Origin of the sequence: Aeromonas sp. 600774, assembly GCF_049175075.1 — a bacterium.
Lineage (GTDB): Bacteria > Pseudomonadota > Gammaproteobacteria > Enterobacterales > Aeromonadaceae > Aeromonas > Aeromonas veronii_A.
The window spans coordinates 115344-173014 of the sequence record NZ_JAAKUJ010000002.1 but is presented as its reverse complement, the minus strand read 5'-3'; the positions used below and the strand labels follow the sequence as shown (position 1 = coordinate 173014).

47 protein-coding genes (1 of these 47 only partly in view) are annotated in these 57671 nt (G+C 58.3%); 14 read left to right on the top strand and 33 right to left on the bottom strand.

The window, feature by feature from the left end; all coding sequences use genetic code 11:
* Nucleotides 1–41: 41 nt before the first annotated feature.
* From G5171_RS03835 to G5171_RS03755, 17 genes are all read right to left on the bottom strand, one after another.
* A complete protein-coding gene (locus tag G5171_RS03835; protein WP_005347295.1) occupies nucleotides 42–329 on the bottom strand; it encodes a type VI secretion system PAAR protein in 288 nt (95 codons plus the stop codon).
* Nucleotides 330–637: 308 nt separating this feature from the next.
* Nucleotides 638–2068 carry a VasL domain-containing protein gene (locus G5171_RS03830; RefSeq protein WP_216978378.1) on the bottom strand — a complete coding sequence of 477 codons (1431 nt, stop codon included), beginning with the start codon at nucleotides 2066–2068 and terminating at the stop codon, nucleotides 638–640.
* Between the two features lie 44 nt (nucleotides 2069–2112).
* Nucleotides 2113–5604 (bottom strand): type VI secretion system membrane subunit TssM, encoded by a 3492-nt coding sequence (tssM, locus tag G5171_RS03825; RefSeq protein WP_421259854.1) that lies wholly within the window; start codon nucleotides 5602–5604, stop codon nucleotides 2113–2115.
* A 41-nt stretch (nucleotides 5605–5645) separates the two neighbouring features.
* Nucleotides 5646–7073, bottom strand: a complete 1428-nt coding sequence (gene tssA, locus G5171_RS03820; protein WP_421259853.1) for a type VI secretion system protein TssA — start codon at nucleotides 7071–7073, stop codon at nucleotides 5646–5648.
* Between the two features lie 9 nt (nucleotides 7074–7082).
* Nucleotides 7083–7688, bottom strand: coding sequence for a type VI secretion system-associated protein VasI (gene vasI / locus G5171_RS03815; protein WP_216978375.1), 606 nt, complete (start codon nucleotides 7686–7688; stop codon nucleotides 7083–7085).
* Complete coding sequence (locus G5171_RS03810) at nucleotides 7688–9226, bottom strand: sigma-54 interaction domain-containing protein (protein ID WP_005347300.1); 1539 nt, start codon at nucleotides 9224–9226, stop codon at nucleotides 7688–7690. The genes vasI and G5171_RS03810 overlap by 1 nt, the downstream gene beginning before the upstream one ends.
* A 2-nt stretch (nucleotides 9227–9228) precedes the next feature.
* Nucleotides 9229–11871, bottom strand: a complete 2643-nt coding sequence (gene tssH, locus G5171_RS03805; RefSeq protein WP_421259852.1) for a type VI secretion system ATPase TssH — start codon at nucleotides 11869–11871, stop codon at nucleotides 9229–9231.
* A 20-nt stretch (nucleotides 11872–11891) separates the two neighbouring features.
* Nucleotides 11892–12671, bottom strand: coding sequence for a type IVB secretion system protein IcmH/DotU (gene icmH, locus G5171_RS03800; protein ID WP_005347302.1), 780 nt, complete (start codon nucleotides 12669–12671; stop codon nucleotides 11892–11894).
* Between the two features lie 23 nt (nucleotides 12672–12694).
* A complete protein-coding gene (gene tssK / locus G5171_RS03795; protein ID WP_421259851.1) occupies nucleotides 12695–14029 on the bottom strand; it encodes a type VI secretion system baseplate subunit TssK in 1335 nt (444 codons plus the stop codon).
* Between the two features lie 2 nt (nucleotides 14030–14031).
* Nucleotides 14032–14547, bottom strand: a complete 516-nt coding sequence (tssJ, locus tag G5171_RS03790; RefSeq protein WP_421259850.1) for a type VI secretion system lipoprotein TssJ — start codon at nucleotides 14545–14547, stop codon at nucleotides 14032–14034.
* Entirely contained in the window at nucleotides 14547–15782 is a 1236-nt protein-coding gene (gene tagH / locus G5171_RS03785) for a type VI secretion system-associated FHA domain protein TagH (protein ID WP_421259849.1), read from the bottom strand. Before tagH ends, tssJ begins: the two co-directional genes overlap by 1 nt.
* 39 nt (nucleotides 15783–15821) lie before the next feature.
* Nucleotides 15822–16820: a type VI secretion system baseplate subunit TssG gene (tssG, locus tag G5171_RS03780; protein WP_005347306.1), complete on the bottom strand. Its 999-nt coding sequence runs from the start codon at nucleotides 16818–16820 to the stop codon at nucleotides 15822–15824.
* On the bottom strand, nucleotides 16784–18550 hold the full coding sequence (gene tssF / locus G5171_RS03775) for a type VI secretion system baseplate subunit TssF (protein WP_216978371.1): 1767 nt from the start codon (nucleotides 18548–18550) through the stop codon (nucleotides 16784–16786). The genes tssG and tssF overlap by 37 nt, the downstream gene beginning before the upstream one ends.
* 3 nt (nucleotides 18551–18553) lie before the next feature.
* Nucleotides 18554–18985, bottom strand: coding sequence for a type VI secretion system baseplate subunit TssE (tssE, locus tag G5171_RS03770; RefSeq protein ID WP_005347308.1), 432 nt, complete (start codon nucleotides 18983–18985; stop codon nucleotides 18554–18556).
* Between the two features lie 6 nt (nucleotides 18986–18991).
* Nucleotides 18992–20473 carry a type VI secretion system contractile sheath large subunit gene (gene tssC, locus G5171_RS03765; RefSeq protein ID WP_216978370.1) on the bottom strand — a complete coding sequence of 494 codons (1482 nt, stop codon included), beginning with the start codon at nucleotides 20471–20473 and terminating at the stop codon, nucleotides 18992–18994.
* A 37-nt stretch (nucleotides 20474–20510) separates the two neighbouring features.
* Entirely contained in the window at nucleotides 20511–21014 is a 504-nt protein-coding gene (gene tssB / locus G5171_RS03760) for a type VI secretion system contractile sheath small subunit (RefSeq protein WP_005347310.1), read from the bottom strand.
* Nucleotides 21015–21983: 969 nt separating this feature from the next.
* Complete coding sequence (locus G5171_RS03755; protein WP_421259848.1) at nucleotides 21984–22361, bottom strand: hypothetical protein; 378 nt, start codon at nucleotides 22359–22361, stop codon at nucleotides 21984–21986.
* Between the two features lie 703 nt (nucleotides 22362–23064).
* On the opposite strand from G5171_RS03755, the gene G5171_RS03750 reads away from it, so the two are divergent.
* Nucleotides 23065–23895: a hypothetical protein gene (locus G5171_RS03750; protein ID WP_421259847.1), complete on the top strand. Its 831-nt coding sequence runs from the start codon at nucleotides 23065–23067 to the stop codon at nucleotides 23893–23895.
* Between the two features lie 220 nt (nucleotides 23896–24115).
* Here the strand turns inward: G5171_RS03750 and thrC are convergent, their stop codons facing one another.
* The 4 genes from thrC to G5171_RS03730 all read right to left on the bottom strand — a co-directional run bounded on the left by thrC (nucleotide 24116) and on the right by G5171_RS03730 (nucleotide 29830).
* Entirely contained in the window at nucleotides 24116–25390 is a 1275-nt protein-coding gene (gene thrC, locus G5171_RS03745; RefSeq protein ID WP_421259846.1) for a threonine synthase, read from the bottom strand.
* Nucleotides 25387–26382, bottom strand: coding sequence for a homoserine kinase (thrB, locus tag G5171_RS03740; RefSeq protein ID WP_201930137.1), 996 nt, complete (start codon nucleotides 26380–26382; stop codon nucleotides 25387–25389). Before thrB ends, thrC begins: the two co-directional genes overlap by 4 nt.
* 2 nt (nucleotides 26383–26384) lie before the next feature.
* Nucleotides 26385–28862: a bifunctional aspartate kinase/homoserine dehydrogenase I gene (gene thrA, locus G5171_RS03735; RefSeq protein WP_421259845.1), complete on the bottom strand. Its 2478-nt coding sequence runs from the start codon at nucleotides 28860–28862 to the stop codon at nucleotides 26385–26387.
* A gap of 260 nt (nucleotides 28863–29122) precedes the next feature.
* On the bottom strand, nucleotides 29123–29830 hold the full coding sequence (locus G5171_RS03730; RefSeq protein ID WP_421259844.1) for a tRNA/rRNA methyltransferase: 708 nt from the start codon (nucleotides 29828–29830) through the stop codon (nucleotides 29123–29125).
* Nucleotides 29831–30036: 206 nt separating this feature from the next.
* Here G5171_RS03730 and aceK point away from each other — a divergent pair, with 206 nt between their 5' ends.
* Nucleotides 30037–31764 carry a bifunctional isocitrate dehydrogenase kinase/phosphatase gene (gene aceK / locus G5171_RS03725; protein WP_421250434.1) on the top strand — a complete coding sequence of 576 codons (1728 nt, stop codon included), beginning with the start codon at nucleotides 30037–30039 and terminating at the stop codon, nucleotides 31762–31764.
* A 78-nt stretch (nucleotides 31765–31842) separates the two neighbouring features.
* On the opposite strand, the gene tesB is transcribed toward aceK, so the two are convergent.
* The 4 genes from tesB to G5171_RS03705 form a co-directional block, all read right to left on the bottom strand.
* Nucleotides 31843–32709 (bottom strand): acyl-CoA thioesterase II, encoded by an 867-nt coding sequence (gene tesB, locus G5171_RS03720; RefSeq protein WP_421250435.1) that lies wholly within the window; start codon nucleotides 32707–32709, stop codon nucleotides 31843–31845.
* Between the two features lie 142 nt (nucleotides 32710–32851).
* On the bottom strand, nucleotides 32852–34039 hold the full coding sequence (gene uxuA, locus G5171_RS03715) for a mannonate dehydratase (protein ID WP_421259843.1): 1188 nt from the start codon (nucleotides 34037–34039) through the stop codon (nucleotides 32852–32854).
* A gap of 27 nt (nucleotides 34040–34066) precedes the next feature.
* Nucleotides 34067–34810 carry an FCD domain-containing protein gene (locus G5171_RS03710; protein ID WP_005347333.1) on the bottom strand — a complete coding sequence of 248 codons (744 nt, stop codon included), beginning with the start codon at nucleotides 34808–34810 and terminating at the stop codon, nucleotides 34067–34069.
* A gap of 116 nt (nucleotides 34811–34926) precedes the next feature.
* Nucleotides 34927–36243 carry an MFS transporter gene (locus tag G5171_RS03705; RefSeq protein WP_005347334.1) on the bottom strand — a complete coding sequence of 439 codons (1317 nt, stop codon included), beginning with the start codon at nucleotides 36241–36243 and terminating at the stop codon, nucleotides 34927–34929.
* A 316-nt stretch (nucleotides 36244–36559) separates the two neighbouring features.
* Between G5171_RS03705 and G5171_RS03700 the strand changes: the two genes are divergently transcribed.
* From G5171_RS03700 to G5171_RS03685, 4 genes are read left to right on the top strand one after another with little or no spacing between them, the layout of a single operon-like run.
* Complete coding sequence (locus tag G5171_RS03700) at nucleotides 36560–38008, top strand: fructuronate reductase (protein WP_216978362.1); 1449 nt, start codon at nucleotides 36560–36562, stop codon at nucleotides 38006–38008.
* Nucleotides 38009–38043: 35 nt separating this feature from the next.
* Nucleotides 38044–39474: a glucuronate isomerase gene (gene uxaC, locus G5171_RS03695; protein WP_421259842.1), complete on the top strand. Its 1431-nt coding sequence runs from the start codon at nucleotides 38044–38046 to the stop codon at nucleotides 39472–39474.
* The gene (locus tag G5171_RS03690; RefSeq protein ID WP_216978360.1) at nucleotides 39471–40433 is read left to right on the top strand and encodes a sugar kinase; all 963 of its coding nucleotides are present in this window, start codon (nucleotides 39471–39473) and stop codon (nucleotides 40431–40433) included. The genes uxaC and G5171_RS03690 overlap by 4 nt, the downstream gene beginning before the upstream one ends.
* A gap of 14 nt (nucleotides 40434–40447) precedes the next feature.
* The gene (locus G5171_RS03685; RefSeq protein WP_216978359.1) at nucleotides 40448–41074 is read left to right on the top strand and encodes a bifunctional 4-hydroxy-2-oxoglutarate aldolase/2-dehydro-3-deoxy-phosphogluconate aldolase; all 627 of its coding nucleotides are present in this window, start codon (nucleotides 40448–40450) and stop codon (nucleotides 41072–41074) included.
* A gap of 111 nt (nucleotides 41075–41185) precedes the next feature.
* On the opposite strand, the gene rluB is transcribed toward G5171_RS03685, so the two are convergent.
* The 5 genes from rluB to rnm all read right to left on the bottom strand — a co-directional run bounded on the left by rluB (nucleotide 41186) and on the right by rnm (nucleotide 45264).
* Nucleotides 41186–42109, bottom strand: coding sequence for a 23S rRNA pseudouridine(2605) synthase RluB (gene rluB / locus G5171_RS03680; RefSeq protein WP_005347347.1), 924 nt, complete (start codon nucleotides 42107–42109; stop codon nucleotides 41186–41188).
* 134 nt (nucleotides 42110–42243) lie between these two features.
* A complete protein-coding gene (scpB, locus tag G5171_RS03675) occupies nucleotides 42244–42816 on the bottom strand; it encodes an SMC-Scp complex subunit ScpB (protein WP_005350230.1) in 573 nt (190 codons plus the stop codon).
* The gene (locus tag G5171_RS03670) at nucleotides 42800–43663 is read right to left on the bottom strand and encodes a segregation and condensation protein A (RefSeq protein ID WP_421259841.1); all 864 of its coding nucleotides are present in this window, start codon (nucleotides 43661–43663) and stop codon (nucleotides 42800–42802) included. The genes scpB and G5171_RS03670 overlap by 17 nt, the downstream gene beginning before the upstream one ends.
* The gene (locus G5171_RS03665; RefSeq protein WP_005338129.1) at nucleotides 43656–44276 is read right to left on the bottom strand and encodes an L-threonylcarbamoyladenylate synthase; all 621 of its coding nucleotides are present in this window, start codon (nucleotides 44274–44276) and stop codon (nucleotides 43656–43658) included. Before G5171_RS03665 ends, G5171_RS03670 begins: the two co-directional genes overlap by 8 nt.
* A 106-nt stretch (nucleotides 44277–44382) precedes the next feature.
* Nucleotides 44383–45264, bottom strand: a complete 882-nt coding sequence (rnm, locus tag G5171_RS03660) for an RNase RNM (RefSeq protein WP_421259840.1) — start codon at nucleotides 45262–45264, stop codon at nucleotides 44383–44385.
* A 436-nt stretch (nucleotides 45265–45700) separates the two neighbouring features.
* Between rnm and G5171_RS03655 the strand changes: the two genes are divergently transcribed.
* The 8 genes from G5171_RS03655 (at nucleotide 45701) to G5171_RS03620 (ending at nucleotide 55296) form a co-directional block, all read left to right on the top strand.
* The gene (locus tag G5171_RS03655; RefSeq protein ID WP_421259839.1) at nucleotides 45701–47332 is read left to right on the top strand and encodes an anthranilate synthase component 1; all 1632 of its coding nucleotides are present in this window, start codon (nucleotides 45701–45703) and stop codon (nucleotides 47330–47332) included.
* Complete coding sequence (locus G5171_RS03650) at nucleotides 47329–47946, top strand: aminodeoxychorismate/anthranilate synthase component II (protein ID WP_421259838.1); 618 nt, start codon at nucleotides 47329–47331, stop codon at nucleotides 47944–47946. The genes G5171_RS03655 and G5171_RS03650 overlap by 4 nt, the downstream gene beginning before the upstream one ends.
* A gap of 10 nt (nucleotides 47947–47956) precedes the next feature.
* Complete coding sequence (gene trpD / locus G5171_RS03645) at nucleotides 47957–48985, top strand: anthranilate phosphoribosyltransferase (RefSeq protein ID WP_421259837.1); 1029 nt, start codon at nucleotides 47957–47959, stop codon at nucleotides 48983–48985.
* On the top strand, nucleotides 48985–50493 hold the full coding sequence (gene trpCF / locus G5171_RS03640) for a bifunctional indole-3-glycerol-phosphate synthase TrpC/phosphoribosylanthranilate isomerase TrpF (protein WP_421259836.1): 1509 nt from the start codon (nucleotides 48985–48987) through the stop codon (nucleotides 50491–50493). Before trpD ends, trpCF begins: the two co-directional genes overlap by 1 nt.
* A gap of 47 nt (nucleotides 50494–50540) precedes the next feature.
* Nucleotides 50541–51734 (top strand): tryptophan synthase subunit beta, encoded by a 1194-nt coding sequence (trpB, locus tag G5171_RS03635; RefSeq protein WP_005302900.1) that lies wholly within the window; start codon nucleotides 50541–50543, stop codon nucleotides 51732–51734.
* The gene (trpA, locus tag G5171_RS03630; protein WP_236320338.1) at nucleotides 51731–52537 is read left to right on the top strand and encodes a tryptophan synthase subunit alpha; all 807 of its coding nucleotides are present in this window, start codon (nucleotides 51731–51733) and stop codon (nucleotides 52535–52537) included. The genes trpB and trpA overlap by 4 nt, the downstream gene beginning before the upstream one ends.
* A gap of 1144 nt (nucleotides 52538–53681) precedes the next feature.
* Nucleotides 53682–54614, top strand: coding sequence for a hypothetical protein (locus tag G5171_RS03625; RefSeq protein WP_421259835.1), 933 nt, complete (start codon nucleotides 53682–53684; stop codon nucleotides 54612–54614).
* Nucleotides 54615–54999: 385 nt separating this feature from the next.
* Nucleotides 55000–55296 (top strand): hypothetical protein, encoded by a 297-nt coding sequence (locus tag G5171_RS03620; protein ID WP_421259834.1) that lies wholly within the window; start codon nucleotides 55000–55002, stop codon nucleotides 55294–55296.
* A 9-nt stretch (nucleotides 55297–55305) separates the two neighbouring features.
* On the opposite strand, the gene G5171_RS03615 is transcribed toward G5171_RS03620, so the two are convergent.
* From G5171_RS03615 to G5171_RS03605, 3 genes are all read right to left on the bottom strand, one after another.
* A complete protein-coding gene (locus G5171_RS03615) occupies nucleotides 55306–55848 on the bottom strand; it encodes a metal-dependent hydrolase (protein ID WP_421259833.1) in 543 nt (180 codons plus the stop codon).
* Between the two features lie 350 nt (nucleotides 55849–56198).
* A complete protein-coding gene (locus tag G5171_RS03610) occupies nucleotides 56199–56348 on the bottom strand; it encodes a hypothetical protein (RefSeq protein ID WP_005347375.1) in 150 nt (49 codons plus the stop codon).
* A 457-nt stretch (nucleotides 56349–56805) separates the two neighbouring features.
* A protein-coding gene (locus G5171_RS03605) for a NupC/NupG family nucleoside CNT transporter (RefSeq protein WP_421259832.1) crosses the window boundary here: on the bottom strand, nucleotides 56806–57671 show its 3' portion. Its footprint extends 346 nt past the window's final position; the window shows 866 of its 1212 coding nt (coding positions 347–1212); the start codon falls outside the window, past its right edge; the stop codon is at nucleotides 56806–56808.

Here is a 57671-nt window from a genome sequence, read left to right as displayed (position 1 = left end):
CGGCCTTACCTCATAACCGATCAAAACAGTGACAGCACTCTCTAACCGGCCTGTCCGCTACCGGAACCAATCACTACGCCACCACAATCCACCGCGGTGCCGGTTATAGCGATAGGTTTGCCATTGACCAGCACAGACCCTACGCCTCCGGCGATGCTGCGCGGGTGAGGTGGATTGTTGGGCTTGTCGTGGGGTGCCAGTGGATCACCCTGACGGGCCACAGGCTTGCCATCGAGGAACACGTCAGGACTGGCAGCTATCACCGGGGTCGGTGGAAAGCCATCGTGGTCGGTGCCAATGTCACCGAGCAGTGCGATAGCGGGACACATAGTCATTCTCCATATGAGCGGGGAGACGCAACGGCATCCTCCCTCTGCCCCTGTGACAGCCGGTGAAACGCTCCGGGCACAGGGACTTTTGATAAACAACGAATAAACAGAACAGGCCACAGCACAGGCTATGCCATTCAGCATCGGTAAAATTAACCAAATAAAATCAGCCAGTTACCATTTTTCGATAAACAACAGGGTGGGCTGTTAGCAAGGAATTGCGCAAACTGAGCAATTTCCCTGCCAAATGTTGCACCTATAGTTAAACACTCCATATCGTGCGCAAAATATTGCGTAACACAGAGTAATCAACTATCAGGTAACCCATGCTGTAGTTGGTAAAGCCGAATATTGAGGGCTTGCAAGTCACTCTCTATTCCTTTCAGCTCGGCGGCTGTAATAGGCTCCTGCGACGCTTTTCGAGCCTCCAGTTCGCTCAGTCGCACACTGAACGGGATCCCCTGCATCAGGTTCTTTTGCACCTCGTAGAGCTGGGATTTGAGGTAGGAAATCGTGACTGTCTTGCGCTGACGCTCCAGCTCCAGCAGTTGAGCGATCAGGGCATCGACCCCGGCGCGCGCCTCCAGATAGGTTGGCACCCGGTTGAGGTCACCCTGCTGGCCAGCCAGCGCGGTCTGCCACTGTTTGTCGAGGGCCTTGACCGCCAGCGAGTCGGGATAGAGCATCTGCAGCGAATTGCGCAGCCCATCGCCATAACGGTACCAGTAGAGGGGAGAGGCCCGCTCCAGTCGGTCCAACTGGGCCTGATAACGTGACACCAGCTCGTTCTCCATCCCCTGCAGGGTCTGCTCCCCCAGTACGATACGTGCCTGGCGAATATCGTCATAACTGAGGGCCTGTGGCAGCGCTGCGGCGGGTTGTTGCAGCCGTTGCGCCGCGATAGCCTTCTCCTGCTGCTGATGTTGCCACCCAAACCACCCCATCATGGGCAAAGCGCAGCTGAGCAGGCCACAACCAAACCAGAACCAGGCGGGCCGCTGTTTTCGATGCGGCTCGATCTTGAGCACAGTCGGCTTGACCTGTCCCTTCTCGCGCCCCACCAGAATGCTGCCCTGAGGCAGGTGCGGGGTCGATGCCGAAGCCACGCTGCCGTGGCTCTGCTCAATATCCGGCTTGAAAAAGACCATCGGCGGGATCTGCAGCTCCTCCTTGAGTCCCGGCTCATCGGAGACGATGACGATCTCTGTCTCGTCAAACAGATGGGTGTACCCCTCGATGAAGTGCACCAGATTCTCGACCCGGGGAATGCGACTGAGGCCGACGTTGTGCAACTTCTCGCTGATGAGTTGCAGTGCACGCTCGCAGCGGTAGATCAGCCGCTTGTCCTCGTGGCTGATCTGGTACTGGCGGATCACGTCGCTGATGCGGGCGATAAACCAGTCGAGCATCTCGATACGGGCCCGCTCCTGGTGTAACGGCGGCCAGACACTCTCCCACTGGGTGACGATCAGATTGGCGAGAAACTCGCACCCTTCGGTAAAGCCACTCAATCCCTGCAGCCGGGATCGTGCCAGGGTGAAGTAGATGGCGGTCTGCAGATCCACCCCGTGCTTTTCAAAGATTTGACTGGCGAGCTGATGGATCCGGACCCAATCCACCTCGGGGCGGGAGGCGTGACTGAGCTTGTTGATCTCGGCGCGCAGCGCCTCGTATTCCGGCAACATTCTGGGGTCTCGCCCCACCTTCAATGCCTGCTGGCCTTGTTGATTCTGTGACATATCGGCTTCCAAGATGAGAGGGGCTCGTATGCCCCCCTGCATGATCAATAGAGGGATTCAGGCAATCTGAACTGGCTGAACAGGCCGCCGGTAAAGGGGTTCTGGGCACTGTCGGTATAGACCCGATAGGTCATGGCGCCGTGATCCACTGGAAAACGGACATCAAAGGTGGCGTCGTTGACCCGGGTCAGCTCCCCCTTGTCCATCAGGCGGAACATGGCCCAGGGTCCGACAAAGCCTTCGCTGCGCGGCGACCGTTCACGAGCAGCCGGTACCAGGGTGATCTTGCTCTCGGCCCCGTCGCGCATGGTGTTTGGCCACACCAGCGGGATCTTGTTGCGACGACCGTGGGCATACTCCAGCAACTGGCCATCCAGATTGAGCACGCTACGCCGCTTGTTGGCGGTGAGCTCGATGGGCTCGAGGGCAAATTGCACCTCCAGATTGCCCTGCTGACTGAAGAAGGTCTGGCGGATGCGCGCCGCGCGATCCAGCTGCTTGACCAGCTCGGCCTGAATGGGTGAGCTCAGTTCACCCTCCATCAGCCCGCCTTCAACCATCGGCTTGAGGTTGACCTGATAGAAGCTGTCCAGCGTGCCGCCGGGGGCAAAGAAACGTTCCATCTCTGAGAGCGGCACATCCTTGGCTGAGCCCGGGTTAAACGGATAACGATCTGCCAGTTGGCTGTTGAACGGTGCCAACACCTTCTCCTGCCACTCCTGATTGAGGGATGACATCGCCAGATCGACCACCAGTTGCGAGCTTTGATCCGCCAGCTGCCCCACCCAGCGATTGAGTGGGTCTGGCAGGCCACGGGCATACTGCTGCAGAGCAAAGACCGGGTCTGCATACTTGTTGGCCAGACGCAACTGCACCGCCTTGAGGGCAGACTGTCCCGGCTCGGTGGCATTGACGATGAGCTCCATATAATGCTGCAGCTCAATCAGCTTCTGGTTCACTTCCGAAATCAGCGGCCCCTGCTCGCCACGACTGGTCAAGACACCGTTGGTGGCCATAAAGGGTCGACCGATACGCGCCGTGAGTGCCTGTGCCGGATCCCCTTCCACATCGGACAGTTTGCGAATACGGGTGTTATCATCCAGTGCGGCCAGCACCCGCAGGAACGGCTGGTCATTACCGGTAATGGTGGAGAGCACATCCAGCGCCTGCTCGGGGCTGGAGAGAGGCTGGATGTCAAGGTTAGTCAGCAACGTCTGCCATTGGTTGACGTAATCGGTGACGTAACGATCGTTGACCTGACGGGTGATATCCTTGCGATCGGCCTCGCTCAACTGGCTCAGCTTGCGCTGGCCCAGTACCCAGGCATCCATGGCGGTCAGGTCGAGCAGCGCCTTGTCCTGCTTGAGGAAGAAATCGCTGAAACCGGGCCAGGTCAGCAGACGCGGCACCTGACCGGCACTCTCGTTGCGCAGGGCAAAGACGGTATCAAAGGCGGGGCCCACCTCGTCACGCACGTTGAGAGCAGGCGGCAGCACATCGCCCGCCTTCACCACCAGATTCTGATAGACCCGCTGATACATGGGCAGCTTGCCGAGCTCCCGCTGGGCGCCATACACCGGCTCCTTGAACGGCAAAAATGCCGTGATGGCGGCCTGATCACGAGCGGCACGAGCGCCATGCCAGTCGGTATGATCGAGGGCATAGTCAAGATGCCCCATCAGCTGCTCCTGCACTGCCCCCTGCCCCGGGAACGCTTTTTGCCAGCGGTTGGCCATGTACTGCTCCACCAGCTCCTTGTTGCGACCAGAGGCATCATCCAGCATCCGCATCACCCGCAGAATGGCAAGCTTCTCCTCGCTACCAGCCGGCGCCTGGTCGAGATCGTCCAGCAGCCCCTGCATCTGGGCCGGCAGAAAGCTCAGACTCAGCAGTTGCAGATAGGATCCCTCCACATAGGGGCCAATTTCGTCCCCCTGATAGAGGCCGAGATCCGCCACCAGCGGCATGCGTTCCCGGTAGTTGCCAAAAGAGAGGGTCGCCTCGCGAATAAGGTTGAGACGCGGCAACTGGCTCACCCCGAAGGCGTGGGCATCGGCCACCTCATTCGTCTCCATAAAGGCCTGCGCCTTGGTCAGTACATTGCGACCCGCCTCCTCGTTGACCCGGTAAAAGTAGTGCCAGCCACCGATCAGGGCGGCAGAGAAGAGCGACAAACAGCCGAGGCCTATGGTCATCCGGCGGCGGCGATAGAGGGTATGCAGCCGGTTTTCTCCGGCCAGATGGGCCTCCGGGAAGATGATCGAGGAGAAGAGCTTGCGCACGAAATAGGTGTTGGACTCCCCGCGCAGGGCGGAGTGGATCGGCTCGGGCAAGCTGTAACGCCGGGAAGCGGCCTGGGCAAAGGCATCGAACGGGACACCTTGCTGATAAACGGAGCTGATATAGACGCCGCGCACCAGCAGTGGCTTGCTCTCTTCAATGGTCAGGGTTTCATCGAGCAGGCTGGTCACATAATCCTTGAGACCCGCCAATTGACGGACAAACGAGAAGAGGGCGTTGCGCTGGGCGGCATCGAGCCGGGCCAGCATCATCTCGGGCAGATTGCGGTTGAGGTTGTCGACCCACTGATCCCAGAACAGCGCCAGATCCTGCTGCCAGGATTTGCCCTGACTGCTGCCGGGGTTGAAGGTCACCCCCAGCACGGCGTCACGGGCCTCTTTATCCAGCTGTTCATAGACCACATCAAAGCCGCGCAGCATATCGAGCTTGGTGAAGGTGACATAGAGCGGCAGCCGGGTATTCATGGTGGCCGACACCTCTTGCAACCGGGCACGCATCAGCTGGGCATAGGCCTTGCGCTCGGCCACGCTGGCCGCAGACAACCACGCCAAATCAACAGTCAATACCAGACCATTGAGGGGCTGGCGACGACGATGCTCGTTGAGCCAGTTCAGCAGATGCAGCCAGAGCCGCTCATATTTGCGAGACTCCGGCTCCTGCTCGGTCTGGGACAACAGCACACCGGCCGGATCCAGCATCACCGCTTGCTCCCCCAGCCAGCAATCGACCAGCTGGCCTTGCGCCACGTCCCGCAGTTCGGTATCGAGCCTGGGATTGAGTTTGTTGGCCGGGTTGGCACGGTGGATCAGGCTGCTCTTGCCGCTGCCGGGCAGCCCCAACACCAGATACCATGGCATGGCGTAGAGCGCCCCCTTGCCAAGGTGTTCATTCAGAGCTTGCAACCAGCGATCGAGGAACAGCGCCTGTTTGTCGATGAGCCCTTTGACCGGATCCTGCTCCAGCAGCACCTCATGCCGGCGCTCGGCCTTGAGCTGTTTCATCTTGCGCCATACCCGCCAGGAGAGTACCCCCAGCAGCAACCAGAGCCAGAGCAGGGTGAATACCACCCGCCCCCACAAGGCCTCGAATGGCCTGGCATCACGGATCTCGATGCGAGGCCCCAGCCACCACACCAGGATCAGGGCGACAACCCACAGCACAGCACCGAGCAGGGGCCAGGAGGGTTTCAGTTTCGGCAGCTGTTGCCTCGACAAGGTAAAAATGGTTTTGAACATAAAATGTGATCCAACTCCGACTCAATGACTCATTTCGGCACTTATTTCGGCAAATGGGTGGCATAGGGGGCCAGGCGGCTGACCAACCCGGGCTCCCACTGCGACAACCCGAGGCGATCTGCCTCTTGCCACAAGTGTTGATATTGCTGGCGCGCAAGCGCCTCCATGCCTTCCTGCTCCAACAACTCCGCCTGCACCAGCAAGGCATGGAAGCGGGCTCTTGGCTCTTTCATCTGTGCCATCCGCTCATCAAGCAGGGAGAGCGCGGCGGCAATCCCCTGCTCCCCATGACGCAAGGCGACCTCCTCGGCCAGCTCGGCCTGTCCGCTGCTGCCCCCACTGCTCTTGGCAGGCTGCAACCAGCGACTGCACTCGGAGGAGAGAAACGGAGAACCATCGCTGAAGGTAAGATCCCGCAGCGCGGGAAGACGCAGCAAAAACGCATCCAGCTCCGCCATGATCGCCTGCGCCACCGCGCCATATCCCAGCTTCTGGGCCACCTCGGCCGAGAGCCTGTGCCCCTCGAACCAGTAAGGGGCCAGCGTCAGGCTCTGCTCGATGCGCTGCCAGAGCGCCAGATCTGGCGTGCCCATGGCGGCGCGATACTCATCCACCATGTCCACCGACATGGAGGCCAGCTGGGTTTTGTTCCCCTGCGCCGTCATCGGCGGGGTGGTGATGCCGGCCCAGATGGCGTGACGACGCAGCCGATAACCGATCGCAGCCTCCGGCTGGCGCTCAATCAGCAGCTCCGCCACCTTGAGCTGGGTCTGTCGCCATGCCCGATCGTTGGAGTTGTCAATCTCGATGCCGGAGCCCTTGCTGCTGCCACTGAGCACCATAGCGCTCGCCATGCTGCTCGCGCTGGCGGTGGCTGCAACAGCGCTGCTTGCAGGTTGAGTTCCGGCATCAGCCTGAGCCTGGACAACCTGTTGTCGCTGCGCTCGCTTCAACCCCATCATCAGGGGATCCAGCAGCTCGCTCTTGTCGGGGCACTGGGCCAGCCAGACGGCCTCCAGCTGTTCAGCCTGCGCCAGCAACTGAGCCAGCTCGGCCGCCGAAGCGCTCTCGCTCACCCTCGGCAGGGCCCCCTCGAAGCGCTTGATGATCTGCACCATCAATCGCTGCTTCTGAGCCGCATTCCCGGGCCAGGCCAACAGCCAGTAAGCCTTGATCCAGGCTTCCAGCAAACTCAATGCCGCTCCCATCGGGGTCGCTTTGGCCGGATGTTGCAGGCAGCGCAACAGCTGGGCCAACACCCGCATATCCTTGGTGCGACTCTCCAGCAACCCCAGACAGGCTTCGGCCACCGCATTGAGATCGACCTGGCTGTGGGCAAGGGAGCCCAACTTGACCAGCTCGGTCTCCACATAGTCCCAGCGCGGTTCATCGGCCAGCACAGCCCCTTTGATCTGTGCATCCGGCAAGCTGGTGAGCAGACGGCTACACCAGGGGTGTTGATAGCTCATTTGCCCCCCCTACCAGCGACACTGTTGGCGCACCGGTATCAGCGCCTCTTTCAGGCCGCCGAGATCGACCCGCAGCAAGGCACCGTTGGCCGCCTGAACCTGCAATTCACGATGACCAATCCAGCGTTTGAGCTCCTCTATAGCGGGCAGACCGCGGCCATATTCGAGCAGCCATCCCTGATCCCGGATAAACCAGCTCTGACTGCTGCGAGTGGCTTGTCCATCCAGCGCGACCTCGACACTCTCCCCGCGCCACGGCGCATCCAGTCGCAAGCGGATATGGGTGATGTTGTTGACGCAGCCGATCGCCAGGGTGGCACCGCGCAGGGCCGGACGGGTCAGTACCGCCGTGCCGCTCTCCTCATCCTGTCGCAACAGGAAGGGGGAGCTATCGGGCACTCGTGCCAACTCCTGCTCCGCTATCGCCAGCCAGGACGGAGACTTGGTGCTCTCCTTGCTGCCTGATGGCATCGCCTCATTGCCAAGGGCGTCATAACAGGCGAGCCGGATCAGCGGAGATGGCTCGCGGCGACACGCTTGCCAACCCGCCATATCGAGGGGGGGGACTGCGTTGCCGGTCGCCAGCAGCAGGGGCAACAAACCCATGATGATCATCAGTTCACCTCCAGTTTCTGGCACTTGTGATCCAGGGTGCGCTTGGGAATATTGAGGCTCTCGGCCACCAGCATGCGATTGCCCTGAAAGTAGCGCAGGCGCGCTTCAATCACCGATGCCTCGTACTGCTGCATGGCCCGGCGCAGATCGCGGATATGGTTGTAATCATCCAGCGCATCGGGCAGCTCGGCACAGACCCGATCCCGCAGTTCCGGCGGCAAGGCGCCAAGCCCTACCTCTTCACCGTGACGGGTGTGGGCACAGGCCACCTCCAGCAGGTTGCGCAACTCGCGCACGTTGCCGGGGAAGTCGTAACTTTGCAGTTGCTTGAGGAACTTGCGCTGCAAGCCAGCCAGTCCCTTGTCATCCTGCGCGGCAAACTGGGCCATGAAGTGCTGGCACAGCAGCGGCACATCTTCGATATGTTCTCGCAACGGGGCGATCAGCAGCAGGCACTGGCAGAGACGATGGTAGAGGTCGGCACGGAACCGCCCCTCCTCCACATGGCGGGTCAGCGGCTGATGAGTGGCCGCGATGAGGCGAAAATCGGAGTGATACTCCTGCTCTGCCCCAAGGGGCCGGTAGCTGCGGGTTTCCAGCACCCGCAGCAGCTTGGCCTGCATGGCGGCGGGCATGTCGCCCACTTCATCGAGAAACAGGGTGCCACCATTGGCCTGCGCCACCAGCCCGGTCTTGTTGGAGAGGGCACCGGAGAAGGCTCCCTTCTGATAACCGAACAGCTCGCTCTCGATGAGATTCTCCGGAATGGCGGCGCAGTTAATGGCGACGAAGGGCTTGTTGGCGCGATCGGAGCACTTATGCACCAGCCGGGCGACCACCTCCTTGCCACTGCCGGTCTCCCCCTGAATGAGCACGGTCAGCTTGTGCTGGCCCGCCTGGGCGATCTGCTCGCGCAGGCCGCGGATCACCGCCGACTGGCCAACCAACTGCTCGCCCAGCAACTTCTCATGCTGGCGCTGGCGCTCCCCCTCCCCCTTTATCTGACGCAGGGAGTCGCGCAGCACGCTCTGATCCCGGCGGCTACGTCCCAGATCGCGGATCAGGGTGAGCTGGTTGCAAAAGACCTGGGCCAGACTGGCCAGCTCGGGGCGGGCCGCCCACTCCTGCAGCACATCGCCGCTGTCCATCATCGCCAGCACGGCAAACGGCTTGCCGTTGCCATCATTGAGTGGAAAAGCGTGCAGGCCGCACGGCTGGCCAAGGTTGGCCAGCAGTTCACGAAAACCGGCATGCTCGATGCGAGCGCCACCATGGAGGGAGTCCCAGGTGCGGGATTGCGCCTTGTGCAGCACATAGGCAAGGGGATGAGAGAAATCATCCACCGCCAGCGCCAGCGCCACCTCCTGCCCCTTGACCCACCCTTTGCACTCCAGCTGACGGCCGCTCACATCCAGCATGCCAAGCAGCAAGCCTTTGGGCTGGAAGCTGGCATTGAGGGTCGAGCTCCACCAGTGGCAGAGATGTTGTTCATCCCGTTGCGAGGTGAGCGCGAGGGCGAATGCGAGGGCTTGCTCCATGGTCAGCCCTCCACCTCGGCCACAAACTGGTGATCGGCCACCGAGAAGCGCACCCGGTTGATGGGCTCACCGGCCGAGAAGCGCTGCAACAGTTGCAGGGAGACCGGCGGCAACAGGGCGCCATCGATGACGGATTCGAGCATCCGCGCGCCGTTCTCGCTACGGTTGGCCCGCAGCAGGATCTCCTCGGCCACCTCGCTCTCCAGCACCACCTCCGCACCGAAACGCTCCTTGAGCAGCTTGACCAGCCGGTTGAGTTTGCCACCGACGATCTGCACCAGCGTGTCGTGACCGAGCGGCAGGTAGGGGATCACCTCCATCCGCGCCAGCAGGGCCGGTTTGAAGAAGGCGGCGAGCTCCGGATAGAGGGCATCCAGCAGCACATCGGGCTGCTCGGCATACTCAACGATGGTCTGGAAACCGAGGTTGGAGGTGAGGAAGAAGACCACGTTCTTGCAGTCGATGATCCGCCCTTCCCCATCCGCCAGCTCGCCCTTGTCGAACGCCTGATAGAAGAGGTTGAGCACGTCCGGATGGGCCTTCTCCACCTCGTCCAGCAGCACCACGGAATAAGGCTTCTGACGGATTGCCTCAGTCAGCACGCCCCCCTCGCCAAAACCGACATAGCCGGGCGGCGAGCCGATCAGGCGCGAGACAGTGTGCTTCTCCTGATATTCGGACATGTTGATGGTGGTGAGATACTGGCGACCGCCAAACATCAGCTCGGCAATCTGCAGCACGGTTTCGGTCTTGCCGACCCCGCTTGGCCCCACCAGCAGGAAGGCCCCCAGCGGACGGCCCGGACGACGCAAGTCGGCGCGGGCGGTCAGCAGGTGCTTGTGCAGGTGAGCCACCGCCACATCCTGCCCCTTGATAAGCTCGCCAAGGTACTCCGGCAGACGGGTCACCACATCCAGCTCCCCCTGGGAGATGCGATTAAGCGGCACCCCGGTCCACTCGGCTATCACCGCGGCGACCTGAGTCTTGTCGACGTGGGCAGAGACCAGCACCTCACCCTGTTGCAGCTCGGACAATTCTCGCTCGAGCCCGGCAAGCTGCCCGGCGGCCGCTTGCGGATCGAGCGGCGCATCGGCGAGATCCAGCGCCTCTCTGGCCAGCATCTCATCCTGCTGATCCGCCAGCAGGGCGGCACGCAGTTCGACAATCCGATGCACCAGCCCCTGCTGTTGCTGCCATCGGGCTTCCTGCTCACGCAGGTTGTCACGACAGGTCTGCTGGGCCGCTTGCAGTTCGGCGAGGCGCTCATCGTTGTCACCCAGACCAATCAGGCTCTGGCGCTCCAGCTGACGGATCTCCAGCTCGCGCTGGCGCAGTTCGTTTTGCAGGTGACTGACGGCGCGTGGCGGCGTGGTGAGGTTGATGGCCACCCGGGCACAGGCGGTATCGAGTACGTCGATCGCCTTGTCCGGCAGCTGACGGCCGGAGATGTAACGGGCGGAGAGCTGGGCCGCAGCTTGCAGCGCCTCCTCGTCAATCAGCACCCCATGGGCCTTCTCGTAGATGCTGCGCAGGCCGCGCAGGATCACGGTGGCTTCATCTGCATTGGGTTCACCCACTTTCACCAGCTGGAAGCGGCGCGACAGGGCGGCATCTTTTTCAACGTACTTCTTGTACTCGCCCCAGGTGGTGGCAGCGATGGTGCGCAGCTCGCCCCGTGCCAGCGCGGGCTTGATGAGGTTGGAGACATCCATGCCGCCCGCCTGGTTGCCGGCACCAATCAGGGTGTGAGCCTCATCGATAAAGAGGATGACAGGTCGCACGGCATCCTTGACCTCCTGCATCACCCCCTTGAAACGCTTCTCGAACTCCCCCTTGACCGAGGCTCCGGCCTGCATGGCGCCAAGATCCAGGGTCATCAGCTCCACATCGCGCAATTTTTCCGGCACCTGGCCTGCGACGATGCGCAGTGCCAACCCTTCGATCAGGGCACTTTTACCGACACCCGCCTCCCCCACCACGATGGGGTTGTTTTTGCGGCGACGGGAGAGAATGTCGATCATCAGATCAATCTCGTGATCCCGGCAGAGTACGGGGTCAAGCGCCCCCTGACGGGCCTGTTCTGTCACATTGACGGTAAAGCGGGCCAGCAAGCTGGCGTCCGCGGGCAATGCAGCCTGAGTGGCAGTACCATTCGCCGCAACGGTAATCTGGGTTTCTGCGGAATCTTTGACCCAGTCGTCGAACTGCTGGCGCAGCAGTTCGCGATTGACGTTGGCAAGCAGACGGGTCACCGAGCCCGGCAGGTAACGGTGGGGGGTCATCAGCAGCACCAGCAGCATGACGCCACTGCGCAGCTGGCCGTGTTGCAGCTCGGCGGAGGCGAGCAACCAACTGTCTTGCAGCCACTCCACCAATAGCGGCGAGAAGGAGGGATAACCCTGACCATAACCGTTATCGGCCGCCGAGGGTTGCAGCAGGCTCTTTAACTCTTCAACCTCGACCTCGGCCCGTTTGAGGATCTGGCGCACATCGCAGAGGGGGGTCTCCAGCATTTTCAGCAGCAGGTGCTCGATGCGGATCTCGGCCCCTTGATGATTGACGCAGAGGGCTGCGGCCTCCTCCAGCATGTGACGGCAGATGGGGTTGAGTCTCTCCACCAGTACCGGTAGCTCTATACGAATCACGGCGTGCTCTCCTTAGTATTTTATTTTAATAATTCGCCCAGTTGACGCAGTACGTCCTGGGTCTGGTTATCGAGTTGGTGGTGATAGAGGCCAAAGATGATGGCCAGGATCAGCGCGCCGCCCATAAACAGGGTGCGCAGGGAGACTTGCTTGCGCAGCTGGTAGCGAGATGCCTGCTGACCGAGATCAAGATGAAACACGCTGGGGGCCTCGCCGCCACTTTCAGGTGACAGCTGCTTGTGCAGTTGCTTGACGATCCGTTCAAACTCGTCACGGCCCTGGCTCATCACCTTGTAGCGCCCCTCGAAACCGAGGCACAGACAGAGATAGATGAACTCCAGAATGTCGCGATAGCGCACCGGGTCCTCCTGCAGGCGCGCCAGCAGTACGAACACCTTCTCGCCCCCCCAGGTCTCGTTGTGAAAGCGGGCCAGCAGGGAGTGTTGGGACCATTCACTCTGGCTACCCCAGTCACGTCCCATCACCGCCTCATCGATAAAAGTGCAGAGGATGTAGCGAAACGAGAGGACAACGCCGTTCTCGTAGCCCTGCGCCATCAGCTCCTGTTCGATGGACTGGATCTCGGTCACCACCCGCTGGTAGAGCTCGGGCACCCGGTCGTAGCGCGACAGCAGGCGTACCCGCTGCACCAGCCCCAGCAAGGGGGTCACCGCATCGATCATCGGGTTGATGCTCTGGCCGCGCAGGCGAAACCAGTAGTCCGAGTCCATGTCCAGCTGCTCGGCATGATCGAACAGCAGGTCGCTCAGTTGCTCGTTCTTGATAATGTCCGTGGTCATCTCTGCTTGTTTCCTTGATGCGATCACTGGCTACGGATGGCCCAGAGCTGCATGTCGAGCTCGGGGAAATCGCCGGCAATGTGGAAGGCGAGGGTGTTGCTGACCGCCAGCATCTGCCAGGCCGGGCTCTGACGGTCGAGCTGGAAGTAGCTGTAACCGGCGTGGTAGGGCAGCTGGCGCGGCGCCACCGGCAGCGGCAGCAGCGGAATCCCCGGCAGTTGCAGGCTGATGAGCTCGCGGATCTTGTCGCTGGAGGCCACCTTGGTCTGCTGCAGCAGCTGTTTGCGCAGCTGCTCCTGAGGCATGCGGGCACGCACTGCCAGCACGAAGTCGGCGCTCTGCATCAGCTCGCTCTCGCTTACCATGGCCACCATGATGCCGTACTGGTGTTTGCGCAGCTGGATGGAGACGGCACGCGGCGACAACACGGTACTGAGTGCCTGACGCAGGGCCAGCATCACCGGCTCGAAGCTCACCTGCTGGTCGTCGTGACGATAGGCGGGGAACTCGGGCGGCAGGCGGGACTCGTCGGTAAAGGTCATCAGCTCGCCGCACAGCTGCACCAGCGCCTCGTGCAACCGCTCGGGGTGCAGGGTACCAAGGCGCGCCAGATGGGAGAGCTGGGGCTGAGCGCGGTTGAGCAGCTGCAGCATCATGAACTCGGCCACATCGGCAACCCCCTGCTGACCCGGCGCCGCGATGCGTTGGGAGAGGCTGCGAGCCCGCTCGGCAACCAACCCAGCCGACTCGCCGAGGAAGCGCTTGAGGGTCGGGATGGCGGATACGCTGATGCTGCAGGGCATGAAGTTGGGATCCAGCACCAGACCGCCGTCCGGACGTTTGTCCAGGATGCGGGCGATGGCGAGCGAGGCGTAGGCGCTGCGATCTTCCCGCTCCAGCATCAGGCGCAGGCTGACCCGCCCCACTTCGAGGGAGACCACATCCCCCCCTTCGCTGTGCAGGTCGCGCACATCGTGGCGATGGGCCTGCAGTCGGGTAGCGACCTGACCGCCCTGCCCCACCTCGTTGACCCCGCTCACCGAGAGCGGCAGCGCCAGATAGACCTTCTGGTTGGCGACCGAAGCGTCGGTGATCTCCAGCGGAGTCGGCAGCATATCGTCGTTCGGGATGTTGAACACGGTGCCGTCCGGCAGGATACCTGTGGCCCCCACCAGCGCAATGCGGCCAAAGCCGAGATAATCCTCATTGATGGCGAGCGACTGCAAGCCATAGAAGTAGTCGCTGAGCGCGCTCAGGCGAGCGTGCAGCGCGTAATCCGAATGTCTCTGTTGTTGCTGGAAGTGCTGGGGCTTGATAAAGAGCCCTTCACGCCAGATAACCCGATTTCGACTCGACATGGTTATTCTTCTTCTTTTTGTAGTTCCACTTCATCCAGGCGCAGGTGCACCAGGATTTGATAGGCCATTCCCTTGCTCTTGATCTTGATGACCTTGCGCCACTCGGCGCTGTCCGGGTCGGCGTAACGTGCAATCACGCCGATGTAACGGGTCTTCTCGTCGAGCTTGACGGGGGGCAGGTATTTGAACTGGCCGGGCAGCAGGGTGTACTCCTGATGGTCGAGGTAGTTCTTGCCAAGGGCCTTCTCCACATCTGCCGTCACCTGGTCGTAGTCGGTGGCGAGCAGCCTGGAATCTTCCGCCAGCAGCACCACCTGAAACTCGATCGGCGCCGCCTCCCCACTCTCGTTGGGGTTGACGTCAGGCTCCGCCAGCAGGCTCAGCCCCAGGGTGGAGGGCTGGTCATCGTTGCTCCCCACCTGGACATCCGGGTTCATGACCACATCGGCCATCTTGCCCATGGTGGTACAACCGGCCAGGGCCAGCAGACAGGCCCCAAACCACAGTGCACGTATCATCAAATCAGTCCCTGTTGCTGACGCACGGCCTGGTCATAGGCCTGGGCGTAGACCTGATGGAACAGCTTGTCGAACCCCTGCTGACGGGCAGAGGTGAGCTCGCGGTAGTAGTGCTGGTACATGTTCCAGGCCCACCCCTCATCAGCCATCCCCGGCGCGCCGCTGCGGCGGTATTGCTCGAAACGGCCGAGCAAGGCTTCCGGCGAGAAGGCCTGCAGGATGCTGTCGAGCGCCGCACTGATGGCCTGCTGGTTCGCCACGTGGTGAATGCGCACGTTGTGCAGGCTCTCGGCCACCGCGGCCGGCGCGCTCAGGTGCACCGGGCTCTTCTGCTCGGCAAACAGCACCGCCAGGGTCTCGTCATAATCAAGGCCAAGGCGCAGCGGGTTGTCCTCGATGGGGCGCAGGTGCTTGTCTGCCAGCGCAGCCTGATCGCTTTGCAGTTGCAGCAACCCCTCCACCATGGCCCGCACTGTCTTGCCCATCTCTTCGAGCATGTCGTGAGCCTGTCGGGTGTCCTGCAACTGCAACGGCTGACCCAGCCCGCGCATCAGCGGCGTCAGGGCAACATGATCGACTCCCTCCTGCGGCATGAAATCGGGATGGTTCTCGATGTTGGGCATATCCAGAAATTCTTGGTTCATGGTGTTCTCGACAGCAGAAAAAGGGGCAAGGGAGAGGGTGTCCATCTCCGGTTGAAAATGCGGTTGAGCCTGCGGCTGGGTATCCATCAGCGGGCCAGGAGCCGCACGCTCCTGCTGCAATGCCAGCAGGGGGTCGACCGCCAGGGTCCGAGGATCATCCAGGGTCTGGGTGTGGTGGTGATCGCTGGCCAGCCACTCATCAAGCTGTTCGGTTGGACGGTTGCCCAGCACCTGCTGCAGGCTCTGCTCGGGGGAAATGGCACCGAGATAGGCGCGCAGCCGGAACGGGCCGACCACCAGCTCGTCCCCCTGCTCCAGATGCACCTTGCGAGCCCGCCCGATGGGCGAGGTGGCACCATTGATGTAGGTCTGGCCGCTCAGATCGCACAGGCAGAAACGACCATCATTGAGCTCGACCCGGGCATGGGCCGGCATCACCGCCCCCAACCTGTCTCGCAGTTGCCAGTCATCCTGTTCGGAGGAGCCCAGGGTGCCTCCCATCTCGTCGAAGCGATATTGCACCTGCTGGCTGCCGTCGAGCTGCTCGCTGTTAAGCACCACCAGAGATAGTTGCTGGTTAAAGTCGTCCACATTCACTCCTGCACGTATTCCTACACTGAATTTCTGTGCTTATTCCTGTACACAGATCGTCACGAACGGATCACTCGGCGGTTGGCCGAGAAAGGTACTCCACCCCAGACGGGCACTCTGCTCTTCACCAAGTCGCAGCCCCTTGGCCTGCTCCTGGCCGAAGCCAAGCCGCAGATCCCAGGCCAGCTGATCGCGCAAGATGAAGGAGACAAAGGTCACCAGGGCGTGGAAATGCTCCCCGTTCGGGAGAAATCCGAGAAACTGGCCAAAACTCAGATCATTGATTTTCAATAAAAACTTGCCGGCACAATCATTGACCTTGTCACCGATGACGAAGTCCTGCCCCAAGGTAACGCCAGCGCCGCCCAGACGGTTTTGCTGCTCCTCATGGATAGGCACCTTGCGCCACTGCCAGGCGCTCACCTCTACATCCGCCAGATCGAAGCAGTGGGCCACCAGACCGGCGACCACCTCGGGCGAGCGGCTGGGGCTGGCCAGCATGCCCGCATAGGAGAGCATCTTGGCGCGGTTGACCGGCAGGCTCTGGCAGACGGCGTCGTTGCCAAGCCCCACCAGCGCAAACATCAGGCGGGAGAACCCATCCTCACCGTCGTCCTGAAAACGGACGTGGTAGCGATACTTGCGCCAGATCCGGTGCAGCAGGGTCAGCAGACGGTGGTGGAAGAAATCCAGAAACAGGCCGAGCTTCTGCTCACCCTGGGCGTACTCCCACGCCAATGAGTCGAGGTAGTACCCCGGCATCGGCGACTGGCTGCCGTGCAGACCCAGAAAGGCCACTTCCAGCTCGTGGCGCCCCTTCTCGTCGCGGCCAATCTGCAGCACGTCACTGGTGGGAAAGCCCAGCGATGCGGTCGCCTTGAAACGAATATTCTCGTCACTTGGCAGGTGGTCGAGACCACGCTCCTGATCGGCGCCATCGAGCCGGTTGAGCAGCTCAACCAGCTGGAAGAAATTAAAACGGGGCGCCTCGTTGGCGGCGCTCACATCAGGGAGTGCTGACCGATCTGGACTGGCCACTGATAGCGCTCCTTGTTATCGAGATTGACCACCTCAAGCAGGTGGAAGGCGTTGACGCTGGCATAGAGCGAGAAGAAATGGGCCAGCACGGTACTGAACAGATAGAGCTCCCCTTCGCTGCCAAAGGCGGACTGACGGATGGAGAGCACCGACTTGAGCCCCCGCACCGGCATGCCGCGCACCAGCCTGTCCACCGGCTTGGTCTCGATCTCCTCGATGCCCGCCAGCCGCTTGCGCGACGCCTGCTCCGCCTGCTTGTCGTGCAAAGCGGGAAAGTCGTAGGTACGCAGCACCTGCACCAGGGCATCGCGGCGCAGCAGAGAGACATAGTTGAGCGACAGGTTGGAAATCAGGGTCCAGTGCAGGCTGCCATCCAGTGCCGGGCGCAGCGGCCGGGTCGGCCGGATCAGGTTGCGGAAGGTGGCAAACGAGGGCGAGCTGCCGGTCGGCACGCAGATGCTGCCGACCTTGAGGCGGGCGGCGCGGGAGCGGTTGGTACAGGTAAGCGTCACCGAGATGGATTCATCGAGATCGACCGTGGTGGTTTCATCGCCCCGCACAAACGAGAGGCTGTGCTCGAAACCATCACCACTTACCGACTCCCTGACGCGCACCCGGTAATAGAGCGCCAGCCGCTGCTTGGCCCGCTCTATCTGGTGCTGAAAACTTTCGAACGGCTGATAGATGCGCGGCGTGCCGCGAGAGCGCCCCAGATTGCCCTCGACCCAGCCTTCAACCTGATCCACCGAGAAAATTTCGAAACTGTCCGCATAGCGATAGCTCGCCTTGAGCGGATATTCCGCCTGACGGCCGTTGAGATTGACCGGCTCGCTGTCGTGCTGGAACAGGTTGATGGCCGGCACACAGTTGAGCATGAAAGAGTCGGGACGGATCTTGAGTTCCGCCGGCAAGGGCCGGTCGAAACAGAAATGAATTTTGAATTCACTCACCGGCAGCGGCTGTTTGGGCCACTCGCCACCGGAGAGTTCGAAGAAGAGGAAGCTCTCCGGAAAGCAGAAATACTCCTGCAGGATCCGGTAGCCGGAATAGACGTTGTTCGGATAGGGCAACAGCGCATCGTCGCGCTCGAAGCCGACCGATTTAAGGGCCCTGGCCTCCTGACGAAAGCGCTTGCCGTCGATCTCCAGCTCGATATGGGAGAGCTGGTTGGCGAGCCAGAAGTAGAGCTCATACGCGGTGTAGCTGTCGCCACCCAGGAAGAAGCGCAGCTTGTCCAGCTGCAACTCGCTGAGCAGCAAGGGGGCATGCAGGGCAATATCGAGCGAGATGGTCGAAAGATCGTTGCCACTTTGCGCCGTCACCTCGCGCATCTCGGCCGGATAGACCCAGGCATCGTGACAGGTTTGAAAATGACAGGTCACATCGTCAATAGGCAGACTGTCGAGTTGGCAGCCCTGCTTCACCAGCGCGGGCTGGGCGATGGCCCCCGGAATAACCGAAAACTGCATGATGGTCATGCTGGGGACGGGACGCAGGTAGTTTGGCCAGAGCATATTGAGCAGACCGTGGGTCAGCTCGGGAAACTCGTCTTCAATTTTTGCGCGCAAGTTGCCCGTGAGAAACGCAAAGCCTTCCAGCAGGCGTTCCACATCCGGGTCGGTATTCTGCTCCGACAAAAAACGGGTGAGTTCGGGATAGCTATCGGCAAATTCGCGCCCTTGCAGGCGCAAAAAAGCCAACTCATCCCTGAAGTAATGTTCCAGCGACATTGATCAGACCATGCGGTAGTGACGGTGACTGTCCATATGGACGTTGAACGAGGTAACTTGCTCGATATGCTCCAGCCGCACGTGGGCCGTCACCTGAAACGACATCTCGAGCGGACTCGCCTGATAGTCGGGTGAACGGACATCCACATGCACAATCCGCGGTTCATAACGACGGATGCATTGCCGGATCGCTTCGCGGATCCGCCCCTTGATATCCGCACTGCCCTGAGTGGCGTCATTGAGATCGATGACGCCAAGCTCGGGAGCACTGCGGCAATTGCCGGGACGGGTGTTGAGGATCTGTTCGAGCTGCCGCTTGACAGAATCAACCAACTCCTCAACCTCCGAACGGGGAGAAGGGCTCAGCCCCTCCCCCCGTATGCGATCGAACAGGCTGGCCGCATTTCCTCTATCCCAGGAAGAGAGATACGGCATCGGGCCTTATTCCTTGTCCAGTCGACCTACCAGAGAGAGCTCGAAGCTCGCCCCCATGTACTTAAAGTGCGGGCGCACTGACATGGCAACCTGATACCAGCCCGGCTCCCCTTCCACATCCAGCACCTTGATCTGGGCGGCGCGCAGCGGACGACGGCTGCGGACCTCTGCCGGCGGATTTTCCTGATCGGCCACAAACTGCCGGATCCAGCTGTTCAACTCCCGTTCCAGATCCTGACGCTCCTTCCAGGAGCCGATCTGCTCGCGCTGCAGCACTTTGATGTAGTGCGCCAGGCGGTTGATGATGAACATATAGGGCAGTTGGGTGCCCAGCTTGTAGTTGGTTTCGGCCTCGCGTCCTTCCTTGGTGTTCGGGAACACCTTGGGCTTTTGCACCGAGTTGGCAGAGAAGAAGGCGGCGTTGTCGCTGTCCTTGCGCATGGTCAGGGTGATGAAACCCTCTTCCGACAGCTCGTATTCACGACGGTCAGTGATCAGCACTTCGGTCGGGATCTTCGCCTGCAGCTGACCCATGGCTTCATAGACATGCACCGGCAGATCGTGGATGGCACCACCGCTCTGCGGACCTATGATGTTCGGGCACCAGCGGTACTTGGCGAAACTGTCAGTCAGGGAGGTTCCCATCAGATAGGCGGTGTTGCCCCACAGATAGTGATTGTGATCCGAGCTGATATCTTCCTGATAGTTGAAGCCCTTGATGGGATTTTCAGTCGGATCATACGGCAGACGGGCCAGGAAGCGCGGTGCGGTCAGTCCCAGATAACGGGCATCTTCCGACTCGCGCAAGGCGCGCCACTTGGTGTAGGCCGGCCCTTCGAATACCGATTTCAGATCCTTGATGGAGGGCAGATCGGTAAAGCTGTCTACACCAAAAAAGGTCGGTGCAACGGAAGAGATGAAGGGGGCATGAGCCATGGCGCCGACCGCGCTGACATACTGCATCAGCTTGATATCGGGTCCGCTGTGGGTAAAGGCGTAATCACCGATCACGGCACCCACCGGCTGACCACCAAACTGTCCATAACCGCTGGAGTAGACATGCTTGTAGAGACCGGACTGGGTGATTTCGGGGGAAAACTCGAAATCTTCCAGCAGCTCTTCCTTGGTGGCGTGCAGCACCTGGACCTTGATGTTCTCGCGAAAATCGGTGCGATCCACCAGCAACTTCAGGGAGCGCCAGGAGGACTCCATCTCCTGCAGCGGCTTGGCATGGAGGATGACGTCCATCTGCTTGCCGAGCTTCTTGTCGAGCTCGACAATCATGCTGTCCACCAGTGCCTTGTTCACCGGACTGCTGGCAGTACCGCTATCCAGAATGTTGGCGATCAGGGCTGCGACCCCCTGCTTGGCGACGCTGTAACCCTCATCAACCGGGGTGATGCGCGCTTGTGCCATGATTTCGTCCAGCAAAGAGGACGAGGAGGCGGCATTCGCCCCCGCTTGAACCTGTTCTTCGACCAAAGACATGTTTGTTCCTTCTCGTTCAGTCAATACAACCCGCCGATCACTCGGCTGGCTTGATCAAATCCAGCTCTTTGAGCAACTGCTCACGAGCCTCATCACTGGACAGCAGATCCTGCAAACGATTGCGGAAGGCAGGGATATTGCCGAGCGGCCCCTTCAGGGCAACCAGCGCCTCACGCAGTTCCAGCAGTTTGCGCAGTTCGGGCACTTGCTGGGCCACATTGTCAGGAGTGAAGTCTTCCAGGGACTGGATTTTGATCGAAACCGGCAGCTCGTCCTGGCTGTTCTCTTCCAGACGATTTGGAACGGTGAAGTTCAGTTCCAATGCCGATTCTTTCATGACAGATGAGAAATTATTCTTGTCGATGGAGACAGTCTGACGCTCCTCGATGGGGGTATCTTCGGTGCGTCCTTTCATGTTGCCGACCACCATCATGGTCAGGGGAAGTTCTACTTCTCCCTGTTGACCACCAGTCGACGGTACATACTTGATATTTATACGTTCTTTGGGCGCGACTGTGGCGCCATCAATTCCTTTTCCCATGCTCTAGTACCCGATTTTGAGGTTTTATCAAGAGGGGCTGAGCTTATATTCAATATAGCCAGCCTCAACTGTAATAAATTACAGTTGAAGCAATGACCATATTAAACAGGGAAAATTCCGAGTAATAACTTTAATATTTTGTGACATATCAATAAGCCGTCACGGAGCGACCCGCACGGCACCCACCCTCTTGTCCTCATATTTATTTCTTTTGATACCGTCAACGCTACCTCGTTGCTTTGCATCATAAAAATAAAAACAAAACACAATAAAATCATAAACATGCGTTCATTTCACAAAGGTTTTCAGCGCCAGAAGCTTTAGTGACATCTTGTTCGGCACATTATTGTTCTCGGCACATCCATATACGACAAATTCTGACATATATGAATCAAGGGAATGTGATACGTGCTGGATGGCATGATCTTGAACAAAATTGTAACCGGAAATGACAACCTGACAATCGGAATAATCTGACATAAAACAAGAGGTCAAAAATGGCAGAAACAGATAAGTAAAAATTACGCCATTAAAAAACAGTGATGCGTTTATATCCCTGATTAAATTTATTTGAGAGCAAGCCATAACACCGTCAATGGGAGCACTCCCTGCTAACACTGGAGTCAATCTGGAACGGAATGGGCAGTGGAAATCAGCCCCCAAGCACCTGCGTCTGTTTTGACGCTGCGCCCAGTCAGCAGAGGCAGAGGGATGTCACCATCATTCACCAAGCGCATGGTATGGCTCCGGGAATAAATATGAGCCTTGATCAGAGAGCCGAACCGTTCGCTCGAGCCACCGGAGCAGGGATCCCTCGCTGGGGAGATGGGACGTAATAAGAGGCACAACCAGATACCGCTCTTTTGCTACATAGAGAAGTGCATCTTACTCCACAAGAGGCGTCGTTCAGTGCGCCAAAAAGCACGGGGGCCTGATAGCCCCCGCAAACACACCGGATGAGAAAATGCCTTACTTGGCGGCGCTATCCTTCACGCACTTCTGGACAAAGCTGTTCTTGGCCGCGCCAGCCAGCTTCTTGTCGGCCGCCGCCTTCTCGCACTTGGCCGCCGGATCCACTGCCGCGCCCGTCTTCACGCACTTCTGGATAAAGCTGTTCTTGGCCGCACCGGCCAGCTTCTTGTCTGCCGCAGCCTTCTCGCACTCGCCGGTCGCAGCGCCAGCGGCATCTTTCACACACTTGCCGACAAAGCTGGTTTTGGCGGCGCCGTTAAGCTTTTTGGCCGCGGCTTGCGCCTCGCACTGCAACTGGGCTGCGTCGTTGGCAAAGACCGGGTTGGCCAGCAGCACGCTGCCGCAGAGCAGGCCGAACAGAATGGTACGCGTCATGGGAGATATCCTCTCTATCTGGTGATGTGTTTGCATGGTCATATTTGCATGACAATGTGTTGCAAATGGCTGTGATGGCAACAGCTGATTGTTGCCGCAGATCCCCCACCTCGCCAGCTTGGGAGCGGAGCAGAGGGCAACCATCGCCCGCACTATAGCGTCGATTGGCAGAGCGGGATTGTCCCCGCCAGCCATCCCTCAGCGGCAAGCCTGCCCCCCAATTCCAACCCATACCCGCCAACCCCAATAAAATCAAGGGCCATGGGAATCCGGCGTCCGACCTTTGCTGTTTTTTGAACCAGCGCAAAAAACCAATTATTACTGACAGTTACGCCACTTTTTGGCTGGTGCGGCCAGATTCGATTGGCTTAACATAGCCATCCGGTGCCTATTCATCTGTGGTGGGCTACTGCCCTCGCTGGTTAATGGAGCATATTGGAGGCTGTAATCCACGGGCGGTAGCGTGGGGTTTTGCTCCGTGATTTATACATTTCGTAGGTTAGTCCAGCAAATGGACATATAATTTCCAAAACAAGCTAGGTTTTGACCATATAAAATAAACAACCAAATAAAAATTCACTTTCACGACAAACATTGGGCTTACTTTGTTAAGCACTACCGACCTAGAGCTCTAAAAAAACATACGCTACTCTACAGCAATAATTTACAAAAATTAGACAAACATAATAAATGGATATTTTAGATGAACAGTATTGATAGAAAAGTTATTGTTGTAGCTTCTAAAGCTGGTCTTATAAAAATGATCTCAAAGGTATATGCAAAATCAACTATCGACAACCTTTTACCTATACCTTTTTTTAAAACAGATGCCATACTTAAACATTTCTTGGAAATTTACTATAAAAATAAAAGCCTTGATGAGGTTGTCAGCGATTTTTATAGAATCATAGATTTAGATACAGAAATAAAATTATTTAGCCCACGCGATGCTGTGAATCAGTTTAAATTTAATGTAGGTCTAACTCCACCAGATGGCTCTATATATATACAGCATCCTATACAACATGAGAGATATATAGTACCAGAGGAATTTAGTATTGTACTGTCAAGAGAAAAAGAAGCTGCTTTTAGACTACTTGCCTCCTCTTTAGGTGCAAAGAAACTCTCGTTAATTCATGCCGAAGTTAGAACCAAAAGAGGGATTATAGGTGGAACAATATCAATTTCAGAAGCTGCGAGTGAGATTGGAATTAAAGCGTCATTTGACAACTCAAATAGAATGACAAGGAGTGTATATTCAGAGTTTGGATTACCTAGGCACCCTCCTCACGTACCAGAAGATCTGAAACCATGGGTTGATATGGACCCAGATCTAAGAACTATGGCACATGATAGAGTTAATGGCAGCCTTCTAAAAAACTTTATTAAATTAGAGTTTAAAGAGGACCTAGGAATAGGAGGGAGCATAGCGTCAAAAATTTCAAGCTATGACATTAATTCGTCATTAAAATACAAATCTCTTAGTCACAGCATATGGTCATTCGAAGTGGAGTATTACCCTATAAATTCCTAACCAAATTTTACACCTTACGCTTTCTTGTTATGGAAAAAATATGGGCCCACCTTTTTGAGCCAGTCATTGCTTGGTTGGTTCATCATTTAACTCCGACACCTCCAACCAATACTCTGGCTCAATTGAGTAGACCATCAAACTTTAGCCCACTGCCCCTATGCAAAAAAATCCCCCATCACTGGGGGATTTTTATTTCTATCGGTTATCTCAGCTCGGCGGCTTAACCCACCAAAAACGCCCTTAACCGGGCAAACTCCGCAGGCAAATTAACGGAGAGCAGCGGCAGTTCGGCGTGCTTGGCCAGCGGGCCGGGCAGCGGTACATCCAGATGCAGGATCTCGTCCACCGACTCCTTGAACTTGGCAGGATGGGCGGTGCAGAGGAACACCCCCACTTCGTCCTCGGCCAGCTGTTCCCCCAGCAGATCCCAGGCAATGGCGCCGTGGGGTTCGCACAGGTAATCCAGCTGATGCAGGCGTTTCAGCGCATCGCGGGTCTGGGCATCGTCACGCATGCCTGACCCTAAGGTCTCCAGCGCCCAACCCTTGCGGCGGCAGAGCTCTTCTACTCGCGGCCAGTTGTTAGGGCGGCTCACATCCATGGCGTTCGACAGGGTTGCCACTGTCTGGTACGGCTCCCACTGACCGGTTTTCAGATAGCGCGGCACGGTATCGTTGGCGTTGGTGGCGGCGATAAAGCGCTTCACCGGCAGCCCCAGCGCCTTGGCAATCAAGCCTGCGGTGAGGTTGCCAAAGTTGCCGGACGGCACGCTGATCACCGCCTTGGCGCGATCGGCTTTCGGCAACTGCGCCACCGCCTCGAAGTAGTAGCAAACCTGCGCCAGCAGACGGCTGATATTGATGGAGTTGGCGGAGTTGAGGCCAATGGCCTGTTTCAGCGCCTCATCGTCAAAGGCCTGTTTCACCAGTGCCTGACAGGCATCGAAGTCGCCATCGATGGCGATGGTGCGGATATTGCCGCCGAGGGTGCAGAAGAGCTTCTCCTGCAAGGGGCTGATCTTGCCCTTGGGATAGAGGATCACTACCTCGATCCCCTCCAGCCCGTAGAAGGCGTGGGCCACGGCGGCGCCGGTGTCGCCGGAGGTGGCGGTGAGGATAGTAATCTTGTCGTTGGTTCTAAATGCCGCGAGGCACTGGGCCATAAAGCGGCCGCCGAAATCCTTGAACGCCAGGGTCGGGCCGTGGAACAGCTCAAGGGCATAGGTGCCATCCTTGAGCTTCACCAGCGGCGCCGGGAAGGTGAAGGCGGCGTTGATCAGCTCGCTGACCTTGGCGGCGGGCACTTCGTCCCCCAGCAGGTGGCTCAGGATGCGGGCAGAGCGTTCGGCCAGCGGCAGATCCAGCAGGGCATCCACATCGGCGAGCGGTTCGAGTTGTTCGGGGAAGAAGAGCCCCTGTTCGCGACCCAAGCCCTGACGCACCGCCTGCGCGAAGTTCACCTGTTCGCTGTTGTCCTTGATGTTGTAGAGATTCATAGCTCGCTTCCTGTTACCCGTGCCCCGGCCATGTCCAGTTTGCAGACCCGGGCAAATCCATCTTCGTTCTGCACGAAATGTGCTTCCATCCAATCCTTCATCCGCTCGGCCTGCGCCAGCTCCTTCATCACCACAAACACGGTGGGGCCGGAGCCGGAGATGCCGGTGGCCAGCGCTCCGTTCTGGGCCGCCTGCGCCCGCACCTCGGCAAAGCCTTCGATCAGCGCCGCGCGGTAGGGTTCGGCAATCACGTCTTTCAGCACGCTCGCCGCCAGCGGCTCCTGCCCGGTGTAGCTGGCGTGAACAAAGGCAGCCAGACGGCGGCCATAGGTGAGGCAATCCTGACGGCGATATTGGGCTGGCAGGATGGCGCGGGCCGCGGCGGTGGAGACCACAGTGCCCGGGTAGCAGACCACCCAGTACCACTCGTCAAACACCGGAATGCCCTGGCTGATAACGCCCGCCTCCTCCACCACCAGCTGCATGCCACCGAGATAGCAGGGGGCCACGTTGTCGTAGTGAACGGAGCCGGAGATGCGCCCCTCCATCTCACCCATCAGCAGCAGCAGGGCGTGCTCATCGAGGGGCTCGCCGTGAAAGGCGTTGAGCCCCTCCAGCGCCGCCACCACGCTGCAGGCGCTGGAACCCAGACCCGAGCCGACCGGCAGGTTCTTCTCCAGCACCATTTCAAGCGGCTTGAGACCGAGGCCGCGCTTCTCCAGCGCCTCGCCATAGGCGACCCAGCAGTCGAACAGGATATTCTTTTTCGGATCGTCCGGCAGCTTGTGGGCGTAGCGGCCCACGGCGGAGAGGGCGAACGGCACGTCAGCCGCTTTTACCTGCACCCGATCGCCCAAGAGGGAGCCATCCACGGGGGCGAGCGCCGCCCCCAGTACATCGAATCCCACGCTCAGGTTGGCGCTGGAGGCGGGTGCGTAGGCAACGACACTGCCGCCTTCCGTCATATAAGAGGGGTACATGTCTGAACTCATGCTTATAGCTCCTGCTTCCAGTTCTGGGTGCGCAGCACGTCGGCAAAGACGCCCGCCGCGGTCACTTCGGTACCGGCGCCATAGCCGCGCAGCACCAGCGGGATCGGCTGGTAGTAGGTGGAGAAGAAGGCAAGCGCGTTCTCCCCGTCTTTGACCTTGAACAGCGGCTCGTCGGCCCCGACCGCCTTGATGGCGACCTTGCACTTGCCACCTTCGATGGAACCCACATAGCGCAGCACCTTGCCTTCACGCTGGGCGGCGGCGAACTGGTCGCGGAACCAGCCATCGGCCTCCGGCAGGCGGGCCATAAAAGCTTCCACATCGCCGCTGGCGTCAAATCCGGGCGGCAGCGCCTGCTCCACTTCGACATCGGAGAGCTCCAGTGCCATGCCCGCCTCGCGAGCCAGAATGAGCAGCTTGCGCGCCACATCCATGCCGTTGAGATCGTCGCGGGGATCCGGCTCGGTAAAGCCGTTGCCACGGGCAATTTTGGTCGCCTCGGAGAAGGCCATCCCCTCGTCCAGCTTGCCGAAAATAAAGGAGAGCGAACCGGAGAGGATGCCGTCGAAGGCACGCAGCTTGTCACCGGCCATGATGAGGTTCTGCAGGTTCTCGATAACCGGCAGACCGGCGCCCACGTTGGTCTCGTACAGAAACTTGCGACGGGTCTGACGGGCGGTGCGGCGCAGCGCCTTGTAATAATCGAGCGAGCCGGTGTTGGCCTTCTTGTTGGGAGTGACCACATGGAAACCGGCGGCGAGGAAGTCGGCGTACTGGACGGCCACCGCCTCGGAGGAGGTGCAGTCGACGATCACCGGGTTGATGATGTGGCTCTCTTCCACCAGCTTTTTCACCCCGTCCAGCGAGAAGCTGTCGCGGGCTTCCACCAGCTGTTCGCGCCAGTTGGCGAGGTTCAGGCCATCCTTGCTGACCGCCATCTGGCGGCTGTTGGCGATACCGACCACCCGCAGACCAGTGCCCTGCTCGGCCAGTACTGGCTGCTGGCGGGCAATCTGATCCACCAGTGCCGCGCCGACGCCACCCACCCCGACCACGAACAGGTCGATAAAGTGCTGGCTGCCGAAGAAGTTCTGGTGACACGCCTTGATCGCTTCCGCCACCTTGCCGGAACGCACCACCGCCGAGATGGAGCGCTCGCTGGAGCCCTGCGCGATGGCAACGATATTGATGGATGCCTGTGCCAGCGAGGTGAAGAAGCGGGCCGCCATCCCCTTGGCAGTGCGCATGCCGTCACCGATGAGGGAGATGATGGCCAGATCGTTCATGATTTCGAGCGGGTCGAGCAGCTGGTTCTTGAACTCCAGCTCGAACTCGCGCTCCAGCACCTTGCGGGTCTTGTCGCTGTCGTAGCTGTGGATACAGAAGCTGACGCTGTATTCGGAAGATGACTGGGTGATCAGCACGATGCTGACCCCGGCGCGGGAGACGGCGGAGAAGATGCGACCGGCCATGCCGACCATCCCCTTCATGCCGGGGCCGGAGACGTTGAACATGCACATGCCGGCCAGATCGGAGATAGCCTTCACTTTCAGATCATCGTCGCCGCTCTCGGGGCCGATCAGGGTGCCCGGCCCCTGCGGGTTGAAGCTGTTTTTGATAAGGCAGGGAATGTGGAACTGGGCCACCGGCGCGATGGTTTTCGGGTGCAGCACCTTGGCGCCGAAGTAGGAGAGCTCCATCGCCTCCTTGTAGGAGAGAGTTTTCAGTAAGTAAGCATCCGGCACCAGACGCGGGTCACAGCTGTAGCAGCCCTCGACGTCAGTCCAGATCTCGCAGCACTCGGCATCGACACAGGCGGCCAAGACGGCTGCGGAGTAGTCGGAGCCGTTACGGCCCAGCAGCACGGTTTCGCCCTTGTTGCTACCGCCGGTAAAGCCCGGCATCAGATAGAGGCATTGCTGTTTTTCTGCCACAACAGGACGCAAGCCATTGGCGGCAAAGCGCACCCGGGAGGCTTCGATATCGACATGGGCTTCCAGATAACCGCCATCGGTCACCAGCAGCTCTTCCGGCACGATAAGACCCAGCTCGAGGCCACGCACCCGCAGCAGTTCGTGCATAAAGGCGATGGAGAGGTTCTCGCCACGGCTCAGGATGCGCGCCTGCACGTTGTCCGGGCAGAGGCCCAGCAAGCGGATGCCCTGCATCAGCCGCTCCACCTGATCCAGTTCGCTGGTGAGGCGAGCCTGCAGCGCTTTGTCATCCAGCGCCGGATAAGCCGCCTTCAACCCGGCCAGCAGGCGGGAGAAGATACCGTTCACTTCAAACAGGGTACTGCTGGCATCCATGCCACGGCTGGTCTGCTCCACCAGCGCCACCAGATGGTTGGTTACCTTGGCAGGAGCAGACAGCACCAGGGCTACCTGAGACTGGCCATGGGTATTCACCGCAATGTCGGCAACCCGTAAAAAACGCTCTGCGTCGGCCAGAGATGACCCGCCAAACTTCAACACTCTCATCGCTTTCTCTCCCTGTAATCCCTGCTGTATAACCGAAAAACCGGTCTGAAAATCATCCAACAAAAAGGCCCGTACTGGGTGGGTACGGGCCTTTTCTGATTTCTGTGCTTGTTCGTCAGCGCATCAACCGGCCCCAGTGCCACCTGTGGTGGTACCGGTAATAATGGTGGTGGTGATGATGTTGGTGAATAGCTGCATGACGAACACTCGTGAACGAAACTGGCTTTTAGCAATACCGCGCCGGGCGCAGGGCTGTCAACTTAAACCTCTTTGCCAAGTTTGCGGGCAAGGTCCTTGCAGAGCAGGTGGAGCATGTTCAAATCCCGCTGCGGCAGCATGGGTACCCGGTCCATCACCCACTGATGCAGTTTTTCATCCTGCGAAACTCCGAGTTCACCCAGCAATTCTGCTGTTTTGCTTTTCAGCACCCGAACCTGCCCGGCGTTATCAAAATTTTCTGCTACCGCAGCGCCGCAGTCGGCGTTCAGCTCATCCATCAGCTGACTCATCTCGTAGGCGTAGAGCATGATCGCCTGCCCCAGATTAAGGGAGGGGTAGCTCACCTTGAGGGGCAGATAGCTGATGAGATCGACCTCGGCCAGTTGTTCGTTGGAGAGCCCCGACTCCTCGCAGCCAAAAACGATGGCCACCTTGTTGAGGGAAGGCTTGCTGCGGATCTGCTCGCGGATCTCCCCCGGCGTGAGGTAGTGCTGGTAGCGACCGCGCTCACGGGCGGTGGTGGCGATCACCAGATCCATGTCGGCCAGCGCCTCGGGCAGGGTATCGAACGCCTCGGCCTGAGTCAGGATCTCCTGGGCACCGTGAGCTACCCAACTCGCTTCATCCTCTTCGTGTACCCGGCTCGCCACCAGTCGCATGGCATCGAATCCCATGGTTTTCATGGCGCGGGCAGCCGCCCCCACATTTGCAGGTCGGGCAGGTGCCACCAGGACAAAATAGAGCTTCATCGGGTTTCCTCACAGGCCGGATGGCCTCTCAAACAGACAGCAAACAGTCGCTAAACCATCACCAAAACAGGGGCGCAATCTACCGTTTATCCCCGAAAATTGCCACTTGAACAGACGTTTGAATGTTGCGATAGTGGCCTGACGTGTGAACAAATTACACCCAATCCTTCGCGCTATCGGCCCGACAGATCACAAGGAAGAGAGAGATGCAGCAGCCATTGGAACAGGCCGTCGCCGAGACTATCTTGCAACGCTTCGAGTCGTTTTACAGCCGGTTTCTCGAGATAACCCAGGGCAGCAAGAGCCGCTTCGAGAACAGTGACTGGCTGGGGGTACAGCTCGCCGGGCGCGAGCGAATTCGCCTCTATGACCACCATGTGGGGGCTACCGCCAGCTCCATCCGCCAGATGATGGGGGAGCACCACGCCACCCAGGAGCTGCTCAAGCGGGTCAAAAGCGCCTTCAGCGATCTGCTGCCCAAGTGCGAGAACTTCGAGGTGGCGGAGTCCTTCTTCAACTCCGTCTATCGCCGGATCTTTCGCCATCGCAATATCCGCGACGAAAACCTCTATATCCACCCCTTCGTCAGCCGCGGTGACAAACCCGATCTCAGCGCATTGCTGCGCATCTATCGCACCGATCTGGCCCACCTGCCGCAGACCCTGAGTCAGCTGCTGGGGGATTACAGCTTCACCCTCCCCTATGAGGACAAGCAGCGGGATATTGTCGACATCCACCGCCATCTTGCCGAGAACGGCCCGCACATCCTTCATGATGAGCCGTTTGCCATCGAGCTGCTCAAAGAGGTGTTCTACCGCAACAAGGGGGCCTATCTGGTGGGGCTTATTCGGGTCAAGGATCAGGTGTTCCCCTTTATCCTGCCCCTGCTCAGCACCGGCCACAGCATCTATGTGGATACCGTCATCTTCGAGCCGGATCTCGCCTCCATCGTGTTTGGCTTCGCCCGCGCCTACTTTATGGTCTATGCCCGCGAACCAGCGCTGTTTGTCGCCTTCCTGCGTCAAATCATGCCCCACAAGCCCGATTACGAGATCTACAACGCCATCGGCTGCCAGAAGCACGGCAAGACCGAGCTCTATCGCCACTACCGCCACCATCTGGCACAGAGTCGGGATCAGTTCATCATCGCCCCCGGCATCAAGGGGATGGTGATGAGCGTGTTTACCCTCCCCTCCTACGATGTGGTGTTCAAGGTGATAAAAGACGAGTTCACTCCCCCGAAGGATGTGAGCCACGAGCAGGTGAAAGCGAAATACCGGCTGGTAAAACAGCACGATAGGGTTGGCCGGATGGCCGATACCCAGGAGTTCACCAACTTCGAGTTTCCGCTGGATCGCATCTCGCCGGAACTGCTTGCCGAACTCAAGACAGTGGCGCCGTCGGCGCTCACCATCAGCGACGACAAACTGGTGATCAAGCACCTCTACACCGAGCGCAAGATGATCCCCCTCAACCTCTATCTGGACAAGGCGGACGAGCAGCAGACGCGGCTCGCGCTGGAGGAGTACGGCAACGCCATCAAGCAGCTGGCGGCGGCCAACATCTTCCCGGGGGACATGCTGTTCAAGAACTTTGGCGTCACCCGTCATGGCCGGGTGGTCTTCTACGACTACGACGAGATCTGCTACATGACGGAGTGCAACTTCCGCCAGATCCCGCCGCCCCGCTACCCCGAGGATGAGTGGAGCGCCGAGCCCTGGTACTCGGTGGCCCCCAACGACATCTTCCCCGAGGAGTTCGCCACCTTCCTGCTGCAAAAGCCACAGGTGCGCGAGATCATGTTGCAGCTGCACAAGGAGATGTTCGACGCCAACTACTGGAAGATGCTGCAGAGCAACATCAAGGTGGGGGTGTTCGAGGATGTCTATCCCTACCGGCGCAAGAAGCGCTTCAAATACCAGCGCGGCGGCTGAGTCCACAGAATCCGCGCACATCGCAGCAACGAAAACGGGGTGGCCCAAGCCACCCCGTTTTGCTGACCGCTTTGCGCCTTAACTGCCGCGACGGCGGATCACCCCCTCCTGCATGGTGCTCGCCACCAGCATGCCATCACGGGTAAAGAACTGGCCGCGCACCAGACCGCGACCGCCGCTGGCGCTCGGGCTGTCTACCACGTAGAGCAGCCAGTCGTCGAAGCGGAAATCCCGGTGGAACCACATGGAGTGATCGATGGTGGCCACCTGCATATCCGGCTCCCAGTACGACACCCCGTGCGGCTGCAGCGAGGTGAGCAGGAAGTTGAAGTCGGAGGCGTAGGCCAGCAGGTATTTGTGCACCCGCAGATCGTCCGGCATCTGGCCGTTGGCCTTGAACCAGACGTGACGCACCGGATCCTGCACCGTCGGGCGAATAGGGTCGACCAGGGTCACCGGACGCATCTCGATGGGCTGCTCGCAGAGGATCTTGTCGCGCAGGGAGGCCGGGATCAGGTTCTCGTAGGGGCGCACCAGCTCCAGCTCACTCTTGAGCTCCTCCGGCGGGGTGATGCCGGTGGGCATCTGCGCCTGATACTCGAAACCATCGGCCGGCACCTGAAACGAGGCGTTGAGATAGAAGATGGGCTTGCCGCCCTGAATCGCCTTGACCCGGCGGGTGGAGACGGTCTGACCATCACGGATATTCTCCACGTCATAGACGATGGGACGGGTCACATCCCCCGGACGCAGGAAGTAGGAGTGAAAACTGTGAACCTGACGGCCGGTCTCGACCGTCTGCTTGGCGGCTGACAAGGCCTGCCCCATTACCTGTCCGCCAAACACGGCCCGAAGACCGAGATCCTGGCTCTGGCCCCGAAACAGGCCCTCCTCGATTTTTTCCAGCGCCAGCAACGCCAGCAGCTCATCAAGTACCTTGCTCATTGTTCACTCCTATATCAGAGCCGCACAGGCTAACAAGAGCTGATCCGGGGCGCAATCTTTTGGCTGGCAATCAAGGATTTCCGGATAGAAGAAAGGAGGCTCGATAGCCTCCTGTCTTCTATTCAACCAGACACGATAATGGTCAGTTATTTGAGAAAAATGCCTTGGTTATACCCATTTCCAATCCCCTCACTTCAGCCAGCCCTTTAAGACGACCAATACATGAGTATCCTGGATTTGTTTTCTTCTTCAGGTCATCAATCATCTGATGACCATGATCTGGCCGCATGGGGATAAGTCTATTATCACCATCTTTCAGTCGCCGTTGCTCTTCACGTACAATTTCCAATACCACATTATACATGTCGACATCACCATCAAGGTGAGCCGCTTCGTGGAATGTCTTCGGATTATCTTCCCGCTTGGTTGAACGCAAATGGGTGAAGTAAATACGATTCCCGTAACGTTTTATCATATCAACCAGGTCATTATCCCCACGCACACCATAAGAGCCGGTACACATGGTAATACCATTGGCCTGACTGGGAATTCGGTTAACCAGCCATGCGATATCCTCAATGGTAGAGACGATACGCGGCAACCCCAGGATCGGGCGGGGAGGATCATCCGGATGGACAGCTAAACGGACGCCTGACTCTTCACAAACAGGGATTATTTCATCGAGAAAATAGGCCAGGTGCTCTCGCAAACGCTCTTTGTCGATATCCTTGTATTTATCCAGCTGAGCCTGGAATGCTTCCAGAGTATAACCCTCTTCAGCACCAGGTAAGCCGGCAATGATATTCCGGGTCAGTGTCTCTATTTGCTCCGGGCTCATTTCATTAAAGTAGCTGAATGCCTGTTGCTGCTCTTCCGGTGAGTATTCGTGCAAGGCACCCGGGCGCTTGAGGATGTAGAGCTCAAAGGCGGCAAACGCAATATGGTCAAAACGCAGGGCTCGGGAACCGTCCGGCATCTCGTATTCCAGATCGGTTCGGGTCCAGTCCAGTACGGGCATGAAGTTATAGCAAATCGTGTCGATGCCACATGCAGCCAGATTACGGATCGACTCTTTATAGTTCTCTATCCATTGCTGATACTGGCCAGAATGTGTCTTGATCTCTTCATGTACAGGTACACTTTCAACTACCGACCAGGTTAAACCTTTTTCTTCAATTAATGCTTTGCGAGCGAGTATCTCGTCTTTATTCCAGATATGACCATTTGGTATATGATGCAGGGCAGTCACAATACCAGTTGCCCCCGCCTGTTTGATATCATTCAAGGTTACCGGGTCATTAGGCCCATACCAGCGCCATGTTTGTTCCATTACTACCTCTTGGTTTAAATTCGTTCGCTAACTTGAAAATCTGACTGGATAAGAGCCAAACAAAAATCCGTCAAACTCGGGAGCATCAACATCTGACAACTCCATCAATCGCTGTTTGACATTCTCTAAATGGGTCCACATCGCCAGTTTGGCTGCCGCAGGATCTTTTTTTTGCATTGCAGACAAGATTGCAACATGGTCATTCAACCACTCTTTGCGATATTCAGTAGTGGCAATCCGGTCATGCAAATGCTGCCACATCGGGTTATTTTCTCGACTAACCCAAGACTGGCGCCACAATGCCACCAGCATGTTGTTATGAGTCGCTTCGGCTATTGCCAGGTGAAAATTCATATCACCCTCTTCACCCTCACCACTCTCGACATCACGACGTTCGGCCTCCAGGGCTGCGCGCATTTTTTGTATATCTGACGGAGTCACCTGAATGGCGGCAAACTCTGCGATATTGCTCTCCAGCAATTGCCGGGCTTGCAGCAGTTCAAAAGGTCCCATCACGGTGTCATTCGGGCTGAAATTTGGCTCGGAGGGGATCGCAATGACATAAATACCGGACCCCTTCTTCACTTCTACAAAACCTTCAATCTCGAGCATGATGAGAGCCTCTCTCACCACAGAGCGCCCCACTCCCACCTGTTCAGCAATGTCGCGCTCAGGAGGAAGACGGGAGCCCAAGGCGTACTTGCCTGAAGCCAACTCTTCCTTGATAAACTCACCAACTTCACGATATTGACGCTTTACTTCAACACTCATGGCTTGCTCTCAAATTGGTAGCGTAGTTTTCCAAAATGGTAAGCAACCAACAACAATTGGTCAACCAAAGTAATCATGATATCCAGTATCAACACCTTGGAGACCCTCTGACATGCTTATGAGAGCGTTGTTGCAGCCTTCTCCATGTGAAGATGAGTCAACCTCTGGGCTGCCGGCTCTTTTAGCAATACCCACAGCACAACGGCACCCACCAAGTCAAAGACACTGAGGCTAATGAAGAAAGGCCCATAACCAATAATTGCCACCAAGGCCCCCATCACCAGAGTGAACGATAGCTGGCCAATCCAGGCTGCCGAACCCGCAAGGCCAACGACTGTCGCCACTTCATTCTTCTTGAAAAGGTCTGCCGACATGGTAATAACCACGGTTGACAACGTCTGGTGAGCAAATCCACCGATACTCATCAAGGCAATCGCCACGTAGGGATCCTTAATAATACTGACAAAGCCAATTGCCAACATAAGTATCGCCCCAATGGTGAAAGTAGCTCGCCGTGCATTCAGTGTTGTCATATTAAGTTTTTCCATGAAAAACTTTGCAATAAATCCACCCGCAATACATCCAAAATCAGCAGCAAGAAATGGTAACCAAGCAAACATGGCAATTTCTTTAAGAGGAAGATGCATTACCGAAGTCAAGTATAGAGGCATCCAAAAACTGAGCGTTCCCCAAGCTGGATCTGCTAGAAACCTTGCTATTGCCAAGCCCCAAAAATTACGCTGTTTGATAATTTCTTTTATTTCAGGCTTACCCTCATTGGCTGTGAGATGTTTCTCTTGCCCCTCTTCTATATATGTCAGCTCGTTCTGGGAAATCCATTTATGTTTTCTGGGGGAGCGATATACAAGAAACCAGGTGATCGCAAAGAGGATCCCCACACCTCCGGTGATTATGAATGCCATTTCAGTGCCTAACCCACTGCTTTCAAAGGTTAGCATTGCCCAGACTACCAACGGAGGAGCAAGCATGGCTCCGACTGAGGTGCCAGCGTTAAACAATCCACCGGCAATGCCACGCTCCTTGGCTGGAAACCATTCGGCACTGGCTTTCATCCCTGCTGGAATAGCCGCAGCCTCCGTCAACCCCATGCCGCCACGCAATACCGCCAAACTAATCCAGCCGCCAGCAAATGCATGCGCCATATTAAATAGAGACCAAGCGACTGCAAAAATAAAAAAGCCTACTTTCAAACCAATCATATCGATTATATAACCAGCAATCGGCTGTGCAATTGTGTAACATATCTGAAATGCACTTACGATCCATGAATATTCTTTTTCTGTAAAATTCAGCTCACTCATTACTTGAGGTGCGGCAACACTCAATGAGCTGCGGGATAAATAGTTGACTATTGTGCCAAGACAAACCAAGGCGATGATATACCACCTCAAGTTTTTAACTTTGATGCTCATAATGAATCCTTCAACCACCAATTTAAATGAGTCAGGCCACATCAAGGCATATTGACTACTGCGATGTGCGGCCATCATCTTGAGGTGACAGCCATAGATCAACCAACTTAACTCATTTGGTTGATCTCGATCTCAAAAAAAGATCTATTTGGTCAACCAAAATAGACTTATGGCTGACCTGGAGATAGCATGCAGAGGCTGATATCCCAGTTACCCACACAAGTCATGTCACGACACACAACGGTTGGCTGACGCCTGTGGCGCCAACCTGCGACTCTGGTGATGTGCAAAAATTTATAAATCGAGGCAAGAAAAGATGAAGAACAAGCTGAGTGAATTGATGTTGAGCCCCTATCCGCGAGCAGCACTGCGAAACCGGATAGTTCATATCGGCTTCGGCGCGTTTCATCGAGCCCACCAAGCCTTGATTACCCATGAGACGCTCGCAGCTGGCGGAGGTGACTGGGGGATCTGCGAGGTCAACCTGTTCGGTGGAGAGGAGCTGATCCGTTCGCTCAGAGCACAAGACCACCTCTACACCGTGCTGGAGAAGGGGGCCGAGAGCGTACACCCCAAAGTGATTGGTTCTGTGGTGGAGTCACTGCATCCCACCTTTGATGGCATGTCCGCCATCCTAGAGAAGATGGCAGAACCGCAAGTCGCCATTGTATCCATGACGATCACTGAAAAAGGCTATTGTGCAGACCCTGCCACCGGGCAGTTCAACCCGCAGAATCCGTTGATCCAGCACGACTTGCTGCACCCTGATGCCCCCACTTCCGCCATCGGCTGCATCGTTGCCGCCCTGCGCCTGCGCAAAGAGCGTTGCCTCCCTCCCTTTACTGTCATGTCTTGCGACAACGTGCAGGAAAATGGTCATGTTGCACGTCAGTCCATTCTGGGATTTGCCGAACTGCTCGATGGAGAGCTGGCATCCTGGATCCGTGAGCAGGTCACCTTTCCTTGCACCATGGTCGACCGCATCGTACCTGCAGCCACCCCGGAGACGCTGGCCGAGATTGAGCAGGCCATTGGTGTGGCTGACCCCTGTGGTATTGCCTGCGAGCCATTCCGGCAATGGGTGATTGAAGATAATTTCGTCAATGGCCGACCGGACTGGGATCTGGCCGGTGCCGAATTTGTCAGCAATGTCGTGCCCTTTGAAGAGATGAAATTGCGCATGCTGAACGGCAGCCACTCATTTCTCGCCTATCTCGGCTACCTCGGCAGCTATGCCCATATCGCAGACACCATGACCAATCCGGCCTACCGCCAGGCAGCACTTGATCTGATGCTCAATGAACAGGCGCCAACCCTGAACATGCCTGTTGGAACTGATCTCGAGGGCTATGCCCAACAACTGATCGCCCGTTTCACCAACCCCTCGCTCAAACACCAGACCTGGCAAATCGCCATGGATGGCAGTCAAAAGCTGCCACAACGCATGGTCGACTCCGTCCTCTTCCATCTGAAGAACGGCAGTGATTACCGGCATCTGGCATTGGGCATCGCCGGATGGATGCGTTATGTCAGCGGTGAGGGAGAAAACGGTGAGGTGATCGATGTCAGGGATCCCCTGCTACCCCGCTTCCAGGCGATCTATGCAGAGCACGGCCTCAGTTGCAACGTGGTCAAACCGTTGCTGGCCATTGAGGCCATCTTTGGCCCGGAACTGCCGCAACAGGGTGCTTTTGTCGATGCGGTCACTCGGGCCTATCAAGGACTGCTTGACCACGGTGCCCGTCACTGCGTCGCTGCGCTCTAATCACCATATCTGGCAATGACAGAGCCAAGGGAGAAATGAATATGAAGTCTTTCCTGTGTAAGGATTTTCTTTTGAACAGCGATGCGGCACGTCATCTCTACCATGACTATGCCGCTGATATGCCTATCTATGACTACCACTGCCATCTCAATCCACGGGAGATCGCCGAAGATCGCCGATTCGATGATCTGGGCCAGATCTGGCTGGAGGGGGACCATTACAAATGGCGAGCCATGCGCAGCGCCGGTATCCCGGAGGCACTGATCACCGGAAAAAACAGCAGCAGTCGTGACAAGTTCAATGCGTGGGCACAGACAGTCCCGCAAACGCTGGGTAACCCTCTCTATCACTGGACCCATCTCGAACTGCGCCGCCCCTTCGGTCTGGAGGGTATCACCCTGGCGCCAAACACCGCCGACAAGGTATGGGATCACTGCAACGAACTGCTCGCCACCCAGGCCTTTTCCGCCCGCGGGTTGATGCAGCAGATGAATGTCCGAATGGTCGGTACCACAGATGATCCGGTGGATTCACTTATCTATCATCGCCAGATTGCCGAGGACCCCGGTTTTGCTATCGAGGTGCTCCCCAGCTGGCGCCCCGACAAGGTATTCAAGATCGAGCAAGCCGGTTTTGCTGACTACATTGAGGCATTGGGAGCCGCCGCCGATGTCGACATTGCTACCTTTGCCGACTTACTGACCGCGCTGGAACGACGCCTTGAACACTTCGCCCAACATGGCTGCCGCGCAGCGGATCACGGTATCGAAGTAGTGCGTTATGCACCAGTTCCCTCCGATGCGACCCTGACTCAACTGCTCCAGCGCCGACTGGCCGGAGAGGTGCTGGACGGATCGCAGATTGCAGCCTTCTCCACTGCCGTTCAGGTATGGCTCGGCCGTCAATACGCCAAGCGAGGCTGGGTGATGCAGTTGCATCTGGGCGCTCAACGTAATAACAACAGCCGCATGTTCACTCTGCTTGGCGCAGACTGTGGCTTTGATTCTATCGGAGACAAGCCGTTTGCCTGGGAGCTTGCTCATCTGCTGGATGAGATGGATCAAACCGATGAGCTGCCCAAGACCATCCTCTATTGCCTTAACCCTCGTGATAACGAGGTGCTGGCAACCATGGCGGGCAACTTCCAGGGGGGAGGTATTGCAGGCAAGATCCAGTTCGGCTCTGGCTGGTGGTTCAACGATCAGAAAGATGGTATGCAGCGCCAGCTGGAGCAGCTCTCTCAACTCGGCCTGCTCAGCCAGTTTGTCGGCATGTTGACCGACTCCCGCAGCTTCCTCTCCTACACTCGCCACGAGTATTTCCGCCGTATTTTGTGCGACATGGTGGGGCGCTGGATCGAGCAGGGCGAAATCCCCAGTGATCTGCAGCTGTCCGGGAAAATGATCCAGGATATTTGCTATCACAATGCAACCCGCTACTTTCAGCTGCCAGGAGCCCGGGGATGAAACGGATTGCCCTGCTCGGGGAGTGCATGATTGAGCTCAATGGCACGCCTTTTGGCGACATGCAGCAATCATTCGGGGGCGATACCCTCAATACCGCCATCTATCTCGCGCGTGCCTCCCAACCCACCGATATCCAGGTGAGTTATCTGACCGCCATGGGCCAGGATCCTCTCAGCCAGCAAATCATCGCGCGCTGGCAACAGGCCGGGATCGACACCAGCGCGGTGTTCATCGACCAACAGCGCCATCCCGGCCTCTATCTTATCCAGCTTGATGAGCACGGCGAGCGCACCTTCCTCTACTGGCGCAACGATTCGGCTGCCCGTTACCTGATGCAGCATCCGCAGTTGCCACAGCTCAAGCAGGCCGTCAGCGACGTGGATGCGCTCTATCTCAGCGGTATTTCGCTGGCGATCCTGCCCGCGGCAGATCGGCAGGCGCTGCTGCTGTGGCTGGCTGAACTGCACCGGGCGGACGTGGCGATCATCTTTGACAGCAACTATCGTCCCGCCCTGTGGCAGAGTCCGGCCGACGCCCGGGCCTGTTACCAGCAACTGCTGGCCATCACTACGCTGGCTCTGGTCACCGACGACGATGAGCAGGCCCTGTGGGGGGACGAGGATGTGACCCGGACCCTGCAGCGCCTCAAGGCGGCCGGGGTGCAGCAGGCGGTAGTCAAACAGGGGGCGGCTGGCTGCTGTTACCAGGCCCTGCAAACCGGGGAACCTGCCATCACTATCCCTACCCAAGCGGTCAGCAAGGTGGTGGATACCACCTCGGCCGGTGACTCCTTCAATGCCGGTTTTCTGGCTGGCTACCTGCAAGGACGGGCGATCGACGAGTGCGCCCGCATGGGCCACCGACTGGCGGGGATAGTCATTCAGCACAAGGGGGCAATTATTCCGGAAAGTGCAACCCGCAGTGTCACCGACAGCTTCATCAAACCGGCATCACACTAAACGAGGTCAACCAAATGTCATCCATTACTGAACAACTGCAAGCCCTGAAAGTGATCCCGGTGATCGCCATCGAGCAGGCTGAAGATATCATTCCACTGGGGGCGGCACTGGCCAATAACGGCCTGCCGGTTGCCGAGATCACCTTCCGCTCCGCTGCCGCGGTCGAGGCGATCCGGCTGCTGCGCCAGAGCCAACCTGAGATGCTGATTGGCGCGGGCACTGTGCTCAACCGCGAGCAGGTGATCGCAGCCAAAGAGGCAGGGGCCACCTTTATCGTCTCCCCCGGCTTTAACCCGAACACCGTCAAGGCCTGTCAGGAGCTGAACATCCCGATCATCCCTGGAGTCAATAATCCCAGCACCATTGAAGCGGCGCTGGAGATGGGGCTGACGACGCTGAAGTTCTTCCCGGCCGAAGCATCAGGTGGTAGCGCGATGATCAAGGCGCTGCTGGCACCTTATACCCAGATCACGCTGATGCCCACCGGCGGGATCTCGACTCACAATATCAATGAATATCTGGCGATCCCGCGGGTCATTGCGTGTGGTGGTTCCTGGATGGTCGACAAGAAACTGATCGCAGAGAAACAGTGGGAAGAGATCGGCCGACTCACTCGTGAAGCAGTGGCACAGGTCCAATAATATTGCCGCCAGGCAACGCGCTGACAAAAAAGGCCCGCACCAGATGGTGCGGGCCTTTTATTTGGCCGACGGCGCACTTGAACGGCACGCAGTTCGCAACGGGTTGTCGGCTTACTTGCTGCCGGTACCTGAGTTGCGGGTAGAGGCTTGCGGCTTGCGACGGGCGGTGGTGGCGCGAGCGCGCGGCTCTTTGCCCTGCATCTCTTTGTGACGCTGCACGGCGCGACGGATCTGGGCGGCCTGCTTGTGACGGCTGGTTTTGCCATCCTGCTGCAGGTCGACCTTGGATTCGGTCTCCGGCGGCAGGTTGACCAGACCGCGCAGGTAGTTCACTTCCGGCAGTTTCAGCTCTTGCCAGCCGCCGCGAGGGATGCCGCGGTCCAGCTTGACGTCACCGTAGCGGATGCGCATCAGGCGGCTCACCTGCACTTCCTGAGATTCCCACAGGCGGCGCACTTCACGGTTGCGTCCTTCGGTCAGGGTGACGTTGAACCACTGGTTCAGACCCTCACCGCCAGCCGGTTTGATCTTGTTGAACTTGGCGGTGCCATCTTCCAGCTGCACGCCCTTGCGCAGACGCTGCAGCATGGCTTCGGTGATTTCGCCAAAGACACGTACCGCGTATTCCCGCTCCACTTCGTGGCTCGGGTGCATCAGGCGGTTGGCCAGCTCACCGTCGGTGGTGAACAGCAGCAGACCGGAGGTGTTGACGTCAAGGCGGCCGACCGCGATCCAGCGGGCACCTTCCATCTTGGGCAGACGATCAAACACGGTGGGACGACCTTCCGGATCGTGACGGGTACACATCTCCCCTTCCGGCTTGTGGTAAGCCAGTACGCGGCAGATCACTTCCTCTGCGGCACGGGTCTTGACCTGGTGACCATCCACCCGGATCACGGCGTTCACTTCGACGCGATCCCCCAGTGTGGCGACCTTGCCATCCACACTGACCCGACCTGCGGTGATCAGGGCCTCCATCTCACGACGGGAGCCGTGACCCGCGCGGGCCAACACTTTTTGCAGTTTTTCACTCATCGGGGTTACCTGATTGTTGATCGCTGCCCACAGGTAATAGGGGCAACGGGGTTAACTGTAACAAACGCCGGTTGGAGCACTCGCCACAGTTGAAAAATGTATATCTCGGTGACGTCGGCACGCTTGGGCGCCATTCACCGGGCATCGCTCTCCCCGTCCACCGCAGAGGGCAACAGGGGTTGCAGCTCCGGATCCAGCTCGGGGAGCTGCTCCAGACTCTGCAGATTAAAGTAATCCAGAAACTCTCTGGTGGTGGCGAGCAGCTCGGGGCGACCGGCTACCTCTTTGTGGCCAATGCTGCGCACCCAGCCACGCTCTTTCAGGGTATTCACTATCTGGCTCGACACCGCCACCCCGCGGATCGCTTCGATCTCGGCCCGGGTGATGGGTTGGCGATAGGCAATCAGGGTCAGCGTCTCCATCACGGCGCGCGAATAGCGCGGCGCCCGCTCGCTCCAGAGCCGCGAGAGCTCTTCGGCATACTCCTGACGCGCCTGAAAGCGCCAGCCGGAGGCGACCTCTTTGAGCTCGACGCCCCGCGAGCTGTAATCTTGCCTGATCTCGGCCAACAGTAGCTGAACATAGCGACTGGTCACCGGATAATCGGCCAGCACGCTGCTTTTCAGCTCGCTGACATTGAGCGGACGACCGGCCACAAACAGCGCAGCTTCGATCAGGGTCTTGAGTCGTTCAGTGGGCAGCGCCACGGTTGCCCTCCTCGCTCTGCTCGGCCAATGCGAAATGGATTGGTCCGAGTGGTTCTGCCTGCAGGATCCAGATCAGTTGCTCCTTGCACAGCTCCAGCAGGGCCAGAAACGTCACCAGTACCCCCATGCGCCCCTCTTCGGCGCGCAGCACCTGCTCAAGGCGCAGGGTCTGCCCCAGCGTGAGCATGGCAAGGATCTCCGCCATGCGCACCCGGGTCGGGATCTGTTCGCGGCGGATCTGGTGATGTTCGAAATGAGTCGCGCGTTTTACCACACTTTGCATGTAAAGGGCGAGCTCAACCAGCGAAACATCGGGCGCCAGTGGCTTGAGGGCGCCAAAATCGGGGGGCAGGGCAGCGGCGATATAAATCTCCCGCTCCACCCGTGGCAGCTCATTGACCCTCTCTGCACCTACCTTGTAACGCTCATACTCCTGCAGGCGGCGGATCAGGGTCACCCGCGGGTCTTCCCCCTCATCTTCCAGCTCCGGTGCCTTCGGCAGAAGTAGACGGGATTTTATCTCCGCCAGCCAGGCCGCCATCAGCAGATATTCGGCCGCCAGCTCAAGGTTGAGCCCCTGCATCAGCTCCACATACTCCATGTACTGGGCGGTGATCTGCAGGATCGGCAGGTTGAGGATATCGAGCTGCTGGCGCCGGATCAGATAGAGCAGCAGATCCAGCGGTCCCTCGAAGGTATCGAGGAACACCTCCAGCGCATCGGGCGGGATGAACAGGTCCTGGGGCAGCTCGTGATAGGGCTGCCCCAGGACTTTCGCGATGGGTAGCGCGGCGCCAGTCCCCGTCTCGGCGGAAGGAACAGTCACCGGTTCAGCGACATCACTCAAACGGGGTCGGGTCTCCGGCACCGCGACGACGCAATACCGGCTCGTCGTCAGAGAAATCGACCACTGTGGTGGGCTGCTCGCCCAGATAACCGCCGTTGACCACCAGATCGATCTGCTTGCCCAGTTTGTCGAAGATCTCTTCCGGATCGAACTCGGCCATCTCGGAGTCCGGCAGGATCAGAGTGGTGGAGAGCAGCGGCTCGCCGAGGGCTTCCAGCAGTGCCTGGGCAATCTTGTTGTCCGGCACCCGGATGCCGATGCTCTTCTTCTTCTCGTTCATCAAACGGCGCGGCACCTCTTTGGTCGCCTTGAAGATGAAGGTGTAGGCACCTGGGGTGTTGTTTTTAATCAGGCGAAACGCGCTGTTGTCGACCTTGGCGTAGGTGGAGATCTCGGAGAGATCGCGGCACACAAGGGTGAAGTCGTGGTTAGCGTCGAGACGACGGATGCGGCAGATGCGCTCCAGCGCGCCCTTGTCACCCATCTGGCAACCCAGCGCATAACCGGAGTCGGTCGGATAGACGATCACGCCGCCGTTCTGGATGATCTGTACCGCCTGACCGATCAGACGGGCCTGGGGGTTTTCCGGATGTACGTAAAAATGCTGACTCATAGCTTGTTCTCGCAATGGGGGCAGCAATACCTGCCCGCTCGTATGGTCACGGGTCAAAGACCCATGACACTACCTTAACCTGTTTGTGGCTGCTTCGCTGGCGCCGTTACCGACTCGCCAGCAGCTCGGCGTGTTGCTCGGTGGTGAGCCCAAAGTGACTTGGATAGGCCAGCCATACGGGCATCCCCTCTTTGGGCAGCCAGAGGTGGCGGCCCAGCTCGGTCCAGTTGGAGGGAAAGTGAAAATCCGATCCCACCGAGATATAGAGGTCGTGATCCTTGGCCCACTGGCCCAGATTGGCCCGCTCCTGCGGGCTCTGCTGGGGCAATGAGACCTCCATGGCATCGCCACCGGCCGCCTTGAAGGCCACCAGCAGCCGCTTGATCCACTTGGCGGTGAGATCGTAACGGCTGGGGTGGGCCAGCACCGCCAGCCCACCCGCGGCGTGAATGGCAGCGATGGCTTCGCTCATCTCGGGCCACTCGGCCGGGGCATAGCCTTTATTGCCACGGCTCAGGTACTTTTTGAATACCTTCTGCATATTGTCGGCCACCCCGCGTGCCACCAGCACCCGGGCAAAGTGGGCGCGGGTCACGGCGGCGTCACCGGCGAGCGCCTTGGCCTCTTCATAGGTGCCGGGGATGAGGCACTTCTCCAGACGACGCCCGATTTCCAGCGCGCGCGCCTCGCGACGGGCCAGCTGACCGGCCAGAAAGTCGGTCAGCTGCTGATTTTTTTCATCCACCCCCAGCGCCACGATATGAATTTCGTGATGCTCCCAGCCGGTGGAGATCTCGACCCCGCTCACCAGTCGCAGCGGCAGTTGCTCGGCTTCGATGGTGCGGCGTACTTCATCAAGCCCGGAAAGGGTATCGTGGTCAGTAACCGCTAACACCTCGACCTGTTTTTCGGCTGCGCGGCGCACCAGTTCGGCTGGGCTCAGCACCCCGTCGGAGGCAGTGGTATGGCAGTGAAGATCGAATCTCATCAGGTTATTCCGCTCTCGTGGTCAGGTCACCATTCATGGCAAATCGGTGAAAGAAGGCTAAAAAGCGACTTGACTTGGCCGCGGCTTTATCGTTTTCTGTAGGCACTTCATTGCAAACATCTTTTTACAGGACTTTATCATGCAAACGACTTCCATCCTGACCATCTGGTGGTGGCACACTCCCTGACATGCGGGCGTGTGGTCGTTGCTGTACCTGTAATCTGACAGCAAATTAAGAACCCAAAGAAAAAGCCCGCTGACCCCAGCGGGCTTTTTTATTATCCGGCAAATGGACCTGTGATGAAACCGAGAATTCAGACAAGCAAGCTGACCTGGCGATGGCGCCCCTGAACCAGCCACCCCGGACCAATTAAATTTCTAAGGAATTCAACGTCATGAACATCGGTAACACGCATCACACGCAAGGGAACGCACTATGACAGCCACACATCGCCTTCCTCTGGGTGAATTCGATACCCTCAAGCTCAACGCCCCCTATGTGGCCGATCCGCTGGCGCTCTATACCCGCCTCTGTCAGGGCCGTCCCAACAACCTGCTGCTGGAATCGGTGGAGATCGACTCCAAGGCGGGCAAGCAGAGCCTGCTGCTGGTCGATGCCTGCCTGCGCATCGAGTGCCGTGGCCGCACCGTGCAGGTTCGCAGCCTGAACGACAACGGCGCCCAGTTGCAAAGCCTGCTAGCTGACCGTCTGCCTGCGGTGGTGGCTCGTTCGCTGGTAGATGGCGAATTGCAGCTCGACTTCCCGGCCTCCGATCGGGAGCAGGATGAAGATTCCCGCCTCAAGGGGAGCAGCGTGCTGGACGTGCTGCGCACCCTGCAGCGGGAGCTTGATTGCCAGTTGGGTAAAGAAGCCCTGTTTATGGCGGGCAGCTTTGCCTACGACCTCATCGCCTCTTTTGAAGATCTGCCCGAAGTGCCACAGGGGAGCAACGACTGCCCCGACTACTGCTTCTACGTGGCCGAGACCCTGATCACCATCGACCATATCGAACGCACCACTCAACTGCTGGCCTGCATCTTTGGCGGCGACAGCGACGAAAGCCAGGTGGAAGACAGATACATCCGCCTGACCGAACGGCTCACCGACTTCAAACAGATTTGCCAGCAACCTCTAAGCGCCGAGCTGACCACCCAGCCCCTGACCGGTGGCATGAGCGTGGACAAGAGCGACAAACAGTTCTGCGCCGAGGTAGAGAAGCTCAAGGGCTTTATCCGCCGTGGCGACATCTTCCAGGTGGTGCCGTCCCGCTGCTTCTCCCTGCCCTGCCCCAGCCCCTTGGCCGCCTATCGCCGCCTCAAGCAGACCAACCCCAGCCCCTACATGTTCTACGTGCAGGATGAGGGCTTCACCCTGTTTGGCGCCTCCCCCGAGAGCGCGGTGAAATTCTGCGCCGCCAGCCGCGATGTGGAGATGTACCCCATCGCCGGTACCCGCCGCCGCGGTTTCAACCCGGATGGCAGCATCAACCGGGATCTCGACGGCCGCATCGAGCTGGAGCTGCGTCAGGACGAGAAAGAGGTGGCCGAGCACCTGATGCTGGTGGATCTGGGCCGCAACGACATCGCCCGCATCTCGGAACCGGGTACCCGTTACGTCAAGGAACTGCTGAAAGTGGATCGCTACAGCCACGTGATGCACCTGGTCTCAAAGGTTGTCGGTACCTTGCGCTCTGATCTTGACGCCCTGCACGCCTATCAGGCCTGCATGAACATGGGTACCCTGACCGGCGCCCCCAAGATCCGCGCCAGCGAGCTTATTCGCATGGTGGAAGGCAAGCGCCGCGGCAGCTACGGCGGCGCGGTCGGCTACATCAACGGCGCTGGCGAGATGGATACCTGCATCGTCATTCGCTCTGCTTTCGTGAAAGATGGCGTGGCCCATGTGCAGGCCGGTGCCGGGGTGGTCTATGACTCCAAACCCCAAGCCGAAGCGGACGAAACCCGCGCCAAGGCGGCCGCCGTGCTGGCCGCCATCGCCGCCAGCCATGGCACCTCCCTGCAAGCCCTGAGCGCCCAGCAGGAGCAACATAAGGACGTGAGCCAATGAGTACCGGATCAACAGCCACTAACATCTTCCTACTCGACAACTTCGACTCGTTTACCTACAACCTCGTCGACCAGTTCCGCGCCCTCGGTTATCCGGTGCGGATCTACCGCAACAGCCTGCCGGCGAGCCGCATCATGAGCGAGATCGCTGCCTGCGAAGGGGATGCCGTGCTGGTGCTCTCGCCGGGCCCGGGCGCACCCCATGAAGCGGGTTGCCTCATCGACCTCATCAAGCTGGCCCGCGGTCAGGTGCCCATCCTCGGCATCTGCCTCGGTCATCAGGCCCTGTGCGAAGCCTACGGCGGCACCGTCGGCGCAGCAGGCGAAATCGTCCACGGCAAGCGTTCGCTGATTGAGCACAACGGCCACGGCGCCTTCGCCGGCCTGCCGAGCCCGCTGCCAGTGGCCCGCTACCACTCGCTGGTCGCCACCTATGTACCGGAAGAGCTGACGGTAATTGCCCACTATCAGGGCATGCCCATGGCTATTGAGCAGCAGGATGAGCGGGTACTGGGCTTCCAGTTCCACCCGGAATCCATCATGACCTCGGAAGGGGCCCGTCTGCTGACTCAGGCGCTCGCCCATATCACCCGTCCAGAAAGCAGTGTGCGGTAAGGAGACCAACATGCATCAACATCTCAACACCCTCTATCAGGGTCAGTCTCTGAGCCGTGAAAGTACCCGCGACGCCTTCGGTCAGGTGGTACGTGGCGAAGTGGACCCCATCGTGCTCGCAAGCCTGCTGACTGCCCTCAAGATCAAGGGGGAGACCCCGGAGGAGATCGCCGGCGCCGCCGAGGCGCTCTTGGCGGAAGCGCGCGACTTCCCGCGTCCGGATTACGAGTTCTGCGACATCGTCGGCACCGGGGGCGATGGCCTCAACACCATCAACGTCTCCACCACCTCGGCGCTGGTCGCCGCCGCCTGCGGCCTGAAAGTGGCCAAGCACGGCAACCGCTCGGTCTCGAGCAAGTCGGGTTCAAGCGATCTGCTCGACAAAATGGGCATCAAGCTCGACATGAGCCCTGCGCAGGCGCGTCGCTGTCTGGATGAGCTCGGCATCTGCTTCCTGTTCGCCCCCCAGTACCACGCCGGGGTGCGCCACGCCATGCCGGTGCGCCAAGCCCTCAAGACCCGCACCCTGTTCAACGTGCTGGGGCCGCTTATCAACCCGGCGCGCCCCACCTATCAGCTGATGGGAGTCTATGCCCCCGAGCTGGTGCGCCCCATCGCAGAAACCCTGCTGGCACTGGGGCTGAAAACCGGTATGGTGGTTCACGGTGCCGGGCTGGATGAAATTGCCATCCACGGTCCGACCCAGGTGGCCCAGATCCGTGACGGCGAAATCCGTGAATTTATGATCACCCCGGCTGACTTTGGCCTCGAGACCTATCCGGTCAGCGCCATTCAGGGCGGGGAACCGGAAGAGAACCGCGCCATCACCGCCTCCATCCTGGAAGGGCGTGGCACCCCGGCCCACAACGCCGCCATCGCCGCCAATGTGGCACCGCTGCTGCTGATGGCGGGCAAGGCGACCGATCTCAAGAGCGCAGCGGCCGAGGTGCTGGCGGTGCTGGCGAGCGGCAAGGCAGCGGATCTGGCTGCTCGGCTCGCCACTTTAAGCCATCAGGAAGCGGGTCATCAGGAGGCATGATGTCAGCCACCATGTCGCACAGCAGTCATTCAGAACGCCCACAGGGCAAGAGCCAGTTTCGCAAGGATAACGAGATGTCAGACCTTATTGCCCCCCATGCATTTCTGAACATGGCCTCCATCAGCCAGACCATTCTCGGCAAGATCGTGGCGGCCAAACAGGAGTGGGTTGCCGCCCGCAAACAGGCCCAGCCACTGGAGAGCTTCCAGAGTGCGCTGACCCCCAGCGATCGGGATTTCGTCGGGGCGCTCAAGGCGGGCTCCACCCGCTTTATTCTGGAGTGCAAGAAGGCCTCCCCCTCAAAGGGCTTGATCCGCGACGATTTCAGCCCGGAGGCCATCGCCGACATCTATGGCAAATACGCCACCGCCATCTCGGTACTGACCGACGAGAAGTTCTTTCAGGGGGATTTTACCTTTTTGCCACGGGTGCGTAGCCGCGTATCGCAGCCGGTGCTCTGCAAGGATTTCATGATTGACCCCTATCAGGTCTATCTGGCCCGCCACTATCAGGCGGACGCCATCCTGCTGATGCTCTCGGTGCTCACCGACGAGGGGTATCGCGCCCTGTTCGCGGTGGCCAAGGAGCTGGGCCTTGGCGTGCTCACCGAGGTGAGCAACGAGGAGGAGCTGACCCGCGCCATCGCGCTGGGCGCGCCGGTGATTGGCATCAACAACCGGGATCTGCGGGATTTGAGCGTCGATCTCAACCGTACCAAACAGCTGGCTAAAGATATCCCGAGCGATCGGGTGGTGATCAGCGAGTCCGGCATCAACCACCGCGCTCAGGTGGCGGATCTGCGCCACCACGCCAAGGGCTTTCTGGTGGGCTCATCCCTCATGGCCGAACCAGATCTGGAAGCCGCAGTGCGCAAGCTGGTACTGGGCCAGAACAAGGTGTGTGGCCTCACCCGCGCCGAGGATGCCGCCGCAGCCCATCAGGCGGGCGCGGTATTCGGCGGTCTTATCTTTGTAGCCAAAAGCCCGCGCTATGTGGACATTCCCGCCGCCCGCGCCGTGATGGCGGGCGCGCCGCTCGCCTATGTCGGGGTATTTCGCAACGCCCAGCCAGCCACCATCGCCAAAACGGTAGATGCGCTGGGGCTCGCCGCAGTCCAGCTGCACGGGGATGAGGATGCTGCCTATATCGAGGAACTGCGTCCGCTGCTGCCCGCTGGCTGCCAGATCTGGAAAGCGGTCGGCGTCTCTCTCGGCAAGGAAAGTGGCGAGCCGCTGCCCGCCCTCGACTACCCGGCCGATCGCCTGCTGCTGGATACGAAAGTCGGCAGCCAGAGCGGCGGCACCGGTCAGGCGTTCGACTGGGCCCTGCTGGCCACGCTCGACAAGAACAAGCTGATGCTGGCGGGCGGCCTCAATCCCGACAACGCCCTGCAGGCGGCGCAAGTAGGCTGCCTCGGCCTTGATTTCAACTCCGGGGTAGAGAGTGCCCCGGGCCAGAAGGATGCGCACAAAATTGCAGCCGCCTTCGGCGCACTGCGCAACCTGTAACGCAACCCTTTTTGATGTTTCGATTTAGCTAATACAAGGAAGAAGCCATGACCCTGCTCAACCCGTTTTTCGGTGAATTTGGCGGTATGTATGTACCCCAAATCCTTATCCCGGCCCTGCTCCAGCTGGAGAAGGCCTTTGTCGATGCCAAGGATGACCCGGCCTTTATCGCCGAGTTTCAGACCCTGCTGACCGAGTATGCCGGTCGCCCGACCCCGCTCACCCTGACTCGCAATCTGACCAAGGGCACCAAGACCCGCCTCTATCTGAAGCGTGAAGATCTGCTGCACGGCGGCGCCCACAAGACCAACCAGGTGCTGGGTCAGGCGCTGCTGGCCAAGCGGATGGGCAAGAGCGAGATCATCGCCGAGACCGGCGCCGGTCAGCATGGCGTGGCCACTGCGCTGGCCTGTGCCCTGCTCGGCCTCAAGTGCCGGGTCTATATGGGTGCCAAGGATTGCGAGCGCCAGAAACCGAACGTATTTCGCATGAAGCTGATGGGCGCCACAGTCATTCCGGTGCACTCCGGCTCCAGCACCCTGAAAGATGCCTGCAACGAGGCGCTGCGCGACTGGGCCGCCAACTACGAGTCGGCCCACTACCTGCTCGGTACCGCCGCCGGCCCGCACCCCTTCCCCACTATCGTGCGGGAGTTCCAGAAGATGATCGGCGAAGAGGCCAAGGCCCAGTGCTTCGAGAAGGAAGAGCGGCTGCCCGATGCGGTGATCGCCTGCGTCGGCGGTGGGTCGAACGCCATCGGCATGTTTGCCGACTTTATCGATGAGCCGTCGGTGCGCCTGATCGGCGTAGAGCCGGGCGGCCACGGCATCGAGAGCGGCGAGCACGGTGCGCCGCTGGGTCACGGCAGCAAGGGAGTCTTCTTTGGCATGCACTCCTACCTGATGCAGGACAATCAGGGGCAAATTCAGGAATCCTACTCCGTCTCGGCGGGGCTCGATTTCCCCTCCGTCGGCCCGCAGCACGCCCATCTGGCCGCCATCGGCCGCGCCGAGTACCCCTCAGTGACCGACAAGGAGGCGCTGGACGCCTTCCAGGAGCTGGCCAAATCCGAAGGCATTATACCGGCGCTGGAGTCCTCCCACGCGCTGGCCCATGCCCTCAAGATGGCCCGCAGTGAACCGGAAAAAGAGCAGGTGCTCATCGTCAACCTCTCCGGCCGTGGCGACAAAGATATCTTCACCGTCGCTGACATCTTTGAAAAAGAAGGAACCTTGTCATGAACCGTTACGCACAACTCTTCTCCCGTCTGGATGAAGCCAATCAGGGCGCCTTTGTGCCGTTCGTGATGCTGGGTGACCCCACCCCCGAATTGTCGCTGGCCATCGTCGATGCGTTGGTCGCAGGGGGCGCCGATGCCCTCGAGCTCGGCATACCCTTCTCCGATCCGGTGGCGGATGGCCCCACCATTCAGGGCGCCGCTCTGCGCGCCTTTGCCAGCCACACCACCCCGGATGACTGCTTCGAGCTGCTTGGCCGCATCCGCGCCAAGTACCCGCAGCTGCCCATTGGCCTGCTGGTCTACGCCAACCTGGTCTATGTGCGCAAAATTGACGGCTTCTACGAGAAGTGCCAGCAGGCGGGCGTGGATTCGGTGCTGGTCGCCGACGTGCCGGTGCAGATGTGCGCCCCCTACAAGGCGGCCGCCGACAAGTTCGGCATCGACAGCATCTTTATCGCCCCGCCCAATGGCGACGCCGAGACCCTGAAACAGGTGGCGGAGCTTGGCAATGGTTACACCTATCTGGTGAGCCGCGCCGGCGTCACCGGTGCCGAGACCAAGGCCGGCATGCCGGTAGAAGGTCTCATCAATACCCTGCGCGAGTTCAACGCCCCCCCCGCCCTGCTCGGCTTTGGCATCAGCGAACCGGCTCAGGTGCGTGAAGCGATCGCCGCTGGCGCCGCCGGTGCCATCTCCGGCTCCGCCGTGGTGAAGATCATCGAGACCCACCACCAGAACCCGGAACATATGCTGACTCGTCTGAAGGAGTTTGTGGAAGGGATGAAGGCCGCGACCCTGCGCTAAGCGTTCAGTCAAACGCCCACCCCCATGACAAGCAAGGGAGCCCAAGCGGGCTCCCTTTTGTTATCCACCATCCCTGGTTGGTACCACCCTTATAGGTCTGATTAGCGAAGCGTAATCTGACGTTCGCGAAATTGATGCTGATGCTATGGCGCGGCTTCGCCACGCAGGACACGAGGGCGCCGCCCTCGACGGGGTTTCGCCTGCCCTTCGGGCGTGCGCGAGTGACTTTGGAAAGACCCGCTCTCTTTAGCAAATCACACCAAAGGTCTTCTCCCCCGCTTATTCGCCCGACTGACGTCGGGTACCATCGGCTCAGCGAATAAGAGGGGGGTCAAAACCGTGCCCGCCTGAGGCTACCGTGCAACAGTGAACAAGCCCCCTCTCCCCTTAGGAGAGGGTTGGGGTGAGGGGAAGCGACGGCAACCGAATTTGCTCAAATTGAACACTACTGATGACTAATTTATTGATCCAACACAGATTCCCGCCAAAACACGCTTCTCAACGCACTACCCTCCCCCTTAAGATACCCGAATGACAATCAACCTCTCGGAAGAACGCCATGACAGCGATTGTTGCAATCTCGCAGGTTAACAGCAGCGGACTGGGAGCTGGAACTCAGGGGCGGTAGCGTGGTTTATGTAGGCTGCTGCAGCGAGTAGCAAAGCCCAACAGGCAAGCATTATTGCGCCAACCAAATCGGGATAAACAAGGATGTGGCAGATCGGTACAACAGATTTACAGATATATTCGCGGTAAACGTTGGGCTTCACTTCGTTCATCACCAACCTACGACCAACATACGAGACGACACTCCGTCTCCAGAAAGAGCCTCATGACAGCGATTGTCGACATCTCGCAGGTGAGAAGTAACGAGCTGGGAGCTGGGAGCTGGGAGCTGTAACTCAGTTTCGGTAGCCTTGACGGCAGTTCCAAAGCCGATTCCTACTCTGTAAAGAGCAGATGGTAAAACCAAAAGAAGAAGGCAAACTAATATGTTCAGATGTCAGAGGCTGGCTGGTAGTCTCATGGCTTAATTTTTCCCATGGCAACTATCAGGGCTCGGCGGATTTATATTAGAAACTCTGTTATCGAATTTACACTGCTTTCCATCTAATTACTATTTAATATTGAACTTCGAGTATATATGACAGAATCAAAAACTATCGACAGGAAACTTGCTCAATCTGCTGCATTCCATTCTATTAGAGCTGAACATACAGCATTCAATATATTAAGTACGCGTAGATGGAACCCAATCCATAGTCCTTATTACAAAGATATAATTAGTGGTAAATTAAGGGAGATTGATCTTAGCGGAAGACAAATTTGGTGTAAAGAAATTGAAAAAAACAAGTTGATAGCTCGCATCCATATTTATGTTGAAATTAAATCAGCATCGGCTTTTCATATCCTTTGCGCTGGAGAGACAGCACAACATTCATTTGGCCAGAATGAATATTGGCCTGGTTACTGTGATGAAACAAAGTTAAAAGTCCAATCTGCTCTCGATAGTTTTGGAATATCGTTATCTAAATCTAGAGATTACCTACACGAACTTGACAAGTTGATATTCCCCAAAAGCACAATGCTAACAGCACCGATCAGAATTCAACCAATGCCTGCGGACCAATGCTATTCTGCATTTAGAGAAACAGATACAAACAAAGAAAAGGACCTTGATAACTCCGTATTATGGCGTGCGATATCAACCCTTAACTCTGCTATTAATAGCGCCAAAAGTGAATCTATCAATAAGCTGCTAAGTGATTTCACGTTAGAACTAGAGATGTGTAGAAGACAGAAGGCTGACCTCATCCCAGCATTAGACTCAATAGAATCACACTCAAGGGCAATTGATTTTTACATCCCATTAGTTTTAATTGAGAGTCGATTGTGGTCTGCACTAAATCATGAACCAGAGGAAATTCCATGGTTCCGATTTGTCCAGAACAATACTTTTGGTGCCTCTGGAAATTGGACTGATGTAATAAATTCAAAGTACTTAGATACTTACCTTTCTGCCCTTTCTAAATACCTTGAAGAAACACTCTCCGAAAGGGATATGACAAAGTTATAAGAACATTCGACTAGATTTAAGACACCCATTTTTCTGAGCAAATCGTCACATAGCCAGCTCACAGGAAAGTGGGTGTCATTTGCCAAGTGTTAGCAAAAAATAAATTTTTATTTATCCAGAATACATTGGATAAGTAAACAGCCTTTTGTTGTTATAAATACCAATCAACACTGAAGTCATTGAGATGGAAATCATGCCCCCCCTTCTGGGAAAAATCCCATAGCAAAAACACAACAAAAAACTCCATAACTAAAACATAACCGGAACAAATCTGGAACACCCACCTTTGCCCAGCGTAACATACGCCAACATTCAAAATGATGGGTGTCCCAGCTCTGCTGCATCTCAGCCCCAAAAGTTAGCGTTGGAAGATTTGAGAAGTTGCATGACAGAAATCCGCCGAAAAACAAAACAACTGGCCACACTCTGCTTTTCCCTGTTTCTGATCAGACTCGGATTTCGCGCCTTTGGCTATGACCTGTTTTATCACAATCCAAATAACCCCTCTGGCATATCGGATTTTATTGAAGTGGCATTGGCTATCTGGCGAGTCTGGGTCTCTGCATACTGCATGCCCTGTGGATATTGCTCCGGCACCGGGATCAAGGTGCCTTGGGGGCCTCAGCCCTGCTCGCTCTCTGTGCCGCCCAGTGGCACAGTTATGACTATCTTCATCACCTGACCGCCAGTCTCAGCACCCCCTAGGCCCCCATCCCCACACCCGCCATCCCATCAACACCAGCATCAATACAACCCCCGGCAGCCAAACCCAGTAGAGCTCGGAGAGGATAACCGCCTCACCTAGGGCGGTGAGATAGGCCTCCAGCTTGAAGGGGGCGACCCGGATCACCTGCCAGGGGGCGAAGAAGCGTTCGTCACGCCACGGCCAGAGCCAGCCAACCCCCTTGCCGCCGGTGGTGAGGGAATCGAGCAGACTGTGGGAGAGCAAAGAGACCAGCAGAAACGACCAGACGGCGGCGGCGCTGGCCTTAAACTGGCGGTGAAACAGCATGGCCAGTGTGGGTAGAGCAAAGGCGAACAGCAGGGAGTGGGTAAAGCCGCGGTGGCCAAAGACATGGCCGTAGGCGACCCCCAGTTTGAAGGCGAGCACGTCGGCATCGGGCAGCATAGCGATAGCAACCCCGGCCAACAGCAGGCGCGGCGGGATAATCCGGCTACCAAGCCCCAGTCCAAGACAGAGAGGAACGGCGGCGTGGGTGACGATGGTGGGCATAGAGTGAAGCTCCAACTGAAAACGTGAGCCTACCCTACCCCCGCTCGGTGAAGTGAAGGTGAAGTGCTCTGGAACATGGATCTTTAAAAGGAAATCAGAAAACCGGTCTGTGCAGGCAAGCCACTGCATGGCCACTCCCCAAAGGATGGCAGCTCCGGTATTGCATCCCTGTTCGATGATGAGCACAGCCAGACGGGGCCCCCTCTCCGATCATCTCCACGACATCCAATCAGCGGCTACCCATAAAAAAACCACCGACCTGCAAAAGGTCGGTGGTTTTTTATCGGTGGTAGATAACGGGTAGCCGATACGAAGGGTTCGCTACCTCAACTTTCGCCCAGGAGCGAGCACTACTCTTCCTGCTCCTCCGGTTGTCTCTCCCCACCCCGCAACTGTTGCAGCTCATCGACTCGGGCTTGCCACTTCTCTTGGGCTTTTTTGCGCTCCTGAAGCTGGAACTCTTCGCGCATGGTGTCGATGTTAAGGTCAAGTGTTTCCATCAGAGTGTCTCCTTTGTATGACCGCTTAAAGACTGGCTGACGGCGCATTGGCCAACCTGCTCCCCTATTCAGACACCACTCATCCCCCAAACGCCCAACTAAATAATCGATTGAATATGCAACATTCAATCTAAAAAACTATTCATTCTGCACGGTGACACACTGTAGCAGCAGCTGCCGCCCCGTTACGCGAAACACAACGAGGCCCACGTCCACCGAAACACACGGTGATAAAATGACCCGGTTTGGCGTAGTCCCATACTGGAGCCGCGCTCCTCGCCGAACCGGATTATCTGGCACAGCGCCGAAATGGCGTTAAGCAGTGCTACCAACATTTTCAATGGGCAGGCAGCGCAGTTGCCCAACCGGCGAAACCAATAAAAAGACCCCCTCTTGCCAAGCGGCAAGAGGGGGTCTTCGTTTCTGCCGCAGACTAACCGGCTATTGCATCACACTATCAGGCCAGCGAGACAAAGATCCCGGCCAGGGTGGCGCTCATCAGGTTGGCCAAGGTCGCCGCCAGCACCGCCTTGAAGCCCATATTGGCCACATCGTGACGGCGCTCCGGCGCCATAGTACCGATGGAGCCCAGCTGCACCGCAATGGATCCCAGATTGGCAAAACCACAGAGGGCGAAAGTGATGATGATCTGGGTGTGGGCGCTCAGATCCGCCTTGATATTGGCAAAGTCCAGATAGGCAACGAACTCGTTCATGATCACCTTCTGACCAATCAGGGAGCCTGCCGCCATCATCTCGCTAGCGGGCACGCCAATCAGCCAGGCCACCGGGGCAAACAGATAACCCAGCAGCTGCTGCAGGGAGAGGTCGGCCCAGCCGAACCACTCGCCGACCGTGGTGAGACCGGCGTTGATCATGGTGATGACGCTAACAAAGGCCAGCAGTATGGTGCCGATGGCCACGGCGATCTTCATGCCGTTCATGGCGCCGCCCGCCAGTGCGTCGATGGCGTTGCTGTAGTCGCTCTTGTCGAGGGTGATCTCGGTCTGATCGCTCACCTGCTGCTGCTCCGGCACCAGCAGTTTGGCCATCAAGAGGCCACCCGGCGCAGCCATAAAGGAGGCAGCAATCAGATATTTCAGATCCACCCCCAGACCGGCGTACCCCCCCAGCACCGAGCCCGCCACCGAGGCCATGCCGCAGGTCATCACCGCAAAGAGTTCGGAGCGGGTCATACCGGCGAGGAAGGGGCGAATAAGCAGCGGCGACTCCCCTTGCGACAGGAAGATATTGCCGGTGGCCACCAGGGATTCGGCGCGGCTGGTGCCGAGCAGGCGATGAATCGCGCCGCCCAGCACCCGGA

Excerpts from the sequence above, each read along its gene's own strand:
- G5171_RS03625 (WP_421259835.1), top strand. The coding sequence starts at position 53,682 with ATGACAGAATCAAAAACTATCGACAGGAAACTTGCTCAATCTGCTGCA.
- tssJ (WP_421259850.1), bottom strand. The coding sequence starts at position 14,547 with ATGATACGTGCACTGTGGTTTGGGGCCTGTCTGCTGGCCCTGGCCGGT.
- tssF (WP_216978371.1), bottom strand. The coding sequence starts at position 18,550 with ATGTCGCTGGAACATTACTTCAGGGATGAGTTGGCTTTTTTGCGCCTG.
- uxuA (WP_421259843.1), bottom strand. The coding sequence starts at position 34,039 with ATGGAACAAACATGGCGCTGGTATGGGCCTAATGACCCGGTAACCTTG.
- tssE (WP_005347308.1), bottom strand. The coding sequence starts at position 18,985 with ATGCCGTATCTCTCTTCCTGGGATAGAGGAAATGCGGCCAGCCTGTTC.
- trpD (WP_421259837.1), top strand. The coding sequence starts at position 47,957 with ATGCATCAACATCTCAACACCCTCTATCAGGGTCAGTCTCTGAGCCGT.
- thrA (WP_421259845.1), bottom strand. The coding sequence starts at position 28,862 with ATGAGAGTGTTGAAGTTTGGCGGGTCATCTCTGGCCGACGCAGAGCGT.
- G5171_RS03730 (WP_421259844.1), bottom strand. The coding sequence starts at position 29,830 with ATGAAGCTCTATTTTGTCCTGGTGGCACCTGCCCGACCTGCAAATGTG.
- vasI (WP_216978375.1), bottom strand. The coding sequence starts at position 7,688 with ATGATCATCATGGGTTTGTTGCCCCTGCTGCTGGCGACCGGCAACGCA.
- trpB (WP_005302900.1), top strand. The coding sequence starts at position 50,541 with ATGACCCTGCTCAACCCGTTTTTCGGTGAATTTGGCGGTATGTATGTA.
- tssM (WP_421259854.1), bottom strand. The coding sequence starts at position 5,604 with ATGTTCAAAACCATTTTTACCTTGTCGAGGCAACAGCTGCCGAAACTG.
- uxaC (WP_421259842.1), top strand. The coding sequence starts at position 38,044 with ATGAATATGAAGTCTTTCCTGTGTAAGGATTTTCTTTTGAACAGCGAT.
- rluB (WP_005347347.1), bottom strand. The coding sequence starts at position 42,109 with ATGAGTGAAAAACTGCAAAAAGTGTTGGCCCGCGCGGGTCACGGCTCC.
- G5171_RS03655 (WP_421259839.1), top strand. The coding sequence starts at position 45,701 with ATGACAGCCACACATCGCCTTCCTCTGGGTGAATTCGATACCCTCAAG.
- trpA (WP_236320338.1), top strand. The coding sequence starts at position 51,731 with ATGAACCGTTACGCACAACTCTTCTCCCGTCTGGATGAAGCCAATCAG.
- G5171_RS03830 (WP_216978378.1), bottom strand. The coding sequence starts at position 2,068 with ATGTCACAGAATCAACAAGGCCAGCAGGCATTGAAGGTGGGGCGAGAC.
- G5171_RS03615 (WP_421259833.1), bottom strand. The coding sequence starts at position 55,848 with ATGCCCACCATCGTCACCCACGCCGCCGTTCCTCTCTGTCTTGGACTG.
- G5171_RS03755 (WP_421259848.1), bottom strand. The coding sequence starts at position 22,361 with ATGACGCGTACCATTCTGTTCGGCCTGCTCTGCGGCAGCGTGCTGCTG.
- G5171_RS03620 (WP_421259834.1), top strand. The coding sequence starts at position 55,000 with ATGACAGAAATCCGCCGAAAAACAAAACAACTGGCCACACTCTGCTTT.
- G5171_RS03835 (WP_005347295.1), bottom strand. The coding sequence starts at position 329 with ATGTGTCCCGCTATCGCACTGCTCGGTGACATTGGCACCGACCACGAT.
- G5171_RS03610 (WP_005347375.1), bottom strand. The coding sequence starts at position 56,348 with ATGGAAACACTTGACCTTAACATCGACACCATGCGCGAAGAGTTCCAG.
- icmH (WP_005347302.1), bottom strand. The coding sequence starts at position 12,671 with ATGACCACGGACATTATCAAGAACGAGCAACTGAGCGACCTGCTGTTC.
- G5171_RS03665 (WP_005338129.1), bottom strand. The coding sequence starts at position 44,276 with ATGAGTCAGCATTTTTACGTACATCCGGAAAACCCCCAGGCCCGTCTG.
- G5171_RS03710 (WP_005347333.1), bottom strand. The coding sequence starts at position 34,810 with ATGAGTGTTGAAGTAAAGCGTCAATATCGTGAAGTTGGTGAGTTTATC.
- thrB (WP_201930137.1), bottom strand. The coding sequence starts at position 26,382 with ATGAGTTCAGACATGTACCCCTCTTATATGACGGAAGGCGGCAGTGTC.
- G5171_RS03810 (WP_005347300.1), bottom strand. The coding sequence starts at position 9,226 with ATGGAGCAAGCCCTCGCATTCGCCCTCGCGCTCACCTCGCAACGGGAT.
- tssA (WP_421259853.1), bottom strand. The coding sequence starts at position 7,073 with ATGAGCTATCAACACCCCTGGTGTAGCCGTCTGCTCACCAGCTTGCCG.
- G5171_RS03690 (WP_216978360.1), top strand. The coding sequence starts at position 39,471 with ATGAAACGGATTGCCCTGCTCGGGGAGTGCATGATTGAGCTCAATGGC.
- tssC (WP_216978370.1), bottom strand. The coding sequence starts at position 20,473 with ATGTCTTTGGTCGAAGAACAGGTTCAAGCGGGGGCGAATGCCGCCTCC.
- G5171_RS03750 (WP_421259847.1), top strand. The coding sequence starts at position 23,065 with ATGAACAGTATTGATAGAAAAGTTATTGTTGTAGCTTCTAAAGCTGGT.
- aceK (WP_421250434.1), top strand. The coding sequence starts at position 30,037 with ATGCAGCAGCCATTGGAACAGGCCGTCGCCGAGACTATCTTGCAACGC.
- rnm (WP_421259840.1), bottom strand. The coding sequence starts at position 45,264 with ATGAGATTCGATCTTCACTGCCATACCACTGCCTCCGACGGGGTGCTG.
- G5171_RS03700 (WP_216978362.1), top strand. The coding sequence starts at position 36,560 with ATGAAGAACAAGCTGAGTGAATTGATGTTGAGCCCCTATCCGCGAGCA.
- G5171_RS03705 (WP_005347334.1), bottom strand. The coding sequence starts at position 36,243 with ATGAGCATCAAAGTTAAAAACTTGAGGTGGTATATCATCGCCTTGGTT.
- G5171_RS03685 (WP_216978359.1), top strand. The coding sequence starts at position 40,448 with ATGTCATCCATTACTGAACAACTGCAAGCCCTGAAAGTGATCCCGGTG.
- tssB (WP_005347310.1), bottom strand. The coding sequence starts at position 21,014 with ATGGGAAAAGGAATTGATGGCGCCACAGTCGCGCCCAAAGAACGTATA.
- trpCF (WP_421259836.1), top strand. The coding sequence starts at position 48,985 with ATGTCAGCCACCATGTCGCACAGCAGTCATTCAGAACGCCCACAGGGC.
- tesB (WP_421250435.1), bottom strand. The coding sequence starts at position 32,709 with ATGAGCAAGGTACTTGATGAGCTGCTGGCGTTGCTGGCGCTGGAAAAA.
- thrC (WP_421259846.1), bottom strand. The coding sequence starts at position 25,390 with ATGAATCTCTACAACATCAAGGACAACAGCGAACAGGTGAACTTCGCG.
- tssK (WP_421259851.1), bottom strand. The coding sequence starts at position 14,029 with ATGTCGAGTCGAAATCGGGTTATCTGGCGTGAAGGGCTCTTTATCAAG.
- G5171_RS03650 (WP_421259838.1), top strand. The coding sequence starts at position 47,329 with ATGAGTACCGGATCAACAGCCACTAACATCTTCCTACTCGACAACTTC.